Source organism: Corynebacterium sp. H127, from assembly GCF_037482665.1.
In the GTDB taxonomy this organism is placed as follows: Bacteria; Actinomycetota; Actinomycetes; order Mycobacteriales; family Mycobacteriaceae; genus Corynebacterium.
The window spans coordinates 1-56,503 of the sequence record NZ_JBBHKY010000008.1; the positions used below are offsets into that span (position 1 = coordinate 1).

57 protein-coding genes, 2 pseudogenes and 1 riboswitch (1 of these 60 cut by a window edge) are annotated in these 56,503 nt (G+C 59.9%); of the genes and pseudogenes, 28 read left to right on the forward strand and 31 right to left on the reverse strand.

From position 1 onward, the window contains the following. Window positions 1-121: 121 nt before the first annotated feature. The 3 genes from WG936_RS09080 to WG936_RS09090 are packed head-to-tail and all read right to left on the reverse strand — an operon-like array spanning window position 122 to window position 2,349. Complete coding sequence (locus WG936_RS09080; RefSeq protein ID WP_339572731.1) at window positions 122-1,126, reverse strand: hypothetical protein; 1,005 nt, start codon at window positions 1,124-1,126, stop codon at window positions 122-124. Next, entirely contained in the window at window positions 1,127-1,969 is an 843-nt protein-coding gene (locus WG936_RS09085) for an ABC transporter ATP-binding protein (protein ID WP_339572732.1), read from the reverse strand. Continuing rightward, window positions 1,966-2,349 carry a GntR family transcriptional regulator gene (locus WG936_RS09090; protein WP_339564882.1) on the reverse strand — a complete coding sequence of 128 codons (384 nt, stop codon included), beginning with the start codon at window positions 2,347-2,349 and terminating at the stop codon, window positions 1,966-1,968. Before WG936_RS09090 ends, WG936_RS09085 begins: the two co-directional genes overlap by 4 nt. A gap of 231 nt (window positions 2,350-2,580) precedes the next feature. Here WG936_RS09090 and WG936_RS12280 point away from each other — a divergent pair. Together WG936_RS12280 and WG936_RS12285 are read left to right on the forward strand one after the other, a co-directional pair. Then, window positions 2,581-3,154, forward strand: a pseudogene (locus WG936_RS12280) (NYN domain-containing protein); the annotation flags it as partial. 299 nt (window positions 3,155-3,453) lie between these two features. Further along, a pseudogene (locus tag WG936_RS12285) lies at window positions 3,454-3,798 on the forward strand (NYN domain-containing protein); the annotation flags it as partial. 74 nt (window positions 3,799-3,872) lie between these two features. Here the strand turns inward: WG936_RS12285 and WG936_RS09100 are convergent. Continuing rightward, complete coding sequence (locus WG936_RS09100) at window positions 3,873-4,745, reverse strand: PspA/IM30 family protein (protein ID WP_339572733.1); 873 nt, start codon at window positions 4,743-4,745, stop codon at window positions 3,873-3,875. A gap of 106 nt (window positions 4,746-4,851) precedes the next feature. Further along, window positions 4,852-5,238, reverse strand: a complete 387-nt coding sequence (gene trxA, locus WG936_RS09105; protein ID WP_339564879.1) for a thioredoxin — start codon at window positions 5,236-5,238, stop codon at window positions 4,852-4,854. A gap of 185 nt (window positions 5,239-5,423) precedes the next feature. Here trxA and WG936_RS09110 point away from each other — a divergent pair, with 185 nt between their 5' ends. The 3 genes from WG936_RS09110 (at window position 5,424) to WG936_RS09120 (ending at window position 9,130) form a co-directional block, all read left to right on the forward strand. Continuing rightward, on the forward strand, window positions 5,424-5,627 hold the full coding sequence (locus WG936_RS09110) for a heavy-metal-associated domain-containing protein (RefSeq protein WP_339564878.1): 204 nt from the start codon (window positions 5,424-5,426) through the stop codon (window positions 5,625-5,627). A 109-nt stretch (window positions 5,628-5,736) separates the two neighbouring features. Continuing rightward, window positions 5,737-7,914 (forward strand): heavy metal translocating P-type ATPase, encoded by a 2,178-nt coding sequence (locus WG936_RS09115; RefSeq protein ID WP_339572734.1) that lies wholly within the window; start codon window positions 5,737-5,739, stop codon window positions 7,912-7,914. A gap of 70 nt (window positions 7,915-7,984) precedes the next feature. Further along, window positions 7,985-9,130: an MFS transporter gene (locus WG936_RS09120; RefSeq protein ID WP_339572735.1), complete on the forward strand. Its 1,146-nt coding sequence runs from the start codon at window positions 7,985-7,987 to the stop codon at window positions 9,128-9,130. On the opposite strand, the gene WG936_RS09125 is transcribed toward WG936_RS09120, so the two are convergent. Genes WG936_RS09125 through WG936_RS09135 form a run of 3 tightly spaced genes read right to left on the reverse strand, consistent with a single transcriptional unit; the run spans window position 9,127 to window position 12,080 of the window. Then, the gene (locus WG936_RS09125; RefSeq protein WP_339572736.1) at window positions 9,127-9,942 is read right to left on the reverse strand and encodes a fumarylacetoacetate hydrolase family protein; all 816 of its coding nucleotides are present in this window, start codon (window positions 9,940-9,942) and stop codon (window positions 9,127-9,129) included. The two genes, WG936_RS09120 and WG936_RS09125, sit on opposite strands and share 4 nt — an antisense overlap. Window positions 9,943-9,944: 2 nt before the next feature. Next, window positions 9,945-11,447: a replicative DNA helicase gene (gene dnaB / locus WG936_RS09130; RefSeq protein ID WP_445227807.1), complete on the reverse strand. Its 1,503-nt coding sequence runs from the start codon at window positions 11,445-11,447 to the stop codon at window positions 9,945-9,947. A 39-nt stretch (window positions 11,448-11,486) separates the two neighbouring features. Then, window positions 11,487-12,080, reverse strand: coding sequence for a TetR/AcrR family transcriptional regulator (locus WG936_RS09135; protein ID WP_339564873.1), 594 nt, complete (start codon window positions 12,078-12,080; stop codon window positions 11,487-11,489). A gap of 79 nt (window positions 12,081-12,159) precedes the next feature. Here WG936_RS09135 and WG936_RS09140 point away from each other — a divergent pair, with 79 nt between their 5' ends. After that, the gene (locus WG936_RS09140) at window positions 12,160-13,326 is read left to right on the forward strand and encodes an alpha-amylase family protein (RefSeq protein WP_339564872.1); all 1,167 of its coding nucleotides are present in this window, start codon (window positions 12,160-12,162) and stop codon (window positions 13,324-13,326) included. 378 nt (window positions 13,327-13,704) lie between these two features. Here WG936_RS09140 and rplI read toward each other — a convergent pair whose 3' ends face one another. The 7 genes from rplI to WG936_RS09175 all read right to left on the reverse strand — a co-directional run bounded on the left by rplI (window position 13,705) and on the right by WG936_RS09175 (window position 19,707). Then, on the reverse strand, window positions 13,705-14,157 hold the full coding sequence (gene rplI, locus WG936_RS09145) for a 50S ribosomal protein L9 (RefSeq protein ID WP_339572737.1): 453 nt from the start codon (window positions 14,155-14,157) through the stop codon (window positions 13,705-13,707). Between the two features lie 94 nt (window positions 14,158-14,251). After that, window positions 14,252-14,878 carry a single-stranded DNA-binding protein gene (locus tag WG936_RS09150; protein ID WP_339564870.1) on the reverse strand — a complete coding sequence of 209 codons (627 nt, stop codon included), beginning with the start codon at window positions 14,876-14,878 and terminating at the stop codon, window positions 14,252-14,254. A gap of 63 nt (window positions 14,879-14,941) precedes the next feature. Next, window positions 14,942-15,229: a 30S ribosomal protein S6 gene (gene rpsF, locus WG936_RS09155; RefSeq protein WP_339564869.1), complete on the reverse strand. Its 288-nt coding sequence runs from the start codon at window positions 15,227-15,229 to the stop codon at window positions 14,942-14,944. Window positions 15,230-15,339: 110 nt separating this feature from the next. After that, on the reverse strand, window positions 15,340-15,531 hold the full coding sequence (locus tag WG936_RS09160) for a hypothetical protein (protein ID WP_339564868.1): 192 nt from the start codon (window positions 15,529-15,531) through the stop codon (window positions 15,340-15,342). Further along, the gene (locus WG936_RS09165) at window positions 15,524-16,960 is read right to left on the reverse strand and encodes a glycosyltransferase family 87 protein (RefSeq protein ID WP_445227811.1); all 1,437 of its coding nucleotides are present in this window, start codon (window positions 16,958-16,960) and stop codon (window positions 15,524-15,526) included. The genes WG936_RS09160 and WG936_RS09165 overlap by 8 nt, the downstream gene beginning before the upstream one ends. A 202-nt stretch (window positions 16,961-17,162) precedes the next feature. After that, window positions 17,163-19,325 carry a transglycosylase domain-containing protein gene (locus WG936_RS09170; RefSeq protein ID WP_445227949.1) on the reverse strand — a complete coding sequence of 721 codons (2,163 nt, stop codon included), beginning with the start codon at window positions 19,323-19,325 and terminating at the stop codon, window positions 17,163-17,165. Window positions 19,326-19,332: 7 nt separating this feature from the next. Then, entirely contained in the window at window positions 19,333-19,707 is a 375-nt protein-coding gene (locus WG936_RS09175; RefSeq protein WP_339564866.1) for a DUF5318 family protein, read from the reverse strand. A gap of 180 nt (window positions 19,708-19,887) precedes the next feature. Here WG936_RS09175 and WG936_RS09180 point away from each other — a divergent pair, with 180 nt between their 5' ends. From WG936_RS09180 to WG936_RS09205, 6 genes are all read left to right on the forward strand, one after another. After that, window positions 19,888-20,976, forward strand: coding sequence for an inositol-3-phosphate synthase (locus WG936_RS09180; RefSeq protein ID WP_339572739.1), 1,089 nt, complete (start codon window positions 19,888-19,890; stop codon window positions 20,974-20,976). Between the two features lie 99 nt (window positions 20,977-21,075). Beyond that, window positions 21,076-21,531, forward strand: coding sequence for a MarR family winged helix-turn-helix transcriptional regulator (locus WG936_RS09185; RefSeq protein WP_339564864.1), 456 nt, complete (start codon window positions 21,076-21,078; stop codon window positions 21,529-21,531). Between the two features lie 98 nt (window positions 21,532-21,629). Beyond that, window positions 21,630-22,589, forward strand: coding sequence for a universal stress protein (locus WG936_RS09190; protein ID WP_339564863.1), 960 nt, complete (start codon window positions 21,630-21,632; stop codon window positions 22,587-22,589). After that, window positions 22,586-23,236, forward strand: a complete 651-nt coding sequence (locus WG936_RS09195; RefSeq protein ID WP_339572740.1) for an SDR family oxidoreductase — start codon at window positions 22,586-22,588, stop codon at window positions 23,234-23,236. The genes WG936_RS09190 and WG936_RS09195 overlap by 4 nt, the downstream gene beginning before the upstream one ends. 41 nt (window positions 23,237-23,277) lie before the next feature. Further along, window positions 23,278-23,733 (forward strand): hypothetical protein, encoded by a 456-nt coding sequence (locus tag WG936_RS09200; protein WP_339564861.1) that lies wholly within the window; start codon window positions 23,278-23,280, stop codon window positions 23,731-23,733. 91 nt (window positions 23,734-23,824) lie between these two features. Continuing rightward, the gene (locus WG936_RS09205; RefSeq protein WP_339572741.1) at window positions 23,825-25,246 is read left to right on the forward strand and encodes an HNH endonuclease signature motif containing protein; all 1,422 of its coding nucleotides are present in this window, start codon (window positions 23,825-23,827) and stop codon (window positions 25,244-25,246) included. On the opposite strand, the gene trhO is transcribed toward WG936_RS09205, so the two are convergent. After that, window positions 25,243-26,247 (reverse strand): oxygen-dependent tRNA uridine(34) hydroxylase TrhO, encoded by a 1,005-nt coding sequence (trhO, locus tag WG936_RS09210; protein WP_445227950.1) that lies wholly within the window; start codon window positions 26,245-26,247, stop codon window positions 25,243-25,245. The two genes, WG936_RS09205 and trhO, sit on opposite strands and share 4 nt — an antisense overlap. On the opposite strand from trhO, the gene WG936_RS09215 reads away from it, so the two are divergent. Beyond that, window positions 26,241-26,735 carry a 2'-5' RNA ligase family protein gene (locus WG936_RS09215; RefSeq protein ID WP_339564859.1) on the forward strand — a complete coding sequence of 165 codons (495 nt, stop codon included), beginning with the start codon at window positions 26,241-26,243 and terminating at the stop codon, window positions 26,733-26,735. The genes trhO and WG936_RS09215 overlap by 7 nt on opposite strands. Here the strand turns inward: WG936_RS09215 and WG936_RS09220 are convergent. After that, window positions 26,671-27,255, reverse strand: coding sequence for a VanZ family protein (locus WG936_RS09220; protein WP_339564858.1), 585 nt, complete (start codon window positions 27,253-27,255; stop codon window positions 26,671-26,673). The genes WG936_RS09215 and WG936_RS09220 overlap by 65 nt on opposite strands. Window positions 27,256-27,309: 54 nt before the next feature. On the opposite strand from WG936_RS09220, the gene WG936_RS09225 reads away from it, so the two are divergent. Continuing rightward, window positions 27,310-28,110, forward strand: coding sequence for an Fpg/Nei family DNA glycosylase (locus WG936_RS09225; protein ID WP_339564857.1), 801 nt, complete (start codon window positions 27,310-27,312; stop codon window positions 28,108-28,110). Here the strand turns inward: WG936_RS09225 and WG936_RS09230 are convergent. From WG936_RS09230 to WG936_RS09245, 4 genes are all read right to left on the reverse strand, one after another. Further along, entirely contained in the window at window positions 28,107-29,591 is a 1,485-nt protein-coding gene (locus WG936_RS09230; protein ID WP_339564856.1) for a mechanosensitive ion channel family protein, read from the reverse strand. The two genes, WG936_RS09225 and WG936_RS09230, sit on opposite strands and share 4 nt — an antisense overlap. 34 nt (window positions 29,592-29,625) lie before the next feature. Further along, the gene (locus WG936_RS09235; protein ID WP_339572742.1) at window positions 29,626-30,528 is read right to left on the reverse strand and encodes a winged helix DNA-binding domain-containing protein; all 903 of its coding nucleotides are present in this window, start codon (window positions 30,526-30,528) and stop codon (window positions 29,626-29,628) included. A 74-nt stretch (window positions 30,529-30,602) separates the two neighbouring features. Next, a complete protein-coding gene (locus tag WG936_RS09240) occupies window positions 30,603-32,096 on the reverse strand; it encodes a DUF1846 domain-containing protein (protein WP_339564854.1) in 1,494 nt (497 codons plus the stop codon). 93 nt (window positions 32,097-32,189) lie between these two features. Continuing rightward, complete coding sequence (locus WG936_RS09245) at window positions 32,190-32,699, reverse strand: hypothetical protein (protein WP_339572743.1); 510 nt, start codon at window positions 32,697-32,699, stop codon at window positions 32,190-32,192. Window positions 32,700-33,002: 303 nt separating this feature from the next. Between WG936_RS09245 and efeU the strand changes: the two genes are divergently transcribed. Genes efeU through WG936_RS09260 form a run of 3 tightly spaced genes read left to right on the forward strand, consistent with a single transcriptional unit; the run spans window position 33,003 to window position 36,221 of the window. Then, the gene (efeU, locus tag WG936_RS09250) at window positions 33,003-33,845 is read left to right on the forward strand and encodes an iron uptake transporter permease EfeU (protein ID WP_339572744.1); all 843 of its coding nucleotides are present in this window, start codon (window positions 33,003-33,005) and stop codon (window positions 33,843-33,845) included. A gap of 13 nt (window positions 33,846-33,858) precedes the next feature. Next, a complete protein-coding gene (efeO, locus tag WG936_RS09255; protein WP_339564851.1) occupies window positions 33,859-35,019 on the forward strand; it encodes an iron uptake system protein EfeO in 1,161 nt (386 codons plus the stop codon). Next, window positions 35,016-36,221: a Dyp-type peroxidase gene (locus WG936_RS09260; RefSeq protein WP_339572745.1), complete on the forward strand. Its 1,206-nt coding sequence runs from the start codon at window positions 35,016-35,018 to the stop codon at window positions 36,219-36,221. The genes efeO and WG936_RS09260 overlap by 4 nt, the downstream gene beginning before the upstream one ends. Before the next feature lie 11 nt (window positions 36,222-36,232). On the opposite strand, the gene WG936_RS09265 is transcribed toward WG936_RS09260, so the two are convergent. From WG936_RS09265 to WG936_RS09295, 7 genes are all read right to left on the reverse strand, one after another. Continuing rightward, window positions 36,233-38,584, reverse strand: coding sequence for a bifunctional lysylphosphatidylglycerol flippase/synthetase MprF (locus WG936_RS09265; RefSeq protein WP_339572746.1), 2,352 nt, complete (start codon window positions 38,582-38,584; stop codon window positions 36,233-36,235). Beyond that, on the reverse strand, window positions 38,581-39,840 hold the full coding sequence (locus WG936_RS09270; RefSeq protein WP_339572747.1) for an alpha/beta hydrolase: 1,260 nt from the start codon (window positions 39,838-39,840) through the stop codon (window positions 38,581-38,583). The genes WG936_RS09265 and WG936_RS09270 overlap by 4 nt, the downstream gene beginning before the upstream one ends. Window positions 39,841-39,843: 3 nt before the next feature. Beyond that, window positions 39,844-40,479 (reverse strand): DedA family protein, encoded by a 636-nt coding sequence (locus tag WG936_RS09275; protein ID WP_339564847.1) that lies wholly within the window; start codon window positions 40,477-40,479, stop codon window positions 39,844-39,846. Between the two features lie 132 nt (window positions 40,480-40,611). Continuing rightward, a complete protein-coding gene (locus WG936_RS09280) occupies window positions 40,612-41,571 on the reverse strand; it encodes an ABC transporter substrate-binding protein (protein WP_339572748.1) in 960 nt (319 codons plus the stop codon). 36 nt (window positions 41,572-41,607) lie between these two features. Continuing rightward, complete coding sequence (locus WG936_RS09285) at window positions 41,608-42,381, reverse strand: ABC transporter ATP-binding protein (protein ID WP_339572749.1); 774 nt, start codon at window positions 42,379-42,381, stop codon at window positions 41,608-41,610. Next, window positions 42,378-43,358 (reverse strand): FecCD family ABC transporter permease, encoded by a 981-nt coding sequence (locus tag WG936_RS09290; protein ID WP_339572750.1) that lies wholly within the window; start codon window positions 43,356-43,358, stop codon window positions 42,378-42,380. Before WG936_RS09290 ends, WG936_RS09285 begins: the two co-directional genes overlap by 4 nt. Window positions 43,359-43,441: 83 nt before the next feature. Continuing rightward, the gene (locus WG936_RS09295) at window positions 43,442-43,786 is read right to left on the reverse strand and encodes an MmcQ/YjbR family DNA-binding protein (protein WP_339572751.1); all 345 of its coding nucleotides are present in this window, start codon (window positions 43,784-43,786) and stop codon (window positions 43,442-43,444) included. Between the two features lie 307 nt (window positions 43,787-44,093). On the opposite strand from WG936_RS09295, the gene WG936_RS09300 reads away from it, so the two are divergent. The 4 genes from WG936_RS09300 (at window position 44,094) to WG936_RS09315 (ending at window position 47,638) form a co-directional block, all read left to right on the forward strand. Beyond that, the gene (locus tag WG936_RS09300; RefSeq protein WP_339572752.1) at window positions 44,094-45,830 is read left to right on the forward strand and encodes an ATP-binding protein; all 1,737 of its coding nucleotides are present in this window, start codon (window positions 44,094-44,096) and stop codon (window positions 45,828-45,830) included. A 249-nt stretch (window positions 45,831-46,079) separates the two neighbouring features. Continuing rightward, the gene (locus WG936_RS09305; protein WP_339564840.1) at window positions 46,080-46,541 is read left to right on the forward strand and encodes an S-ribosylhomocysteine lyase; all 462 of its coding nucleotides are present in this window, start codon (window positions 46,080-46,082) and stop codon (window positions 46,539-46,541) included. Continuing rightward, window positions 46,538-47,191, forward strand: coding sequence for a 5'-methylthioadenosine/S-adenosylhomocysteine nucleosidase (gene mtnN / locus WG936_RS09310; protein ID WP_339572753.1), 654 nt, complete (start codon window positions 46,538-46,540; stop codon window positions 47,189-47,191). Before WG936_RS09305 ends, mtnN begins: the two co-directional genes overlap by 4 nt. 126 nt (window positions 47,192-47,317) lie before the next feature. Then, window positions 47,318-47,638 (forward strand): DUF2853 family protein, encoded by a 321-nt coding sequence (locus WG936_RS09315; protein ID WP_339564838.1) that lies wholly within the window; start codon window positions 47,318-47,320, stop codon window positions 47,636-47,638. Between the two features lie 57 nt (window positions 47,639-47,695). Here WG936_RS09315 and WG936_RS09320 read toward each other — a convergent pair whose 3' ends face one another. Then, on the reverse strand, window positions 47,696-48,898 hold the full coding sequence (locus tag WG936_RS09320; protein WP_339572754.1) for a PepSY-associated TM helix domain-containing protein: 1,203 nt from the start codon (window positions 48,896-48,898) through the stop codon (window positions 47,696-47,698). 177 nt (window positions 48,899-49,075) lie between these two features. Between WG936_RS09320 and WG936_RS09325 the strand changes: the two genes are divergently transcribed. Continuing rightward, window positions 49,076-49,780 carry a type 1 glutamine amidotransferase domain-containing protein gene (locus WG936_RS09325; RefSeq protein ID WP_339572755.1) on the forward strand — a complete coding sequence of 235 codons (705 nt, stop codon included), beginning with the start codon at window positions 49,076-49,078 and terminating at the stop codon, window positions 49,778-49,780. On the opposite strand, the gene thiE is transcribed toward WG936_RS09325, so the two are convergent. Then, window positions 49,781-50,422: a thiamine phosphate synthase gene (thiE, locus tag WG936_RS09330; protein WP_339572756.1), complete on the reverse strand. Its 642-nt coding sequence runs from the start codon at window positions 50,420-50,422 to the stop codon at window positions 49,781-49,783. An 18-nt stretch (window positions 50,423-50,440) separates the two neighbouring features. Continuing rightward, window positions 50,441-50,561, forward strand: a riboswitch (TPP riboswitch). Between thiE and thiO the strand changes: the two genes are divergently transcribed. The 5 genes from thiO to WG936_RS09355 all read left to right on the forward strand — a co-directional run bounded on the left by thiO (window position 50,556) and on the right by WG936_RS09355 (window position 54,385). Then, window positions 50,556-51,638 (forward strand): glycine oxidase ThiO, encoded by a 1,083-nt coding sequence (thiO, locus tag WG936_RS09335; RefSeq protein WP_339572757.1) that lies wholly within the window; start codon window positions 50,556-50,558, stop codon window positions 51,636-51,638. (Overlaps the previous riboswitch by 6 nt.) Beyond that, window positions 51,635-51,826, forward strand: coding sequence for a sulfur carrier protein ThiS (thiS, locus tag WG936_RS09340; RefSeq protein ID WP_339564833.1), 192 nt, complete (start codon window positions 51,635-51,637; stop codon window positions 51,824-51,826). The genes thiO and thiS overlap by 4 nt, the downstream gene beginning before the upstream one ends. 4 nt (window positions 51,827-51,830) lie before the next feature. Continuing rightward, window positions 51,831-52,595, forward strand: a complete 765-nt coding sequence (locus WG936_RS09345) for a thiazole synthase (RefSeq protein WP_339572758.1) — start codon at window positions 51,831-51,833, stop codon at window positions 52,593-52,595. Next, window positions 52,592-53,671, forward strand: coding sequence for a HesA/MoeB/ThiF family protein (locus WG936_RS09350; protein ID WP_339572759.1), 1,080 nt, complete (start codon window positions 52,592-52,594; stop codon window positions 53,669-53,671). The genes WG936_RS09345 and WG936_RS09350 overlap by 4 nt, the downstream gene beginning before the upstream one ends. A 9-nt stretch (window positions 53,672-53,680) precedes the next feature. Further along, window positions 53,681-54,385 (forward strand): hypothetical protein, encoded by a 705-nt coding sequence (locus tag WG936_RS09355; protein WP_339572760.1) that lies wholly within the window; start codon window positions 53,681-53,683, stop codon window positions 54,383-54,385. Here the strand turns inward: WG936_RS09355 and WG936_RS09360 are convergent. Then, window positions 54,380-55,828, reverse strand: a complete 1,449-nt coding sequence (locus tag WG936_RS09360; RefSeq protein WP_445227951.1) for a succinic semialdehyde dehydrogenase — start codon at window positions 55,826-55,828, stop codon at window positions 54,380-54,382. The two genes, WG936_RS09355 and WG936_RS09360, sit on opposite strands and share 6 nt — an antisense overlap. Here WG936_RS09360 and WG936_RS09365 point away from each other — a divergent pair. After that, window positions 55,812-56,503 carry the 5' portion of an SDR family oxidoreductase gene (locus WG936_RS09365; RefSeq protein ID WP_339572798.1) on the forward strand. Its footprint extends 58 nt past the window's final position, so the window shows 692 of its 750 coding nt (coding positions 1-692); the start codon lies at window positions 55,812-55,814; the stop codon falls past the right edge of the window. The two genes, WG936_RS09360 and WG936_RS09365, sit on opposite strands and share 17 nt — an antisense overlap.

Genomic DNA, 56,503 nt, shown 5'->3' on the forward strand with positions numbered 1-56,503 from the left:
AGTTTCGCCAACGACTCGTTTTCCTACCGCCGCACACCCAAAGGCGGGGCGTTGTCGGTCGCGCTGACTCACATAAAGTTACACACCCCCAACCAACAACACAAACCCCCAGGTAAAACGGCTAAAATCCAAACCTTGGCTGCAGATTTTTCGGCGCGTAGCTGAAAACCATCCGGCTACGGAGCGGAATTGCGATTAGCAAGGACAACGCCACCATCCCAAGCGTCACCGCTGCCGTCAACCACGGGCTGCTCACTCGGCTACTGATGACGGCCGCCAGTCCAACCGAAATCGCCGGTATTACAGAAGCGCCTATGATGATCAGCCACCAGCGATGGGAAAACACGATGGTGCTATAGGCGCTGACAAGGAACGATCCCACCGCCAACACAGCAAACACTGTTGGCCACAATGACACTTGCGCTGGAAACGCCGCCCACAGGAACACAACGGCGAGCATTGCTAGCGTTATAGCTACAGCGTCACTCACCCAACTCAACTTGATCCATGCGCGCCGCGGACGGCCGAGGGCGATCCACGAACGGCAACTGTAAAGCGTGAGTATTGGCGGAACCCATATCAAGCCGAAGACCATACCAATATAAGAGGACATGTCCCCCAGCTCACGCTGCCACCAAGCCAATAGCCCGATGATCATGAGCGTCAACCCAAAGTAGATGAGCCAAGGCATCAGCATCGGTGCCAGCCCAGTTCCGAGCCAGGCTGGAAGCTGTGGTCTGGTACCTGCACTTTCCCGAAGTCCGCTGAAACTGCCCCGCCGGCCAAATTTTTCACCGAGATACAACCCAGTTAGAAACCCCACTGCGTAAATGACCAAATACAAGCTCAGGTACTGCGGATATCGCAATGCTGCGACACCACACATCGCAAGTGCTCCGAAGATATTGCTGATCGAGAAGGCGCGTCGCCATGATCGCTTTGGCAGGTTAAACATCTGATACTTGGTGCGCGAAATTAGGAAGGACAGCGGAAACACAAAATACCAAAGACTCAAAGCAATCCGCTCTATTGCTGTTTCACCCTGCAACATTGCAGCGTAAAACACACTCATTAACTGGAGTGGAACAATAGCCGGTTCAAAGAGGAGCGCCAGAAAGCGTTTCATTTAGTTCGCCTCCGTTCCCGCGGACAATGCCAGCACAGCGGTTTCCAGGTCTACAGGCTCTGCACGCAAGCCTTCTGGGACGCTACCAAGCACCGACATGTCCACGATCAGGCGCGAATAGCCGGCAGATTTCTCTCGACTGAGCACACCCGTAGATACTTGATCTGCGCGAACGTTGGGACCCAGGAGGGCGACAACACGAGATTGCAACTCGGGGGCTGTGGCGGAGATGGTGATCTTGCCGTCGTAAAGCAGGTGCACTGCGTCCAGGACTCGCGCAGACTCATTGATGTGGTGCGTGGAAAGTACGATGGTGCGCACCTCAAGTTCTTGCTCTTCGAGCACGGTGCGATAGAGGAGCTCCCGCCGCTCGGCGTCGATACCAAGGTAGGGCTCGTCGAGCAGGGTGAGGCGACAACGGGCGGCTAGCCCGAAGCACAGCAGCAATGCAGACCGTTGGCCTAGCGAAAGCTTTACATTGGGCTTATCGACGGGCACTTCAAAGCGAGCAGCCAACTCGTGGGCACGCGCCTCATCGAAGCTCTGCCAGCGCTGCGCAGCAAGGCCGAAGATCTTCTTGCCGGACCAACGCGGCATGAGAGGCATGTCCACACCGGCATAAATGGTCTGAGACATGGTGCTTTCATTATCCCAAGGCTCTTCTCCGAACTCACTGACCGTTCCGGAGTAGCGTTGCTGCCCGGCGAGCACGCGCATCAATGTAGTCTTGCCAGCGCCATTGGGGCCGATGAGCCCGTGGATAAGCTCTGGAGCTAAGTCCACATTGAGCCCATCCAAGACTGGTTCTTTGAAAGAGACGTTTAGGTTGTTGATGTGGATCATCGTTGCTCCTCATAGAGTCCGCGGGATTCCGCCACGCGGTCAATTAGTTCGTGGAGATCTGCTCGAGACATGTCGAGCTTGACCGCTTCATCGATCAGTGGTGCCAAATAGGCCGCCGGGAAAGCTTCTCGACGCCTGGCCACAATCACACTGCGAGCCGTACTGGTCACAAACATGCCGATTCCCCTTCGCTTCTCCAGGACGCCTGCATCCACCAGCAGCGTCAACCCTTTTCGTGCTGTTGCGGGGTTAATGCGATGAAATTCGGCTAGTTCGTTAGTGGATGGTGCGCGCTCTCCGACGGCCAACGAGCCCTCGACGATGGCATCTTCAATGAGGTCAGCAATTTGGCGAAATAGTGGTGCGGTTGATTCATCCACAGCACACCCCTTCGTTGGTTGGTTACTTATGTAACTAACCATAGAAGCAAAGCGTGAATAGCGCAAGGCCTCCCAGCACCTTCTGCGCGTCGCTACCCGCGACCAAAACAAACCCACTGGTCACACACCCCAGTGTGAGTCATATCGGAAATTTTTCGACGTGGAGGGGGGTTTTAAGGCATGCTGGTTATACACAACTTAGAAAACGCAAATGAACGGAAATTAGGAGCCATGCTTGAACGAACAATGGTCTTTGTGGACACGTCTTACCTGCTCGCGAGCTTTTACAACTCGTGGGAAACCGGAGCCCGAGCACAATTAGAAATTGATCTTCCCGAGGTCGTTGCCGTCATGGGAACGATGATCGAAAACCACATTAAGCAACCTATCCACCGCCAGTTCTGGTACGACGGCATCCCAGATACCGGCCCCCACCGTTACCAGCGCGCGCTCCGCACCTGCGATGGTGTCCAACTTCGCGCAGGTCAGCTCATTGAATGGGGCGAGCGTCGGACACAAAAGGCCGTCGACACGCGTCTCGTCGCCGACCTTGTCCTCGCCGGCGTACGGGGCACCTGCTCCGACATCGTGCTGGTCTCTGGCGATGCGGACATGATCCCGGGTGTCCAAGAAGCGGTCAACGCTGGCGTCCGGGTTCATCTCTACGGCTTCGGCTGGGACTCCATGTCCTCTGCCCTCCGCCACGCCTGCGACTCGACGACCATTCTGGATCCGCGCGAGGATTTCTCTGACTGCATGCAACTGCAGGTCCTCGAAGGGCCGCTGCCGCCAGTCGTACGGACCAAGCCCATCGGAGATGCCGAGCCTATCGACGTCGATGGCACCACCAGCTACAACGACGCTGTGCCACATTTCCCACCCCGGCCTGGGGAAACCACCCCGGTAAAGCCACGCGAAGACGATCGAGACTGCCTCTCTGACACCGAGCGTATTCAACTGTCTACCGAGCAGGAACCGGCATCGCGACAGCCCGATGAGGCTCCGGCCGTTCCCACTCCTGCCGTGCTCGCCCAACAAGCAGCGCAACAACAGCCCTCCGAAGTTGAGGACGAGGTGGAGGAACAACTCGATTCCCGCCCAGCCGCACCAAGCCCCTCAATGATGGCGCCGCGGCGTAAACTGCGCTCACGCTACGTACCGCTGCCGAACGAAGTCTGGGCCTCTGCCGGTTTCCAGACCCCTTTCGACGTGGGACAACAGTATGCCTCCTGGTGGTATGACAACGCCGCCAATGCAGAGCAACGCGACTCCGCACATCTGTTTTCAGGCGGCGGTTTACCACCCGAGATTGACCGTCCCCTACTCCAGTTCGCCTGCGAGACTCTCCACGAGTACACGCTCACAGAATCGCAGCGAGTCAGCCTACGCGACGGATTCCACTCCGGGATTCGTGGCGTGCTGATCAACCTGAACCGCCGCACGGACTAAACAGCCCTGTGCAACTAGCGGAACCTCCCCAGATCGAAAGATCCAGGGAGGTTCCTTTTTCGAACTAGCTGAAATTACTCTTCTTCGGCTGCCTTATCCGTCTTGGCATCCTTAACTTCGGAAACCGCCACTTCTTCTACTGCGTCTGCGTCCGCAGTAGCTGTAGCGTCCTTCGCTTCCTCAAGTTCCGCAGGAGAATCGCCTTTGCCGTCGCTAAGCTCCTTGCCAGCGTTCATCTGCGCACGGATCTCCTCGAGGCGAGCATTAGCCTTAAGGTCACTGCCTGCGCTTTGAATCTCCGCCATCCGATCGCTCATCGTGGACTCCGCTAGCTCCTGCGCGCCAAGCGCATTTGCGTAGCGACGCTCGATCTTGGCGCGGACGTCGTCAAGCGTCGGCACTGAATCATCCTTGCCAAACTGATTAATGGTGTCCATGGACTGGCTCACCTTATCCTGCATGGAGGCCTGATCAGCCTGGGCGCGCAGCTCATCAATTTGAGCCATCTGATCCCGCAGCCGCATCTCGGATTCCTTCTGCTGCTTCTTGGCCTGCTCGGCCGCAGCAGCCCCCTGCGTGTGCATCGCTTTCGTCTGCTCCAGCTGCTGCTCGACGGCAACCAACTGAGAAGCAAAAATCTCGGCAGTGTTAGTGAACTCAGCGGCCTTGGTCTGATCGCCCTCGGTCGAAGCCTTATCTGCAGCCATGATCGCCTGGCGAGCCTTGTCCTGGAGGGAATCCTGCTCCTTAACCAAGCGGTCCAGCTGCATTTCAAGCTGGTGCTGGTTACCGATTACCGCCGCAGCCTGCTCAGAGAGCTTGCGGTGTTGTTCCTTCGCAGCCTCCATCGCTTGCTGAATCTGCACCTTGGGGTCAGCATTTTCATCAATCTTCGCGTCCAAAGATGCGGAGAGATACTTCCAGCCCTTGCTAAATGGATTCGCCATGATGGTTCAACTCATTTCTGTGGATTTGACAAGTTTTACCCCATGGTAGTTGCAAATTTCCTGGCGCGCTGCCCAAAAGCGCAGGCTGGCGGTATCAAAAAGGTAACTAGTCAGACTCAGCTGCGTCCTGTTCCTTGTTCTGCTCTGCGACCTGGCGGCGCACGTCATCCATGTCGAGCGCCTTCACCTGAGAGATCAGATCCTCGAGCGCTGGTGCTGGCAGCACGCCAGCCTGGCGGAAGACCATGATTCCGTCACGGAAGACCATCAGCGTTGGAATCGACTGGATCTCGAGCGCGGCAGAAATGCCCTGGTTCGCATCGGTGTCTACCTTGGCGAACACCGCATCGGAGTGGTTTTCGGAGACCTTCTCAAACACGGGAGCGAACTGACGGCAAGGCCCGCACCAGGTTGCCCAGAAATCGACGAGGACGATGCCACCGCCCATGATTGTCTGCTCAAAATCAGCCTCGGTGATATTTACAGTTGCCATTACTTTTGCTCCTCAAAGATGTCGGTGTTGCGCTTTGCAGTTTCAACCATATCTACTCGCTAGTTATTCCTGCCCCCTTGCCTGTGATGCCAACCACGTTTTCACATTTGATCAATGATCAGTTAATAATGTGTTCTGATGAGGCATGAATAGCAACCCGGTTTCGTGAAAGGGCCAGATTTTAAGTGACCAAGAATTACCAGATCGAGGGCATGACCTGTGAGCATTGCGTGAAGGCAATTGAGGCCGAGGTCAACGAGGTTCATGGCACGCAGGGGGTCGATATTGACTTGGCCTCTGGGCGCATGGCTGTGCACGGCGAAGATTTCTCCGACGATGCAATCATTGAGGCCGTTATCGAGGCCGGCTATAAGGTCGTCGAACACTAGGTTCACCACCCCCTGCCGACCCCCATCGGGTCGGCTTTTTTAGTTGCCCCCCCCAATACCCCCTAGGGGTATATTGGGCGAGTGTTAGCACTAGGAGTTAGGGAGAATCATGAATACGGCCCACATTGAACTCGACGTCACGGGAATGACCTGCACTTCATGCTCCTCGCGCGTAGAACGCAAACTCAACAAGGTCGAAGGCGTAGCGGCAACAGTAAACTTCGCCACCGAAACCGCTAGCGTCACCTTTGACCCAGCCCTGACCAACCCGGCGGAACTCATCCGAGTTGTCCAGAACACTGGCTACGACGCAACCCTAGCCCAGGAAGAAGTACCGGACGCGGGTGCGGAGCACACTCGCTTACAAGACCGTTTGATCATCTCTGCACTGCTCGCCACCCCAGTTATGTTGCTCTCGATGATCCCCGCTCTGCAGTTCCCCTACTGGCAGTGGGTTGTGCTGGCCCTGGCAACGCCGGTGTACGGGTGGGGTGGCTGGCTTTTCCACCGCGCCACCCTCAAGAATCTGCGCCACGGGGCTTTCACCATGGACACGCTCATCTCGCTGGGAACCACCGCCGCATTTTTGTGGTCTCTCATCGCCCTGTTCTTCGGCGGGGCTGGCGCAGCGGGCATGCACATGCGGATGAGTTTCACCGGCCACGCCGCTCACGCTAGCAGCGGCTTGGATGCCATCTACCTAGAAACAGCGTCCATGGTGATTGTGTTCCTCCTGCTTGGCCGGTGGTTCGAAGCGCGTGCGAAAGGACGCTCCTCCGCAGCGCTCAAGGCGCTGCTCGATTTAGGTGCCAAAGAGGTGCACGTGCTTCGCGACGGCATCGAGACCGCGATCCCGATTTCTGAGCTAGCGACCGGAGAACATTTCATCGTTCGCCCTGGCGAGAAGATCGCCACCGACGGAATCATCATTAGTGGCCATTCTGCAGTGGACACTTCCATGATCACGGGCGAGTCAGTGCCGGTGGAGGTTACAGCTGGCGAGCGGGTCATCGGTGCCACGCTGAACAGTTCCGGACGGCTCCTAGTCGAGGCCACCCGAGTCGGCGAAGACACCACTCTCGCGGCCATGGCTCGATTAGTAACGCAAGCGCAAGCCCGGAAGGCTCCAGTACAGCGCACAGTGGACAAAGTATCGCAGGTGTTCGTGCCAATCGTGATTCTTGCAGCGCTAGTGACCCTGCTGGCCCACCTACTGGTGGGCTCCCCTGTCGCCAACGCTTTCTCCGCCGCCGTCGCCGTCTTGATCATCGCTTGCCCGTGTGCCCTTGGATTGGCCACTCCAACCGCGCTGCTAGTGGGCACCGGCCGCGGCGCGCAGCTCGGCCTCCTGATCAAGGGGCCGGAGGTACTGGAGGCCACCCGCAAGGTGGACAGCATCGTCTTCGATAAGACCGGCACTCTCACCTCGGGAAACATGCAAGTCACTGAAGTCCATGGCCCTAGCGATTCCCTCTCACTAGCGGCCGCCGCAGAACAAGGTTCCGAGCATCCGATCGCCCGCGCGATAGTTTCCGCAGCTGGCGAGGTACCGAGCGCCAGCAACTTCAACACTGAGGCCGGAATCGGTGTCAGCGCCACCGTAGCGGGGCAAGAAGTTCGGGTGACCCGCCCGGAAGCGTTGCCACCAGAGCTGGAGAATCGGGCCGCTCAGGCCCGCAGCACTGGCGCCACCCCGGTTGCGGTTATGGTCAATGGTCGACCATACGGCCTCCTGGTTGTCCGGGACACTCCCAAACCCGCGGCCGCCGAGGCCATTGCAAAGCTAAGAGAACGTGGGATCGACCCCTGGCTCCTTAGCGGCGACAACGAAGGCGCCGCGAGGGACGTCGCACAGCAATTGGGAATTGACCACGTGATCGCCAATGTGTTGCCGGCCGACAAGGTGGCGCAGGTAGCCAAACTGCAGCAGCAGGGCCACACGGTAGCCATGGTCGGTGACGGCATCAATGATGCCGCGGCGCTGGCACAGGCGGATCTGGGCTTGGCGATGGGGGCCGGCACTGACGTAGCCATCGAAGCCAGCGACATCACCATCATGAACAATGACCCCCGCTCGACAGTCGACGCCATTAACCTCTCTCGCGCGACGCTTCGCACCATTCGCGGCAATTTGTTCTGGGCCTTTGCCTACAACGTGGTGCTCATTCCAGTGGCTGCCCTCGGCTTTCTCAATCCAATGCTGGCGGGCGCAGCGATGGCGCTCAGCTCGGTGTTCGTAGTCACCAACTCCCTCCGTCTGCGGGGTTTTCGCAGCAGCTTCCGCTAAAACCGCCCGCGACCAGCCCAGCCCAGTCTATGGTGTAATGCGGATCACAAATACGAGGGCTGGAGGGTGAATGAACTGGTTGCGCATCGCTTTAGGCATCTTCATCATCGCCTTCGGCGCGAACACCTTTGCCCCGATGCTCCTGACCTACCGGTTGGAGACGGGCATGAGCGAATCCACGGTGACCTTCCTACTCGCCGCTTACATTCTTGGGCTCGTCCCCGCACTCCTCATCGGCGGCCGGCTTTCGGACCGCGTGGGCCGACGCGCCCTCATGCGCCCAGCCCTCATTATCTCCGCGCTTTCTTCTCTAGTGATCCTCTACGGTGGCTACCATTCCCCCACCATCCTCGGCCTGGGTCGCTTCACTTCCGGCATCGCCGTCGGCTTCGTCATGGCATCCGGCGCAGCCTGGCTCCGAGAAATTTCCGACGCCCCTGTAGCCGTATCGGCCAAAAGAGCAACGCTGGCCAGCACCGCCGGTTTCGCGGGCGGACCGCTCGTAGCGGGACTCCTGGCAGAATTCGCACCCTTCCCCATCGCTTTGCCCTGGATCTTTCACTCCGTGAGTACGATCATCGTCGCATTCATCGTCTGGACGCTTCCCGAAGTACCCGTCAACGGCACCATTACCGGCGGCTTCTTCCCAGCAACGGCACTCAGCGCGCGTTTCCTATGGTCGGTCGCAGCCTGGGCGCCGTGGGTTTTCGGCTGCGCATCGACGGCATTTGCGATTCTCGTCTCGCTAAGCAATCAGCATTTTGAACACCGAGTCGCCTTCGCCGGCCTAGTGGGGGCACTGACGATGGGCATCGGCATGCTCGTGCAGCCAATCGTGCCACGCCTGGGAAGAGGCTTCGTCCCGCCAGCAGTAATCGGCATGGGCTTCGCTTTCCTGGGCATGGTGTTTTCCTTCATCATCGCCCGCACGGACCAGCCGCTCTGGGTCTGGCCAGCAGTGATCTGCCTGGGTTGCGCATACGGCATCATGATGGTCTCCGGGCTGCGCGAAGTACAAACCATGGCACCAGTTAGTGAACTCGGCGGCCTGATCGGCATCTACTACTCCATGACCTACCTGGGGTTCTTTGTGCCCTTCGTGGTCTCACTTTTTGCACCACGCTACGGCTACGACACCGTCTTCCTCATCGGCATGGTCGTGATCGTGTTGTCGGTAGTACCGGTGAGCTACGTGATCAAAAAGTACGAGCCTTAAACAAACTGCACCCGGTTGCAGATGGCACCGATTCCCGCAATCTCAATCTCCACCACATCCCCATCCTGCAGGAAGCGCGGTGGTTTTTGGCCGGCACCCACACCTTCCGGAGTACCGGTAGCGATGACATCTCCGGGTTGGAGAGTGTAGATCTTGGAAATGTATTCGACGAGCTCAGCAGGGCTAAACACCAAATCCTTCGTCGAGTCATCTTGCCTGAGTTCGCCGTTTACCTGCGTTCTTAGCTGCCCGCCAGGCTGAAAATCCGTATCCAGCCACGGCCCGAAACCCGCGGTGTTTTCAAAGGACTTCCCCTGGTGCCACTGGCTCGTCTGATTCTGAAAATCACGCATCGTAAAATCGTTCATCACCGCGTAACCAGCAATATAAGGCGCGCCGTCGGACACGTTGCGAGCTGGCTTAGCGACGACCACGGCCAACTCCCCTTCATAGTCAGCCATCTGGTTGGCAAACTCCGGGACTTCGGCGGTGTCATAGGGGCCAATGAGCGCCTCAGGGTACTTGATGAACATGGTTGGCACAGCTGGCTGCTCATGCCCCATCTCGTGGATGTGCTTGGCGTAATTGAGGCCAACGCAGATGATCTTTCCGGGACGCGGAACGACTGGTGCGAAGTCTTCTGGGGTGAGCGGAATCGGAGTGCCGCTAGCGGCCGAGGCGATCGCCTCCCAATCGGCGTCGCCAAGCAGGGCGCCGACGTCAGTGAAACCGGCAATGGGAGTGGCGCTGGTGGCAGTTTCCATGCGGACGCAAGCAGTACCTGAGGATGTGCGGATGGTGGCAAGACGCAAGACTATCCCCTAGCTAGATCAACGAAGCGTGAGTAGTGCAGCTGGTGGGCTACGGCGACAGTATCGATCGGACCGCCACGGTGCTTAGCCAATATGATATCCGCCTCGCCGGCGCGCTCGTCATCCTTATCCTGTGAATCTGGGCGATACAGCAGCATGACCATGTCAGCATCCTGCTCCAGCGAGCCCGATTCACGTAGGTCGGCAATCTGCGGACGCTTATCGGTACGAGATTCCGGGCCACGGTTCAGCTGCGAGATGGCGATCAACGGCACATCCAGCTCCTTGGCCAACAGTTTCAAGGAGCGCGAGAACTCGGAGACTTCCTGCTGACGAGACTCAACTTTCTTACCGGAGCTCATCAGCTGCAAGTAGTCCACCACGATCATCTTCAGGTCATGCTTCTGCTTCAGCTTGCGGGCCTTCGAACGGATCTCCATCATGGTCAGGTTCGCGGAATCGTCGACGAACAATGGCGCCTGCTCGATCTGCCCAATACGATTAGCCAGCTTGGCCCACTGCTCATCTGTCATACGCCCAGCGCGCATGTCGGTGAGCTTGATATCCGTCTCGGCCGAGAGCATGCGCATGACGATCTCAGTCTTAGACATTTCTAGCGAGAAAATGACCGACGCCTTGTTGTGCTTGATCGAGCAGGAACGCATGAAATCCAGCGCGAGCGTGGACTTACCGACGCCCGGTCGCGCCGCAATAATGATCATCTGCCCGCCATGCAGTCCGTTTGTCAGGTTGTCCAGGTCCACGAAGCCCGTAGGGACGCCCTGCGCCAGGCCACCGTTCTCTGCGATCTGGCTGAGATCGTCCATGGTGGGCTCAAGGATCTGCGCCAAGACCTCATAGTCCTCAGTGGACTGCTTTTGCGCGATACCGAAAACTTCCTGCTGTGCGAGGTCAAGCACCGCGTCGATTTCCGCGCCCTCGGTGCCTTCATAGCCCAACTGCACAACTCGGGTACCGGCGTCGACAAGCCTGCGCAGGATTGCCTTTTCCGCGACGATCTCGGCGTAGTAGCGCGCATTGGCCGCAGTGGGGACGCTGGAGACCAGGGTGTGCAGATACGGCGCGCCACCGATCCGCTCGAGGTCATTGTTGCGGTCGAGGCGACCGCGGACGACGAGCGCGTCAACCTCTTTGCTCTCAGAGAATAGGTCAATGATCGCCCGATAGATGATCTGATGCGCAGGATGATAGAAGTCATCCGGGGTGAGAATCTCCACGATGTCTTCGATGGCGTGCGCCGACATCATCATGGCACCGATGACGCCCTGCTCCGACTCGCTATCGTGCGGCGGCTGTCGCCCGAAATCCCGGCCGCTCGGGCCTTCTGGCCGCCGATCCCGCCGCGCCCTACGCGCAGGTGCCGATCCAAACGCGGTACCGGGCAGGTCATCGTAGCTGGCCCCTTCATAGCTAGGGCTCTCGAAAGATGGCTCTGGGGGCAGCGGAAGATCCGCATCCTCAAAGCTGGCATTCGGTGTGCTCACATTAGCCCCTTTCTCCGCGCTCATTCCTGCCCACTCATGCTATCGCTTCCAATCTCCTAGAGCCCCTTCGAGTCCTCCAATGAGGACCTCAACAACCGGATGCTTTTCTTCCGGCTGGCAGCCCCGCAGTACCCATGACACCGCAGCGCTTTGCACGAAGCCTGGAAAGGACTGCACCGCATAAAAATCGTGGGCACTTGCATTAGGTTCGATGATCGCACGCAGGGTCACCACGAAGCTTTGCTCATATAGACGACGGACCTCATTGGATTCCCGCTCGTCGTGCCCGTGCAAGAAGTATCCCACCTCGTGTGGCCGCCGCAGTTCAGCGACATGATCGAGGTACGCCTCTAGCAAAGCAACGACCTTATCGCGCTTGCTTTCCTTTCCTTGCAAATAGGCGTTTTGCCGACTGCGCAATAAGCGGAAGGACTCAGCGAGCACTGCGGCAAACAATCCATTCTTAGATGCGAAATACTTATGCACTAAGGCGACAGAGACGCCTGTATCGCGGGCGATTTGGGCCACCGACACATCTTGAAAGCTATCAACTGCGAATGCTGCACTCGCCGTCTCTAGGATCAGCGCCTTGCGCTGTTCCGGGTTCATTCGAGTACGTTCGGGTCTAGACATGTTGACAGCATAGCGCGTGTTAGTGCAAGATACTCACTAAGAATTAGTGAGTGACATATACTAACGAAGGAGTTTTCACATGACACACTGGTCAGAGCATACGATCTGGTGGCACGTCTACCCGCTCGGATTCACCGGAGCGCCTGTTCGCCCCACGCCGGACGAGCGGATTCTTAGCCACCGTCTCAAGCACATCGAAAATAGCCTCGACTACCTCATTGAGCTTGGCTGCAATGGACTTGCCCTCGGCCCGATATTCTCCGCCCATACCCACGGCTATGACACCATCGACTTTTATAGCATTGACCCACGCCTAGGCAATATGGCCGATTTCGAAAGCTTAGTGAGCGCTTGCAAAAAGCGCGGAATCCGTATCATGCTTGACGGCGTTTTTAATCACGTCGGCAGCGATAGCAATTACGCCGAACTGTCGCAGCGTGACCATGTTTTCGAGGGGCACGACAATCTCCACACCTTAGACCACAGCTCCCCCGCCGTTAAGGAACTCATCTCAGACGTGATGAATTTCTGGTTAGACAAGGGAATTGACTCCTGGCGCCTCGATGCCGCCTACGCGGTGCCTATAGAGTTCTGGAGCTCGGTCATACCACGCGTTCACAAAGCACACCCAGACGCATGGATTATGGGGGAAGTCATTCACGGGGACTACCCAGCCTATGCTGCCCCCATTAATTCCGTTACGCAGTATGAGCTGTGGAAATCCATTTGGTCTAGCTTGGCAGATGGAAACTTCTTCGAACTGGATTGGACTCTCCAGCGCCACAATAACCTGCTCGATCATTTCATCCCCTTGACCTTCATTGGCAATCACGATGTCACCCGCATCGCCACCAAGGTGGGCAAGGCCAAGGCTGCGTTAGCACTTACGATCCTCATGACGGTCGGCGGCATCCCAGCTATTTACTACGGCGATGAGCAAGGCTATGAGGGAAGCAAAGAAGACCGCCTAGGCGGAGACGATGAAGTGCGCCCCTTCTTCCCGCTTGATCAACCAGACGGAAATCCGACGTTTGAGCTCCACCAGCGCCTGATTGCATTCCGCCGCAGACACCCCTGGCTCACCACAGCTCGGACGCAGCAACTCGAACTTGAAAATACGAGGCTACGCTTCCGCAGCACTGGAGCAAACCAGCAGGCGGTTGAAGTACTACTAGAACTTGGCGATGCCCCATACGCCCAGATATCCGTCGCAGAAGAACCGGATATCCACATTCAACTCACCTAGTTATCCACAGGAGGCTGGGGATAACTATGTGGAGCGGATGTGGAGAACTTTCACCCAGACGTATAGTTGACTCATCAGCACTCCAGGTTGGCGTTTGTGCAGGTCAGGCAGCATTCGGCCACGAACACCCTCCGACACGCGCTGCGAACTGGGCGTTTGACAAGCAGCATCAGCAGCGTTCTAGATTTCTTTGAAACTACCTGTTATCCCCAAATATCGTCCAGTTATCCACAACCCTCAGGCAGAGGTTTAGAGTAGTCACTCTGCCTGAGGAAACACGAAGCGGGCCCCACTCCCTCAGGAGTGAAACCCGCCACGTGCGCTGTTGTCGTTGGGCTATGAAATTAGCCGCCGTTGCATTTCATGTGCCTAAGAATATTAGGCTGCAACGACCTTAAAGTTGATCTTGCCGTCGATGTCTTCGTGAAGCTTGACCTGAACCTGGTAAGAACCGAGAGCCTTGATGTGGCCCTTTGGCAGATCAATGTTGTGCTTGACCAGCGATGGGCCGCCAGCCTTCTTCACAGCTTCAACGATATCCTGGGTAGTCACAGAACCGAAGAGCTTGCCAGAATCTGCAGTGCGAACTGCAACCTCGACGCCCTCAAGGCTGTCGAGCTGGGTGCGAACTTCGCGAGCGTGATCGATGTCGCGAATAGCGCGAGCTTCCTGGGCACGCTTAATGCCCTCTACCTGCTTCTCAGCACCACGGGTAGCAACAATTGCCATACCGCGTGGAAGCAGAAAGTTACGTCCGTAGCCGTCCTTGACTTCTACGATGTCGCCTGCGACACCGAGCTTGTCAACGTCGGCGGTGAGGATCAGCTTCATGATCCCTGCCTTTCCGTTTATTGGCCCTCGCCTGCACTGAGGCGAGAAAAGTGTAATTCAGTAGTTCTCTGGGGTGAGCCTAGTTCTAAGGGAATCAGAACGGGGGCTCGTCGTCTGCGCCACCGAATCCACCGCCAGCAGGAGGAGCGCTGTTCCATGGGTCATTCTCCGGGACCGGCTGCGTGTTTTGGCTGCTACCAAAACCGCCCTGCTGGCCGAAGCCACCCTGGTTACGCTGCTGCGGCTGCTGAGCGCCACCGCTGAAACCGCTTTGGCCGGCACCTGCCTGTGGAGCTCCCTGGGAGCCACCACCGAAGTTACCGCCACTGAAGTTGCCCGAGCCACCCTGGCCACCAGAGGTGGCGCGGTTGACCTGAGCGGTTGCGTACTTGAGAGATGGGCCGACTTCGTCGACTTCCAACTCGTAAACGGTACGCTTCTCGCCTTCGCGGGTTTCATAAGAACGCTGCTTGAGACGACCTTGGACGATGACTCGCATGCCCTTGGTCAGGGTCTCAGCAACGTTTTCTGCTGCTTGGCGCCACACGTTGCAAGCAAGGAAAAGAGCATCGCCGTCTACCCACTGGTTCGCGTTACGATCGAACGTGCGTGGCGTAGAAGCAATTCGGAAATTCGCGACTGCTGCACCCGAAGGGGTGAAGCGCAATTCTGGGTCAGCAACGAGGTTGCCCACCACGGTGATGACGGTCTCTCCAGCCATATCCTTGCCCCTGTTTTGCGTGTGTTAAATGCTTATGTGGATTCGAGTCTATGCGTATCGCTCTTAAGCGTCTACGCGCAGGACCTTAGTACGCAGAATGTCATCGCTCAGGTTGAGCAGACGATCAAGTTCGAGCACGGTTGCGGACTCGCACTTGAGATCGACGACGGCATAAATGCCCTCGTCCTTCTTGTTGATTGGGTACGCCAGACGGCGCTTACCCCAGATGTTTACCTTTTCCACGGTGCCGTTTTCCTTGCGGACGACTTCGAGGAACTTGTCTAGGGACGGGGCTACGGTGCGCTCATCCTGAGATGGATCAAGAATGATCATGAGTTCGTATTGACGCACGGACCTCATCACCTCCTATGGTCTAGTAATTTGAATCGGCCACACCCATTGGTAGGCATGGCAGGAGGGTCGTTGCGTCAGCAACCTGTTCAGGCTACCCCACGCACTGCCTAGAACCAAGTTGTTCCCCATCCGATGGCCTGAGCCACAGGCAGAACAGTAAGGAAGAAGAAGGCGCAGGCCACCAGGATCCACACCTGGCGCATCGACTTGCGGTACATGAAGCTCGCAAACGCGCCCATCATGCACAGGAAGCCGATAAAGATTTCCCCCACCATGAGGAACATCTCGGTATTACTCATGTCCTTGCTCTTTCTTTGTTGACGTCGCAAAGCCCAGCCGGAAGGGCCCTGCCAGGGGATCGCGACCTGCGTGTGCCGCATATACCTTATCGCTGCGGGCACCGAACATACTGCGAATTATGAGGACTGCAAAAGTGATGATGAACGCATCGCGGGCTAGGACTGCGATCGTGAGAAGCTCACCTGGCGCACCCAAATTTTCTTCCCCCATCATGTGCCACATCAGAATCGGCCACACCAACGCATCTGCAATCTGCCAAGAAAAGCTGAGCCGCCAATCCGGCAGTGCAAGAGCCAAAAACACCACCAACCACAGCGAATACTGCGGGCTGTAGACCTTGTTAAACATCAAGAACCCGATGAGGATGAGCGCCACCAGCTGCGCCACCCGCGGTGGTGTCGGTGCCTTCAGCCCAATCACGAGGACTCCGACGCAACTCAGCGCGAAGCCCCCGAAGCTCAGAATGTTGAGCGTATCGACGTCAAAACTGCCCAGGCCGAGTCGAGTGAAGGTGGCATAAATGGTGGTCCACTCGGCCCCACGGCTGGAATTCATCCGCAGGAATTCGCCCCAGGCTTCCGGGTAGCTAAGCAGCACGGGCACGTTGACCACGAGCCAGGCCACCGCACTTCCGCCCACCAGCTGCAGGAACGGCGCGAAGTTTTTGCCACGCAGTGCCAGGACAAAGTACGCCCCGAGCAAGTACAGCGGCCACAGTTTGAAGGACACGCCGAGTCCGATGAGCACTCCGGCGGTCCACACGTGATTTCGCTTCACCGCCCACACTGCGGCTACAGCGAGGAATACGGCGGGTATGTCCCAGTTAGTAAAACCGTGCACGACGATCAGTGGGGAACAGGCAACCAAGACGGTGTCCCATACCCGATTGCCGGTGAGTTCTACGACCAGTCGGATGGTCAGCAGCCACAGGCAGGACATGAGCAGCGCGGTAACCATGAAATAGAGGCCAACCTCGGGAATCGCATGTCCCGGGATGATGTTCACCACCGTATACAGTGGCCGCGTGATCGTGGCCGCCAACCACTGGAACATCCCGCCGAGCACTGGGTACTCCATATAGCGGGTGACGCCGTTTTCGACCCAGGAGTAGGCATAGGGGAAACCCGGGTGATCAAGGCCGCGGGCACCGTACAAGGGGACAATGTCGTTGTAGCAAGCGGAAACATACTGTCGGTTGCCGGACCAGTCGAGACTCACACCGGCATCGCCACGGATGCCCTGGATACAGTTCGTCTTGGCTAAGAAGCCCCCGGAAAGGAAAGTAGCCGCGAATACGATTAACACCCGCAGGGGAGTCCACCACCGCTGCGTGCCGACGGCCGCAAACCTTCCCAGTGGCCCGCCCAGGAACTCCACAAACCCGCGCGCCAGCGCTTCGGTGTGCGCCGGCTGCACGCGCTGTGCCACCAGCAGTTTGGCTTGCTCCGATACTGGGCGCTGGGTGACGCTGGGCGCCGGATCGCGCTGTGGTGATACCACGTGCTTGGCTCCTTTTAGACATTTAACGACTGATCAATAACAGATCCAGCCACTTGCTGCTTCCTAGTACTCTAATCGCTCAATACGCAAAAGAAGGCCCCCGATGTACGGAGACCTTCCTAGCAGCGTGCTAGCGCAAGCCGTTCAAGATGTCATTCAGGTTCGGCGGCGGTGGTAGGACCGGCGCTGGTGCTGGTGCCGGTCCTGGCCGAGCCGGGGCGGGCTCTGCAGGAGAGGTACCGCCCTCCACGGGTTCGACCCCCTCGGCTTCCGAAGGAGAAGGCTCAGTGGTGCTGCTACGAGAGCTAGTCGCGGCAGGCGCCGGTGCCTGGTTGGAGTAGTACTTAGAAGAATTAGGAACGATCGGTGCTGCCTCTGGGAAGTACTCGAAGTCCTGTCCGGCGAGAGACTTATCCATCACAGACTTCCATATTTCAGTAGGAAGTCCAGCGCCGTACATGTTCCCGCCCCAGGTGTTGTACAGGGCCGAGTTATCCACGGTGCCCACCCAAACGGCAGTGGTGAGCTGTGGGGTCGTGCCGACCATCCACGCGTCCTTGTTGTTGCCCGTATCGCCCAGCTGTGCGGTACCAGTCTTGGCTGCGGACGGGCGGCCACCGGCAAGGGCGCCATTAGACCAAGCAGCGATGGGTTGCATCGCCTTAATGGTGTTATCCGCCGCGTTCTTGCTGATACGGCGTTCACCTTCACCGGCTTCATGCTGGTACAGCACTTCGCCTTCGGCGGTGGTCACAGTGTCTACGAAGTGTGGCTTATGCCAGATGCCCTCGTTCGCTAGGGTGCCCAGGCCAATGGCCATGTCGAAGGGCCGCGAGAGGTACTGGCCCAGAATGATGCCTTCGTATGGGGTCTCACCGTTCTCAGTCAGAGTCTTTTCAACGCCAGGCAGCGAGCGTGCCACACCCAAGGCATGCGCCATGTCTGCGGTGTCCTGCGGCCCGTTGTCAAGGTCCTTTTGCAGGCGGATGAAGCTGGTGTTGAAGGATTCCTTCAGCGCCCGACTGATAGTACACACACCACAGGTGCTGTTAAATGCGTTGCCGACGGTGACGTTGCCGGTGGTCACCGGACCTGAGCTGTAGTAGGCGTTGGGAGAGATACCCTGCTCCATAGCAGCTGCGAAGCCGAAGATCTTGAAGGTAGAACCGGTCTGCACGCCTGCGTTCGCGTAGTCCCAACCAGAAGGCTCATTGCCGCCGTAGTAGCCACGCACCGCACCAGTATTTGGGTCGAGCGAGACCGAAGCAGTACGGATCTTCTCACTTTCGCCCTGCAACTGGTTTTCCATGGTTGCCACTGTGGCTTCCTGCACCTTCGGGTCGATCGTAGTGGTTACCCGCAGGCCACGCGTCTCGACGTCCGTCTCCGTGATTCCCAGGTCGCTCAGCTCCGCCATGACCTGGTTCTTGATCAATCCGTTGGCGCCAGTGGCCTCGGTGTAGGCGCGGTTTAGTGCTGGGTCCGTGGTCTCTGGATAAACCAAGGCATCCCGTTCTGCCTGCGCCAAGGTGCCGGTGGAAACCATGCCGTCGAGAACGTAGTTCCAGCGCTCTTCCGCCGCCTGGCGGTTGGCCCACGGATCAAGCTGGCTTGGTCGCTGAATGGACGCAGCGAGCACAGCTCCCTCGGCAGGACCGAGTTCCGAGATGTCCTTACCAAAGTAGGCGTTTGCCGCCGCAGCAACACCGTAGGAGTTTCGGCCGAAGTAGATGGTGTTGAGGTAGGCGGAGAGGATCTCGTCCTTGGACCACTCATTGGTCATCTTTGCGGAGTAGATCAGCTCGTGGACTTTGCGCTTGATGGAGTGCTCATCGCCCACCACAGTGTTCTTCACGTACTGCTGGGTAATGGTCGAACCGCCACCAGCAGAGTCGTCGCCACGCAGCTGGCCGAGCGCGGCACGAGCGAAGCCAGTGAGGGAGTAGCCACGGTTGGTGTAGAACTCGCGGTCCTCCGCGGCGAGTACGGCGTGAATCACCGGTTCGGGGATCTGCTCGATGTCCACCTGTGTGCGGTTACCTTCGGGTGGCACGACGCGCGCAAGCTCCGTGGAGCCGTCGTTCGCCATGATGAGGGAGATCTGCTTGCTGGTCAGTTCTTCCGGTTCCGGCACGTCAGCAGCAACGTACATGCTGCCGAGGATCAAGGCGGGAACGGCAATGAGGACAGCCAGGGCGGCTGCAAAGTAAGCCCAGAGTTTCCTCTTGCTCGACTTCTGGCGCCGCTTGCCTTTCCCGGCCTTCGTTTGGGTGGTCACTGTTGTCTTGTCCATTCTGTAATTAACGTGAAGAATCCGCTGCTACAACCGTGGCTGCTTGCAGTAGATGGTTCCATCGGCAGTCAGGGCACACCTCTACAGTGTGCACCGTGAACGGCCCCTTCGTCCGCGCGATCCGCTCAATCTCGGAAAGATCACGTGCAGTACCTGACATTTTCCCTAAGTGATCGCCAAATATCCAAAGCACCACGCGCATTTCGGCACTTTCACAGATTGGACATCGGGTCTCAGCAGGTCGGCCATGAAATTTTCCGGCGGTAACGAGGAGGAAATCCGCATCGCAGATCTCGTCTTTAAGCTTTAAACCCCGCTGCCACAGGTTGAGCGTGCGTTTCCGGTCAAAGCGATAACTAACGAGATCACTAAAGACAGGCACCCGGCCATTATATGGTGTGGCCCCTACAAGGCAATAGCTTGCGATAGGTCACCTTAATTGGACTACTGAATCGGTCAACCTGTTTTCTGTAACGATTCAGCGACGTCAGCGCCCTCTCCTTATCAGTAGGTTTGTAACGGTTAACTCTAGTTACACAGGCTGTTAAGGAAGTGACATAAGTTGAGCGAATCTAAAGTTCGGGTCGCCATCGTTGGGTGCGGAAATTGCGCAACCTCCCTGGTAGAAGGCGTCCAGTTCTACCGTGAAACCCCGGCCGCAGACACGGTCCCGGGCCTCATGCACGTTCAGTTCGGCGATTATCACATCTCTGATGTGGAATTCGTTGCTGCGTTTGATGTGGACGCAGACAAGGTGGGCAAAGACCTCTCTGTCGCGCTCCGCTCTGGCCAAAATTGCACCATCCAGATCGCCGAAGTCCCCCACTTGGGCGTGGAGGTGCAGCGTGGCCCGACCCTCGACGGTCTTGGCAAGTACTACCAAGAGACGATTACGGAATCCGAAGCCGCAGCTGTGGACGTCGTTAAGGCGCTGCAGGACGCTCGTGCGGACGTCGTGGTGTCCTACCTGCCGGTCGGCTCGGAGCAGGCCGACAAGTTTTATGCCCAAGCGGCTATCGACGCCGGTTGCGCCTTCGTCAACGCGCTGCCCGTCTTCATCGCTTCCGATCCCGAATGGGCGGCAAAGTTCGAGGCTGCCGGATTGCCGATCATCGGCGATGACATCAAATCCCAGGTCGGCGCCACCATCACCCACCGTGTGATGGCACGACTCTTTGAAGAGCGCGGGGTACGTCTTGAGCGCACCATGCAGCTCAATGTGGGCGGGAACATGGACTTCAAGAACATGCTGGAGCGCGAGCGCCTCGAGTCCAAGAAGATCTCAAAGACCCAGGCAGTAACTTCGAATCTCTCCGGCCCACTGGCAGGAAAGATCGATGATCGCAACGTCCACATCGGCCCCTCCGACTATGTCGAGTGGCTTGATGACCGGAAGTGGGCATATGTCCGCCTGGAGGGTAAGGCCTTTGGCGAGGTGCCGCTCAACCTGGAATACAAGCTCGAAGTCTGGGATTCCCCTAACTCCGCAGGCATTATTATCGACGCCGTCCGCGCCGCGAAAATTGCCCTCGACCGCGGACTTTCCGGCCCAATTCACCCGGCATCCTCTTACCTCATGAAATCCCCTCCGCAGCAGCTCCCTGATGATGAGGCTCGCACGCAACTCGAGAAATTCATCTCCGGTTCTTAGTCGCCGCGACAACAGTGCCCCTAAAATCTGTACCGAAATGGGGGCACTAAATTGTTTCGCCTTGGAAAATTTTTGAGCTGATGTGCTTTCATAGATGCTATGTCATTAGAAAATGCTAGCCCGGAGGAAATTTCCGAAGCTCTCCGGCCCGCCCTGACGAAGCTTTACGTCACCTACTTCCGAAAAGCTGCCCAGTCCTCTCTCACGGGACCACAGCTGACAATTTTGGAGCACTTGGCCGGAAACGGCGCGGCTCGTATCAGCGACGTCGCACGCGCGGAAGGTATCCGCATGCCAACCGCCTCGAATACGCTGCACCAGTTGGAACAGCGCGAGCTGGTCGAGCGAGTGCGCGACCAGTCTGACCGACGCGGTGTCCTCGTCCAGATCACTGAGCAAGGACGCACCCAGCTCACAACGGTGGGGGAAGAGCGCACTCAGTACCTCGCCGAGGTTTTCCGCAACCTCACGGAGGATGAACTCAAGCAAATCGCCGGAGTTGTCCCGATCATTGCCAAGATCGCCGACGAGTACTCCCGCGAAAGCGAAGCTTAAGTTATCTTGGCCCCACCCCTGCCTGTTAGGGTTTAAGCTGAATTAATACTGCGTTTACCTAGAACGCAGTACACCCATGAACAGTGAAATAACTCCTTATGGCAAAGAAGACCCCCAAGAAAACCAGCGACGCTCCTGAAGTGCGGGTGCTCGTCACCTGGCGGCCGCGCCATGCCGAGAACTCGGAAAGCATCGCGGCGCTCGAATACGCCGCCTGGCTGTCTCGAACCACGCCGATCCGGGTGCGGTTAGTCACTACGTTTGTGCGGCCGTGGCCGTCGACAAGCCTGGCGAAGCTCGGTGGCAAGTACAAGAAGTGGCACGCCAAGGAGTCCGCGGCCTGCAAAGCCGCAGCGAAGAAAGCCCTGGAGTCAGTCGGGATCCCCCGAGAAGACTGGGATGAGGACTTTGCGGTCTTCAGCGATGGCACTTCCGAAGCCGCGCTGCTGGCCAAGGCATCCCGCGATTATGACGCCTCGCTGCTCATCATGAGCGCTGAGGATGCGACCGTGAAAGGTCGCTTGCTGGCCGGCTCCACAGTGGAGACGCTGCTGCATTCCTCGCCCACGATGCTGGGGTTGATCCCGAAGAAGGCCAAGCTTTCCAAGCGCGGCATCACTCGCCTGACCTACGGTTTTACGGAAGGGGAGGAAAACTACGACGCGCTAATGCTGGCAGCCACTCAAGCCGATGCGTGGGACGTTCCACTGCGAATCGTGGCGTTTGCGCCCGACATCCTCGATGAATCGATCCTCATTGACCCCCTCACCGTGCAAGATGAGATTTCCACCCAGTGGCGCGAGCATCTCTTCGCCCTGCTAGATCGCGCCAAGGACGATGTCACCGCCGAGTTTCCGAATTTGAACCTGGAAACCGAGATCGGTTCGGGCGCCAATTGGTCCGGTGCAATCGACGCGGTGAAGTGGAAGAAGGGCGATTTGTTGTGCCTTTCCAGTCCGCCAATGAACCCACTCGAGCGCGTGTTCGTGGGCTCGGCAAGCAGCGAAGTCCTGCAGTTTTCCCCAGTACCTGCGATCATCCGGCCAACGGTGTCATGAAAACGGCCGTCGTCACCGGCGCAAACGGGGGAGTAGGCCACGAGGTCACCCGCCTGCTGCTTGCCGACGGCTGGCGCGTTCACGCCCAGTACCGCAGCACTCCCGGACCCCTAGAATCACCCCAACTGTCCTGGTGGCAAGCTACTTTTCCCGCGATTGCGGACGCGCCAGAACTGTCGGCGGTAGATGCCCTGATCCACTGCGCCGGTGTGGTTTCGCTAGGTTCCGTGGCCACCGCGCCACTATCAGACTGGGAGGAGGCAATGCAGGTCAACCTGTACGCACCAGTCGCCCTGACCTCGCACTATCTACCAGCATTGCGGGCTACCGGCGGGCATGTGGTGTACCTCAACTCCGGTGCTGGCTTGCGGGCGAACCCTCATTGGGGTTCCTATGCTGCGTCCAAGTTTGCGGCACGGGCCTGGTGTGATGCGCTACGTTTGGAGGAAACGAAACTGCGTGTGACCTCCATTTTCCCGGGGAGAATAGACACACAGATGCAACGCACAGTGGTTGCTGCCGAAGGCGGCACCTATAACGCCGAAGCGTATCTTTCGGCGCACACTGTCGCCACGGCCGTCCTGAACGCGCTCAACACCCCCGAAGACGGTCATCCGCATGAGGTCATTCTCCGCCCTCGCAGCTAGAGTAAAGCACTGAACTAGCACTCGAAAGAGGAGGATTCGCCTTGGAACACAACGGCTACCGCATCGACCCAGACCTCGACCGTGTGCCCGATAACTCTCGGCAGCCAGTGACGGAACTCGACTTGATGGCAAACCCGGAATTGCGGCGCTCCCGGGCGAAGCGCTCCATTAAACAAGCCATTTGGTACACCGTATTCAGCTGCGTTAGCTCCATCCTCATTGCTTTGGCGATCATTGGCTTTTCCCGCTGGCAAGGTGGACCCTTGTGCGGCGAAGGCACCCGCACCCTGATTTGCTCACGCACCTACGAGATCCTCTTCCCAACCGTCACCGGCGGCTTTTCCCTCGCCACCGTGATTGGCGCAATGGTGATCCTCCACCGCAAATGGAAGCGTTACGATCTGTGGCAGCCCTGGTTCGGCGTCATCTGGTTCCTCATCCCATGGGCAATGACGATCATGACTGGCTTCGGAACTATGGCGATAGTAGGGCAGTAGCACGCTGCTTTTCGACGCCCATTCCATTAAGAACACCTGTTCGAACTATTTTGGGGGTGCCTGTCCGGTACTGCTCCTACAGTTTGTAGGCATGAAGGGTTTCGAACAAATAGACGCGCAACTAGCGGTAGCACTCAGTGCTCAGCCCGAGGCGCTGTCCTCGCTCGAAAACCCGGTAGTTTCCGCGGAAGATCTGCACAAACTACTCGAGAATGCGCGCAGGATCGAAAGGCTGGCACAGCTCACCACGCTCACCCTCCTGCGCGAGCTGGAATCTCAACAGGCCTTCGACCCGAACGCGCGCGCCAGCTTCAATAGGGTGCTGCACAGCGGGCGCTTCGACCGTTCCGAACTACGTAACGCTTCCAAGCTCGCCGACGAGCTCTTTGACAAACCCGCCAGCGTCGGCGCCCCTGAGGGCAGACCAGCTCGGATGCCACATACTGCAGCAGGACTACAAGCCGCGGCCTTTGGAGTTGCCTCCGCCATGGAGATCCGGCGCGTGCTGGACCAGATCCCCGAAAGCACCGCCCCTGAGGCAGTCGCCTGGGCCGAATCGACTCTTGCCGAGCTTGCCACCACCCTGGCCCCCGAGGACCTTCGGAAAGCAGGATTGAAGATCCTGCAAGGCCTCAACGCAGATGCCGAGCCGAACGACAAGGAGCGGCAACGCAAGCGCTCCGTGTGCCTATCTAACCAAGGCGCGGACCTCATGTCTGCCATGAAGGTCACAGCAACACCCGAGCTCGACGCACTGCTGCGCCGACTCTTCGCAGACTATGCCGGACCTGGAGATCTATTGCCCGAGGAGCAAAAGACGTCTGACGCGCGCACCGTCAACCAACGCCGTCACGATGCCCTCGTTGTAGCACTGAAGAATGCCCTCCACCGTACTGGCCCGATGTCACCTACCCGTGGCTGCAGCACCGTGGTCGCCACAATGACAATTGAGCAGTTGGCTGCCGCTGCTGGCGTTGTTCCAACGGACGTCGGCACGCTCTTGCCAATCCCAGACCTGCTCCGACTCGGTGCCGACAAAAACGCCTTCCTTGCCCTGCTCGAAGCAGGCACCGGAAACCTGATCGAATTGGGCCGGTCCAAACGAGCCGCAGATATCTACGCGTACCTCGGACTCCTCGGCTCACAAGGCGGGGATATGACTCCTGGATCGGATCTACCGGCAGCGATGTGCGAGATCCACCATCTGAAAGCCTGGCGCTTCGGCGGGATGACCACCGGAAACAATCTGATGTTTGTGGGGCACCGGGTACACTGCAACATTGATGACACCCAGCAAAACCCCGACAAATACTGGACATTCTGCGACAAAACAGGGCAGATGCTCTGGCGCCAGCCCGCGAAACTGGAACCCGATAGATCGGCACAAGCAAACTTCAATCCGACGACCCGGTTCAACCCTGGGCAACTACTCAGGTTTGGGATTCACGAACCCGATGCCCAGCCACCGTTCCAGATTCCAGTATGCCGCCACTGCCAGACCAACGCGGCTTAGGCCTGTTGGCGTGCCACCACTTCTGCGCACTCTTCCTTGCCACAGGTGCGCTTCATTGGGTCCGCAGCGCAGGAAGGACACATCAGAGTCAGGGTGCGGCAATCCAAGTTGCCACAGTTCTCAAACTTGTTCGTCGCAGTGCCACAGTGGACGCAACGCCCGAGCTGGACAAAGCCAGGGTCGTCGACACCTGCACCGAACTCCAGGTGCATCCGCTTGTCAAAGACATACAGGGAGCCCTCCCACAGCCCCTCGTTGCCGAACTTTTCGCCATAACGGACGATGCCGCCGTCGATCTGGTAGACCTCCTTGAAGCCACGATTCTTCATCAGCGCCGACAAGATCTCACAGCGAATACCACCAGTGCAGTAGGAGACCACCGGCTTGTCTTTCATCCAGTCATACTTCCCGGACTCCAGCTCCTCAATGAAATCATGCGTAGTGGACACGTCCGGCACCACGGCGTCCTTGAACTTGCCGATCTGCGCTTCCATGGCATTCCGGCCGTCAAAGAACACGACGTCCTCGCCACGCTCGGCGACCAGCTTGTTCACCTGCGCCGGCTTGAGATGCACGCCGCCACCCACGACACCGTTCTCATCCACCTTCAATTCGCCCGGCACCCCGAACGCCACGATCTCGTCGCGCACCTTCACTGAGAGGCGAGGGAAGTCTTCCGCGCCGCCCTCGGACCACTTGAACTCCATCTTCCCGAAGTACTCTTTGGTCTTTTTGATGTACTCCTTGCAGGCATCCATGTCACCACCGACAGTGCCATTGATGCCGTGCTCGGAGATCAAGATGCGGCCCCGCAGCTCAAGGCGCTCGCACAGTTCCCGCTGCCACAGCATCACTGCCTTCGGGTCAGAGATGGGGAGGAACTTGTAGTAAAGAAGGATTTTGGTTAGGCGTTGCACAAACCCAAGTCTAGTGCGGGATCCGCCCAGCTCATAACGCAGTCGCGCCCACCACATCGGCAGGTATGCTGACGGGCGTGCCATCCCCAGAGAACATCCTGCTTCACCTGCCCCAGGAACAAGAGACACAGGTCCGAGAGTTGTTTGCCCAGCTCGCGGCGCAGGGATTCCCACAGCAACACCAGACCCCGCACATCACGATCACGTTTGCTCCCGACATGCCAGCACCCGTGGTGCAGCGCGCAGCGGAGCTGCTACCAGGCGTCATCCCCGCACCATTTCGACGCGTCGGCACCGTAGTGTTCGGAACGAAACGAAAGCAAACCGTGGCGTGGCTGTTGGAGACCACGGATGAATTGGAACAGGTGGCGCGCGAGCTCAGCGCCCTCAACCCTGCTGGGCGGGGGAATCGCTGGATCCCGCACCTGACAGTGGGGCTACGCCTACCCAGGGAAATAATTCCAGACTATCTGCGCGCACTGGATGCCCTCGGCGGACCGAAGGAACTCAGCGCCCAGCGGGCTGGCTATTGGCAACCACACTCACAGCGCTATCGGCAACTGGCTGGCTGACCGGGGTCATTTTCTCCTCGCTACCCAGGCGCGGGCCGAGGAGGTACAGCACGTAGATAAAGGTAGCGAACAGCAGGCACGCCCAACGCCACACTTTCTCCATCCGCGCGCCGGTCGCCTTCACCAGGGCTGCGCCGAACAGCGCTCCGAGCGTGTTCAAGATCAGATCATCAGTATCCGTAATACCAAGCGCAAAGGCGAACTGCACCAGCTCGATCGCCAGGCTGAACACAAATCCGAGCAGCACCGACTTTCGCACCGAACGCAGCAGCAGGTAGGTGAGAATACCGAAAGGCACGAAGAGCACCGCGTTGCCTGCCACATTGAACAGCGGACCAAACCACGTAGCACTACCAGCGAAATCGTTGAACGGAATCAGCTGCACCTCGCGGACCAAGTGCGTGTCCTTCAACCACAGGTGCCCGATCACGAAGAATCCCTTGAGTAGGGTCAACAACAAAATCACTGGCAGGTAGTAGAAAAGTGCCAGGAGATCGGTACGCTGCGCAGATTTTGACATGTAGAACAGTGTAGATGATCCGGCCCAGTCGAAGGCCCGGACTACACTAGCTCCATGCCCGAAGGCCACGTTATCCACAGACTCGCGCGCGACCTCACCTGCCACTTTGGTGGCAAACCAGTACGCGTCAGTTCACCGCAGGGTCGCTTCTCCGAGTCCGCCGCGCTTATCGACGGCCACAAACTCACCCACGCGGAGGCCTACGGCAAGCAGCTGTTTATCCACTTCGACTCCCCACATATCGTATATATCCATCTAGGCCTCATCGGGAAGTTCCACCTCACCGACATCGCAGCGCCTAAGGGAATTGTGCGGCTGCGTATCGCGGACGAGCAGCTCGCAGCGGACTTGCGCGGTCCCCAGTGGTGTCGCCTCATCACTGAGCATGAGATGCTCGCGGCCGTCGACAAGCTGGGCGCAGATCCCTTGCGCAGCGACGCCGATCCCGAATGGCTGTGGGGCAAGGTGCACCGCTCGGGCCGCGCCATCGGCTCGCTGCTCATGGATCAAAAGCTGTTCGCCGGGGTAGGCAACATCTACCGCGCGGAGCCGCTGTTTCGGCTGGGTATCAGCCCGTTCCGGCCAGGGCGCGAGCTCACACGGGAGCAGTTCGATGCCCTGTGGCACGACCTAGTGAGTCTCATGCACCAAGGGGTGGCAGCTGGGAGGATCGACACGGTGCGGCCCGAACACGCCCCGGAAGCGATGGGGCGCGCGCCCCGCAAAGACGACCACGGTGGCGAGGTGTACGTCTACCGGCGCGCGGGCCAGCCCTGCCTCGTATGTGGCACTCCCATCCTGCTCCGAGCGTACGAGGGTCGCAATCTGTTCTGGTGCCCGGGGTGCCAGCCTTAGGGAGCCGGGGTACTCTCAGGCATCTCGGAGACTGCTGGTGGCGCGGGTTCCTCGGTCACGGCTGGCGGTGGCGCTGGTGTCCAAGCAGGAGCGGTGGAGGAAGTAGTCGACTCATCTTCCGATTCCTCCTCCTGACGCGGGGCGGAACTAGCAGGCGCAGAGGAAACCGGTGCTTCGCGCACTGATGTCGGCTCCTCAGTTTCTGGAGTGTAGGAGGTTGGCTGAGCCGGTGCGGATTCCACCGGCACTTCAGACTGCGTAGTCGGTTGTTGCGGGGCCAACCAGCCGTCTTGATGCCCCTCACCGCCGGAAAGCGTCATCGCGCCCAGCAGCATGAAGCCCAGCAGCGATAGCAAAAGTATCGTCGTCGAAGGGCGAACACGGCCACCGAGCGACAACAGGCCGTTGTCGTGCTGATCGACGCCCGTTCGTTCATCCTCACGTTCCACGATCTCTCGCATCACTTGCTCGCGTGGCACGTCCACGTTTTCCGCGGCGTTAGCTAAAGCCTCTGACTCATTAACAGTGGCAGGCGCCGATCCGCCGGGGGAAACAGCGGCAGCAGGGATGGGGCGGAACTCCTCCGTGTCCAGGAGGTGACGCAGGGATTCCCCCAACTGGTCGTCGACAAGCGGGGTGTTGCTGGCGCGCTCACCGTAGTCCTCCCACCACTCGTCGAGGACAGCGGCGCGGACAGCACGTTCGACGAGCCACTGCTTGCCCGGCGCGACGTCGATAAGCAGGCGCATTGTTGCAGTCCACGGCAGGCCCATCGCCGTGGGAGGGGTGACTGCGGTGGCCGCCTGGAAGGTGACCTCGCTGCGAATATGCTCCGCGATCTCCGGCTCAGCAATCGCGTCCTCAGTGGCCGCCAGGGTACGAGCGTTGATCTCCGAGATGCTGCTACCTGCTGTTATCGGAACCGGAATGGCGATTACTGCGCGCGCCCAGCGGGCGGAGGAGTTCACGCACATGCGTGCCTCACCGTTCGGGACCGTGATTTCTTCGCCATTCATCGTGCGGATCGTAGTTGCGCGCAGGGTCATGTCGACCACATCGCCCTCAACAGTCGCAGCGCTGCCATAGAACTTCACCCAGTCGCCGACACCATATTGTTTCTCAGTGATGATAAAGAAGCCACCGAGCAAGTCACCGATGATTTTCTGGGAACCGAAACCGACTGCAGCAGATACCACCGTAGCGGGGATCGCCGCAGCCGCCAGGTTCACCCCAAGATTCTTCATCGCGGCGATAGCCAGCACCGTATAGGCCACCGCCTCCGCGATATACACCATCGCACCAATCAGGGCCTTGCGGCCTTTCGCGGCCTCCGTCCCCTCATCAACGGCTTGACTGCCACCCAAAATGATGCGGCGACCAACCCGCGGGATCAAAAAACCGATGACCACCAGCATGCCCAGGAACAGGCCGTGCGTGATGATCCAATTCTTGGTCGCTTCGAGGATGTACTCAATTGGCATACCAACTACCGTAGGCGCGAATCCTGAGCGGTGGCTAGGTTTCCGCCACTACCTCACCACGCGAGACTGTGAACGGCCTGCATATCCCGTTCCTGGTCGGCCCCACGATGGGCACCAGCTCCGGCGCGCACACGGCAGCGCGATCGCCATAGCCCAGCAAGTACTCATCAAAGGCAGGAAGCGAGAGCTGCAGCGACAATGCTGCCTCGAAGTCCGACCACTCTTCTTGGAAAGCTCCCATGAAGTAGTTGCCTACTGCGATGACATCTCGCGCCAGTGCCGCCGCTCGCTTCGCATCCCGCACGGTCAGCCCGCTCCACCAGGCCAGATCCTGCACCGTGGCGGGCCCGCGGGAGTGGAAGTAACGAGTGCCAAGCTCCGTTAAGGCTTCATCGCCATCCAGCTCACGTGAGGCAACGGGCAGCGCGCTCACCAGCATGAACACGTCCTCCTTGCCCCGGCGCGCGCCTTGCACAATCTCTCCCAGGCCACCGAATGAGCGCAGCAAATGGCCACCGACTGTTCCGTCAGCACCGAAAATCCCATATGCCTCGCTTCGTGAGACCGGACCGTCCCCCAGCGCCGCTAAGAAGTCCCGATAACAAGATTGATAAAACTCCGGGGTGATGCCGAGGCCTGGGCGTCGTTTAGCGGCGGCAGCCTCCGGGCGCGGGCCGCACAGCCGCATCATCCATTGCGCGTCCTCGGCTGCCAAAAAGTGGTGGGTGCCGCGCTGCGACCAGGTACGCACGATCATCTGCTTCTCGACGGCAGCAGCCACCGGCTCCGCAGAACGCACCTCGATCGCCGTGATGCCCGACCCGTACTGCTGCCCCTGGGTGGCGAGCATCCAGCGGGCAGCCTGGGTAGCGGTTTCCATCGGGTGCAGCAGTTTCTGGGCGTAGATTCGGCGGGCGCGCAGCTCAGGGAAGTCCATAACTAGATCCTAGGTTGTGTCGACGCGCGAACGCTGCGCTCGCCGAGCGCAGCTTTATGCGGAAAGCCCAGCGCCTACTTCCGGTAGAGGCTCTTCTTTGCGAACTTCGGCTCGGAGGTCACCAACACACCCAGGTTGCGGAAGATGCCCTCGTCCACAGAGCCGAGAATGGTGGTGGTGTGAATGTCACAGCCCCGCAAGTTCTGCAATTGCTGCAGGGCGCGACGCGCATTGTCGTCGCTACCTGCGGAGACGGAGAGCGCGATGAGCACTTCGTCGGTGTGCAGGCGGGGGTTCCGAGAGCCGAGGTGCTGGGTCTTCAGCGTTTGGATTGGCGCAATGGAGTCTCGGGAGAGCAGGTGCACGTCATCCGATATGCCAGCGAGCAGCTTCAACGCATTCAGTACGACGGCCGCCGAGCAACCGAGCAGCGGTGAGGTCTTGCCGGTGACGATGCGGCCGTCGGCAAGCTCCAGTGCTGCAGCGGGTGCCTGGGTAGCTTCGGCCAGTTCGACAGCCGGCGCAATCACGACCCGGTCAGATTGTTCGATTCCTAGCCGGCCCATGATCATTGCGACGCGTTCAGAGCCGATCGGGTCGAGCTCCGCGCGGGCCTCGTTCACCAGCTCCTTGTAGTAGCGGCGGATGATTTCCTGGCGACCAGCCTCTCGGCACGCCTCATCGTTGGAGATGCAGTGTCCAGCCATGTTCACGCCCATGTCGGTGGGGGACTGGTACGGCGAAGAGCCAGCGATCCGCTCCAGGAGCACCTTGAGCAGCGGAAATACCTCTACGTCACGGTTGTAGTTGACGGTGGTCTCGCCGTAGGCGGCCAGGTGGAAGGGATCGATGATGTTCTTGTCATCCAGGTCCACGGTGGCGGCTTCGTAGGCCTCGTTCACTGGGTGATCGAGCGGAATGTTCCAGATTGGGAAGGTTTCGAACTTGGCGTAGCCGGTCTGGATGCCGCGTTGGTGCTCGTGGTACATCTGCGACAGGCAGGTGGCAAGCTTGCCGGAGCCCGGTCCCGGTGCCGTGACAACGACCAGGTCGCGCGTCGTTTCCGCGTACTCGTTCCGGCCGAGGCCGTCTTCGGAAACCACAAGCTTGGTGTTGGAGGGATAACCCGGGATTGTGCGGTGGATGGACACCTTCAACCCGAGACGCTCAAGGCGGCCCTTGAAAGCGGCGCCCTGGGAGTTGTCATCTTCCATCTGGGTCATCACCACGTGCTCCACTAGGAAGCCAGCAGCACGAAATTCGTCGATGAGGCGCAGTACGTCTTCTTCATAAGTGATGCCAAGGTCCGCGCGCACCTTGTGGCGCTGCAGGTCCTTGGCACTGAGGCAGACGAGGATTTCCAGCTCGTCCTTGAGTTGCTCCAGCATCACGATCTTGTTGTCTGGAGTAAAGCCTGGGAGGACTCGGGAGGCGTGCATGTCGTCGAAAAGCTTGCCGCCCATTTCCAGGTACAGCTTGCCGCCGATCTGGTCGCGTCGCTCTTTAATGTGGTGCGATTGCATCGCAATGTATTTGTCGCGATCGAATCCGACCTGGTGTGCAGTCATACTGCTCCGCGCCCTTCTTTAGAAGCATTAGGTACGCCCGGAAAGTCTATCAACGATTCCCCGCCGGGGATGCAGCCCACCCTGGAATTAAATTCACTGTGCTGCTGGGCAGGGCAGCAGGTCAATCTCCGGTGGCGCAGCAAGCTTGGCGATACGCCCCGGCGCATAGCACGAGGCCAGCGAACCATTCGGGAGCGTGCCGTCCGGCTTCAAGCCCTCCCACTTGCTGCCGTTCCACTGCGCAAATAGCTCCTGATACTCACCCTGGGCCCCCAGTTTGGCCCATTTTCCATCACAAAATGCCAGTGTCGACTTCGTCTCAGGGCGTCCCAGCTCACCGGTGATCCGACTTAGCTGGCAGTGCTCAGCCACAACTTTCGGCTCCGGCAGTTCCATGGCTGCCGCAGGCTGCTTGCTTGTCGACGTCGGTCGCACCGTCGCACTAGCCACATGACTATTCTGTGCCGCTGGTTCTGCCGAACCGGTGACCGAAATCTGGGCGACAGTGCGCGGATCAGCAGCAATCGGTGCCGGGCCGCTACTACATCCAGCAGCGAACACGAGCGGTGCAAAGAGCAAGGCAAGGCCGGTACGCTTATCCATGCTGACCACCCTAGCCAGCCAAAATAGCCCAAGTGGCGAAGTTATAAGATCGTCACGCAGGCGAAACCGTACTGTACTTGTAGCGTTTGCCCAACCCCAACTCCGGCCTTGCCGATGGATACAACGTACAGCTGTGTCGTGGGGCGATTACCACCGGGCGCTTTACAGCTCCGGAAGTGCTTTAAACTTCAATCTTGCAGCAAAGCCTAGCCTTACCTATATAGGGGTAGCCTTACCTGACCAGCGCTAAAAGAAGTTATTTTAGATGGGCACGCAGTCCCCTCATGAAAAGAGACCACGTCCTTGTTCTTGGCAAACTTCCTGATAGCCCTGCGCGAAGGCGTGGAAGCTTCCCTCATCGTAGGTATCCTCGTTGCTTACGCAATCAAGGTCGGGCGACGGGATGTCCTTCCCAAGCTATGGCTCGGTGTCGCGCTAGCCATTGCGATTCCGCTGGCTGCGGGCGCTTTCATGACCTGGGGCCCATACACACTCAGCTTCCAGGGGCAGGAAATCCTCGGTGGTTCACTGTCGATCATTGCCGTGGCAATGGTCACCTGGATGATCTTCTGGATGGCCAAGAATGCCCGTCATTTGGGCACGGAACTGACAGGCAAGACAGATGCGGCCCTCGCCAAGAGCTCCTGGGCGCTCGTCTGGCTCGCCGCCATCTCCGTCGGTCGCGAGGGCGTGGAGACGGCTGTTTTTGTGTGGGCAACCCTGCGCGCAGATGTGCAATCCCAACTCTGGCAACCGACCCTGGGTGTTGCCCTTGGATTAGTCGTGGCGGTGGCCATCGGCTGGCTGATCTACCGAGGTAGCGCGCGAATCAACCTGCGTTACTTCTTCTTCTACACCGGGCTGCTGCTCATCATCGTTGCCGCGGGCATCCTCTCCTACGGCATCGGCGATTTCCAGGAGGCCAGCGTACTTCCCGGCTGGGGCCACACCGCTTACGACTGGTCACCGGCCTTCCAGGATCATGTCTCCAGCTGGTGGTTCGTGCTGCTCGAGGCCATGTTCAACTTCAACGTTTCCCCAACCTACCTGCAAGTTTTCGCCTGGGCCGGTTTCCTGGCCATCGTGCTGCCAGTGTACTTTGCACGTCAACCGTGGCCACATGCTCGCAAAACTGCCACTACCTAAAGGACCCAAGTTCATGAAGCGTCTCTTCCTCCCGCTGTCCGCCTCCGTGCTCGTACTCACGGGCTGCGTTGCCAACGAGCCAGCATCCAATTCCGCCGATACCGCCGCGCAAGAATCCCTCAGCGTGCAGATCACCGATGACAAGTGCGATGTCTCCGCCAACAACGTAAAGGCCGGACGCACGTCCTTCAAGCTCGCGAACAAGGGTACGGTCCGCAACGAGTTTGAGATCCTCGCCGAGGACAAGCTGCGCATCGTCGGCGAGCGCGAAAACCTCGGCCCGGGCACCACCACTGACTACACCGTGTTGCTGCAGCCAGGCACCTACTACACCGCCTGCAAGACCAACATGGTGGGCGCGCTTGTCGACGTCAAGGAGTTCACAGTCGCCGAGAACCCTGATGCGGAAGTAAACACTGACGACAAGGCTCTCATCGATGCCGCCACTACGAACTATTCTGCTTATGTCCGCGATCAGACCGGGCAGCTGTTGACCAAGACCCAGGAGTTCGCTGCGGCCTACAAGGCTGGGGACGTCGAGAAGGCGAAGGCGCTGTACGCCCCGACCCGCGCCTACTACGAGCGCATCGAGCCAACTGCGGAGTCCTTCGGCGATATCGACCCGGCTTTGGACGAGCGCGAGGCAGACTTCCAGGAGGATGACTCGAAGGGCGATCGCCAGTGGACCGGCTGGCACGTCATCGAGAAGGATCTGTGGGAGGGCGCTGCCGTGGACCGCACCGCAGTGGGCGATCAGTTGGTGGCAGACACCCAGAAGCTCTACGACCTCGTCTACTCCGCAGAGTTCCAGGTAAATCTGGATGACATTTCCAACGGCGCGATCGGCCTGCTCGAAGAAGTCGCTACCTCCAAGATCACCGGTGAGGAAGAGGCCTTCTCCCACACTGACCTGCAGGACTTCGCCGCCAACGTCGAGGGCGCCAAGGTTGCCTTCGGCAACGTCGAAGAACTGGCCAAGCAGACTGACCCAGATCTAGCCAAGACCATCTCCGCACGCTTCACCGCCCTAGAGCAGGCACTGAAGCAGTACCAGGAGGGCGAGGGCTACGTGTCTTACGACAAGCTCGATGAAAAGCAGCGCCGCGAGCTCTCCGACCAAGTGGACGCCCTGCGCGTGCCACTGGCCAAGCTGACGGAGGCCATCGTCAAGTGATTTCCCGTCGATCATTCCTCGGCGCGGGCGCGCTGGGCCTCGGCGCCGCAGGCCTTGGTTTCGGGGCTGCGCGGCTAACGCCGTCGGCAAGCAGCGAGCCGGTGCCCTTTCGTGGCCAGCACCAATCCGGCATCCTCACCCCGGCCCAGCAGCAGATGATCCTGGTGGCCTTCGACATGACAGCCACCCTGCGCGAGGACCTGATCGACCTGCTCACCAAGTGGACCACCGCAGCCGAGCGGATGCAGGCAGGCGAGCTCATCAACACTCCCAAGGCCCGGCGCGATGTGCCGCCGGACGATACCGGGGAGGCGATGGGATACAGTGCCGCCTCCTTGAGCATCACTTTCGGCTTCGGTGCTTCTCTCTTCGAGCACTCCACGAAGGGCGACCGCTACCAGCTCGCCCACCGCATGCCCGAGCCGCTGCGGGGCGGTATTCCCCGCATGAGTGCGGAATACCTGAACCAGGACGCTTCCCATGGCGACCTCATCATCCAGATCTGTGGTGAGGACCCCATGGTGGTGCTCCACGCGCTACACCAGTTCAAACGCATAGCTTTTGGCCTGGCCTCGGTGCGCTGGGTGCAGCTCGGCTACGGCCGCACCTCCTCCACCTCCGAGGATCAGGAAACCCCACGAAACCTGTTCGGGTTCAAGGACGGCACCTCCAACATCGTCGCCGAAGAACCCGACAGCGAACTGAACAAACATCTGTGGATTAGCGATGGCAGCTGGGCCGACGGCGGCTCCTACCTGTGCCTACGCAAGATCAAGATGATGATGGAGGTCTGGGATGAGCTTTCCCTAGACACCCAGGAGAACGTGTTCGGCCGCGATAAGAATGAAGGCGCACCACTGTCGGGCGGGGAGGAATTCACTCCGCCCGAGTTCCAACATCCCGCCATGGATCCGAAGTCACACGTCACGCTCATGCACCCGTCGAACAACGGGGGAGCGCGGATGCTGCGTCGCGGCTACAACTACACCGAAGGTATCGACTACCTCGGCCGTCTCAACGCTGGGCTGGTCTTTATCGCCTACGTTGCCAACCCGCAGACCAACTTCATCCCGGTGCTGTCCCGCATGACGGATGATCTCCTCACCGAATACATCCAGCATGTGGCCACGGGGCTCTACCTCGTACCCGGCGGAATCAAGGAAGGCGACAACTTCGTCGGGCAGGCGCTTTTCGACGCCTAACCCCGCCACCACTATGAGCCACGCGCACGCATGGCAACCATGAGGTCACCTACCGAGGTGTTCGGCAGATAACACTTGGACACCGCCATGCCGATCGCTGGCAGGGAGAATTCGTCTCGGTAGGCGAGCACCCACTGCTCATGATCGGGGTTAAACTTCTTCTTGAACGCTGCCAGCGAGCGGAAGCCATAGAGTGGCTCGAGCGCATGGCCGACTCGATCAAGGACCTGCCCGAGTGTGCCCGACCCAGCGGCCGCTAGTGGCGCTCCAGACAGGGAGACCCAGCTCAGGCCGTCCTGGTGCGCCTGCTCCAGCGTCGAGGCGATCAGGAATTCCACCACGGGGCGGAAGCCATCCGCGCGGCGACGCATGAAGTCCAGCACTAGGCCCGCAACGGCGCCATCGCAGTGAGCCGGCAACCAGCTCGTCACACCATGCACGGTCCCTTCCGCATCGAAGGCCAACATCAGGCGCACCTCGGGGTCGTCGAGCTCTGCAAGCCCGCCGAGGGTAAATCCCATCTCCGGTAGCGCTTTCTCGGATACCCAGTCCTCAGAAATCGCGGTGATCTGTGCTCTCGTGCTGAGCGAACAATCAGCCCACGTGGTCCACTCGCAGCGGATGCTTTCCTTTTCGGCACGGTTGCGGGCGGTACGGATGTCCTGGAACTTCTTGCCCTTGAACTCGGGGCTTTCCCGCACCGCTACGACGGATTCCTCTGCCACCAGTACGCTGTCCCAGCCCGAGCGCGAGGCTGCGAAATCAGCGCGCACCGAATACCAGGCAACTTGGGCACCGGTAGCGTAGATCTCTCTTTCGAATTCGCTCGCCAGGTCTGCGATGGAGCCACCGCAGCTCACCGGTTCGCCCACGGTCACGGCGATACCGTTGTGCAGCTGATAGGCCACATAGCCGTCCGGGCCAAACCAATAGGAATTCCCCGGCCACAGGGTCATCCACGAAAGGTGATCGCCGCTGCCACGCTGCAGCATAGACCGCGCCAATGCCCGCTCCTGGGCGAGCCCCGGATCGGCCGGGCGCTGCAGCACGCGCTGAAACAGCGCGATGAATCCCAGCCAGAACACGATGCCAGTCCACTCGGTGAGTACCCAAGCGGCCGCAGACGTTGGGAGCACATCAAAGGTGGCAAACTTCCCGACCATCGGCGGAATGTAGCGCAGTGGGGTAGCGGCAGCGATATCCAGCCACGACCCTCCGATCAGTAGTCGCGCACCCACCAGCCACACCACCGCTGTGAGCAGCCACCAGGCAAAAAGTGCCCCGACAAAGCGCCAGCGCCGGCGTGCTACTAGCTCGACCCGGAACAGATCCCGCCGTAGCAGGAGGAGCACACTCGATGCCAACCAGGGCAATGCCAGGTAGCAGGCGAGCGGGACAGTGAATTGCCCCAGGACCCGCAGTTCATTAGCTATCGCAGCGATGGCGCACAGATTAGCAATCACCCCGGCCTTCAGGGCCAGGCTGCGACCCCGCACGAGGCCGAGCGCGATCACCACGACCACAACCAGGGGCATCAGATTCGCCACAAATGGACCGATGCCAGCCACGCGCAGCTGCGCCAAGGCATGCAGGCAGGCGCGTGAATCGGGCTTCCTCTCACACAACCAACTGACGTGATCGCTCGACGTGTGCGGGAGGATGAAGGAGGCCGCGTTGGCGAAAGGCGCAGTGGCATCCGGGTTCAGGCTCGATAGCAGCGGACCTACGAAGACCGCGCCGAATACCAGCGCAACGAGGATGCGGGACTCTCGGATAGAAATAATGGGTCGGACAAGTCCAAGGCGGTACCGCCACTGGCCTGCAGCCCAGCCCACCAGGGTGGCAAAGAAGAATGCGAAGTCCGCCATCACACCCGCGTAGAGAATCAGCGTGATAGTGAGCGCGAAGACGATCGTGCGCAGGCGATGTCGCCGCATCGGCCCCATCTTGGCGCTCGCATACATCGTCGCCCCACACAGCCACACGAAGGGATTGAGCACGCGCTCGAGCTCCAGCGCTGTGCCCCAGTACAGTCCACCAGCTTCAAGCAGGCGGGCCGTCGCCGCGCCCAAGCCCAAGCCCGCTAGGTGCGTACCCACTGCGACCGCGAGATAGGCCTTGGCACCGAGCTGGCGTTCAGCTACTCCACCGAACACCACTAGCGCCAGCGTCGCTAAGACCGCGCCAGAGCAGGTCGTTGCAGTCAGCGCGGAAGTGGCAACGGTCCACCACGGCGAGTGCGTGTCGACGCCGAATCCCAAGCCATCACGCAGCCTGGCGGATTCGAAACCGAACCCGGCCTGCAACGCCCACAACAGCACGATCGCTGAAATGCTGATTGGCATCTGCCTTAGTAGCTTCATTTCAGCCCTCCCCGTGCAGCGACATAATCAAGGTTTTCCCGCAACGCCACCCGCCACACCTGGTAGCTGTGGCCTCCTTGAACTTCCGCATAACTGCTCTGCATTCCGGCTTCCTGCGCTTTGCGGTTCAACTCGCTGAGGTCCTCGCGGGCATGCGAGTCTTTCGCGCCGGCGATGAAGCGGCCTTGCAGCTGGGCGTACTTTCTGGTCCCCGCCGCGTCTTCGAGCAGACGTTCCGGGTTCACCGCCTGATAGGCATCCTCATCACCCTCGAAGAATTGCTGCACCGTCTTGCTGTGATCGCCCACGGTTGGCTCCCGCTGCCCCGAGAAGTCCAAGAACGTGCCATAGGAGTCCGGCGCATTCGTGACTATCTGCAAGGAGCACGTGCCGCCATAGGACAGCCCGCCAATCGTCCACCGTTGCTGATTCGGATCCACCCGGAATTTTTCTTTCAGCTGGGCTGGGACGTCCACCGCCAGGTAAGTCTGGACCTTCTCGGTCGGGCCATCCACACAAATCGGATTCGCAGTCATCGAACCGGTGCCATCGACGCTCACGACGATCGGTGAAATCCCACCGTGGGTGGCTTGGTAGTCATCGAGAGTGATCGCAGCGCCACCGGAATCAAACCATTGCTGGGGTTTGCCGGGGTTACCGGCCATCAGCACTAAGACTGGCAACTTGAGATCAGGACGAGTGAAGTAGGCCGGTGGCAGATAGGCGATCGCGGGGCGATGCGTGAACTGGGTTGCATCGAGGTCAACGGTCACCAGGGCTCCTACCTCACGGCCGTCGAGTTGCGGTGCCTGCCGGGCGGCTTCGTAGGTGCTCTGGAGAGTCTCGTAGTCCATCGGTGCAGCAACCGGCCGGGGCGCCAGTGAGCGGACGGTGGGGTATTCCTGGAATTCCAGGTTGAATACGCCCCACGCGCCGGCGATGGCGAATACTGTGAGCGCTGCTAGGAGGCGACGGCGACCTCGCTGCAAGAACGCGCTGAACAGCACGAAGGATGCGCCAGCGCCAGCTACGTAGATCTGCCATGGAATGCGATCCGGGAAGGGCTTCCAAGCCACCTCCAGAATCAACCAACAGGTGAGTGCCGCGCCCACAGCCATTATGGCGGCTTTGAGGGTACGTTTTCGCTGCCCAGCCCAGCCCGCTGTCGCGATGAGCATCGAGCCACCGAGCATGATGTAGATCAGATACGGTGCGGGGCTTTCAGTAAGGGAAATCTCCCCGAACCATTCGAGCATTTCCTAGCTTTCGATAGGAACTGGTACGGCGCGACGGGACTTGATCCATTTGGCGCTCGCAGAGATGACAATCGGGAGCACCGATAGGCCGACGATGACGAGCATGATGGCGTCGATACGGTGCGCGATACCCGGGATGTCACCAAGCAGCACGCCGACCATCGTCATGGAGATGACCCAGCCAAGCGCTCCGAGGACATTCCAGCCGAGGAATTTGCGATAGGGCATGTCCGCGGTGCCAGCTGCGAGCGGCACGTAGGTGCGCACGATCGGGACGAAGCGGCCCAGGACCAACGCGAATGAGCCGTGGCGGGCAAAGAATGCTTCAGCCTGGTTCAGGTGGTCTGTCTTGAGGATGCGGGCATCGTCTTTGAACAGGCCGCGCCCGAAGCGACGTCCGAGCCAGAACCCCACCTGGTCGCCCGCAATCGCAGCGATAGCTGCCACGATAATCAAAACGATGACAGTAAGGCGCAGGTCATGGCGCAGGATCGCGGCGGTAACCAGCAGCGAGTCTCCAGGCAGGAAGGGGAACAGCACACCGGACTCGATGAACACCACCAGGGCGATGCCAGCAAGTGCCCAGGGGCCAAAGCCTTGGAGGAGCGTGCCTGCGTCGAGCAGGGAAGAAAGTGACATGAGGAACTCCTTTTTTATTTAAGCAATCAAGAATCTCTCTCAATGGCCACAATTGCAACTTTCCATTCATCCCAGCCGCGCAGACTCACCACGCTAGATCCGAAAGCCCTGCTTCCTGGCAACCTCGAAGAGCTAGCCTTCGCTCAAGAACCCGGCCACCTGCTCCAGGCCGTCGACGATGCCCGCGGCAGAGGTCACGCCGGTGGTGGCGGAGTCAACGTAGTAGACGCGGCCGTTCTTGATTGCGGGTACCTGCGCCAGGGCAGGGTTATCCAGCAGCGGCCGCAGTTCATCGGCGCCCCGGCCACGGTATTTCTGGACGATGATGACCTCGGGGTTGGCCTTCAGCAGCGCCTCCGGGTCGGCGGGCACAGAGCCCGGCGCGCCGAGGGTGTCGATGATCGGCCGGCCGCCGGCCTCTCGCACGAGACCGTTGAGGATGGTGGATTTGCCCATGATCATGTCCTTGCCGCCGCGGTGCACGATGGTGGCAACGCTCGGCGTGCTGGTGGTGTGCTTGACTGCCGCGCGTCGCTGCGTGATGTCGGCGCGCATCTGCTCGCCCGCCGCCTCCTCGCCAAGGAGCTGCGACACCTCGCCAATGTGAGTGAGAATGTCATCGATGCCGGTCCAGGCGTCGGTGGACACGACGGCCAGGGGCAGCCCGGCGTCCCGCAGCATCGCGGTGGCATCCTTTTCGCTGTCGCTGCGGGCGCTAATCAGCACTAGGTCGGGGCTGGCGGAAAGGATGTGCTCCGGGTCCACGGGCGCGCCGACTTTGAGCACGTGTTCGATCGAGTTGGCGTCCGCCGCCACCTGTCCTAGTTCCGGGTTCATCTCAGCGGCCATGACCACGCGCTCCTTGCCCGCCAGCGGCAGCGCCAAGGCGGTCAGGTCCGGGGTGAGCACCGCGATGCGCTGTGGTTTCGCGGGCACGGTGACGTCCGCCTCCCCAACCCGGACGGTGCGCGGGAACGCCACCGTCGCGCTTGTCGACGCCGGGCCCGAGCCAGCCTCCTGTGGCGCTGGCGCGGTACACGCCGTGCATGCTGCACACGCTGCGAGCAGCGCGGCGACGATAGTCTTCCTCATCGTTGTCCTTCTTTCCTTGAAATTATTGGTATTTAGTTATGAGGTCGGTTTCGGGGTGAGGACTAGGCAACCGGTGTGCGGATTGCGCGACACTGCGAGCGGGATCTGGTAGACCTCTTCCAGAATGGGAGAGGTGAGGACATCCGCGACGGCGCCAGCGGCGCGCACGCGACCTTGGCCCAGCAGCACGGCTCCATCGCACCAGCGGGCGACCAGGTTGAGATCGTGGAGGACCACCACCACAGCAACGTGGCGGCTAGCCAGCCGGCGCAGCAACTCGAGGACAACCACCTGATGCCGCAAGTCCAGCGCGGAGACGGGCTCGTCGAGGAGCAGCACCGGGGTGTCTTGGGCGAGGGCACGCGCGATGTGGACAAGCTGACGCTCGCCACCCGAGAGCTCGCTGACCGGCTGCTCTGCCAGATGTGCGGCGCCGACGGCCTCCAGTGCTCCCGCGGTCACCTCCCGGTCATGCTGTGTTTCAAGGGACCAGCGACCGCGGTGCGGGTAGCGGCCCAGCGCCACCACCTCCGCAGCACTAAACCCGATGGTCAGAGCTGTGTCTTGCGGGACGAAGGCGATCTGCTGGGCGCGCCGCCTGGCGCTGAGGTCTTGGATGCTGTGGGCGTCGATAAGCAACTCGCCGGAGCAGGGGAGCACGCCCGCAATCGCCGCGAGCAAGGTGGACTTGCCGGCGCCGTTCGGGCCGACCAGCGCCGTGACCTGGCCCGCCGGCGCCACGAAAGAGACGTCGCGGACCACGGGGGACCCAAAACCTGCGCTGAGGCCGCCGACCGCGAGCCCTTTCATAGTCCCAGCCCCCGCCGCGAGTTACGGGTGCGCAGCAGCAGGTAGAGGAAGATCGGGGAGCCAACGAACGCCACCACCGTACCGGTCTGCAGCACAATCGGCTGGAACAGCAGCCGCGCCACGATGTCCGCGCCAATGACAAAAGTGGCGCCCAGCACGCCCGCGAGCGGCAGCAGCAGGCGGTGATCCGGGCCGAGCACAATGCGAATCAGGTGCGGCACTACCAGGCCGACAAAGGAAATGGTGCCGCTGACCGCTACCGCCGTCGCCGTCATCAGGGCCGCCAGGGCCAGCACCATCACCCGCAGCTCCTTAACCGACAGCCCGCTCGACTGCGCCGTGTCCTCGCCCAGCAGCAGCACGTTCAGGTCCCGAGCCAGCAGCCACGACAGGCCGATCGCCACCAGGATCGGCAGGGTGGCCACCTGCACGTGCCCCCAGGTGCGCGCCACCAAGTCGCCGTTGAGCCAAAACATCACGCTGCGCAGGTCTGAATCGTGCGGCGCATTGGCCACCGCAGCCGAGATGATCGCACCCATCAGGGAAGTGACGGCCATGCCGACCAGTACCAGGGTCGCCGGGTCCGCCGCGCGACGCGTGCTGGCGATCAAGTACACCACCGCGACGGTCAGCAGCGCACAGGCAAAAGCGCCTGCCGGGACGGACCAAGCTCCGAGGAGGCTCGCCCCGCTTACTATGGTCAGCACCGCCCCGAGGGAGGCACCCGCGGACACCCCGATGATGCCCGGGTCCGCCAGCGGGTTGTGGAACACGGTCTGCATCAGGGCACCCGCCGTGGCCAGCGCGGCCCCCACCAGCCCGGCCAGGATCACCCGTGGCAGTCGGATCGTACGGACCACCAGGTTCCCGGGCAGCTCGACCAGCGGGATGTCCACCGGGCCCAGCCGCAGCGCAAGCAGCGTGACGACGACCAAAACGAGCACCGCCAGCGGCAACGTGGCAACCCGCACTTTCATTAGCGGTACGCTTTCTTAGCCCTCAACGGGCTATTGCACATGGTTTCCTGTAATTGATAGTCGAATCATAGCGCACGGGGTTTTCAGGTTGGCGCTTGTGCAGGCGCGACGAGCCGGTAGGAATCCTGGACCAGCTCTTTGACCAGAGCATCCGGCACTCCTTCGCCCTCAGTGATCGTGATCCAGTGTCGCTTATTCATGTGATATCCAGGCGTAATGCCGGGATACTGCTGCCGCAGCATTTCACCTTCGAAAGGGTCGACCTTCACGTTCAGGATGCGCTTGCCGTTGTAGTAGCCCATAAGCGCGAACCACTTGCCCCGGATCTTGAAGGCCTCCCACGTGCCCGCGAAGGGCATCTCCTGGGTGCTCGCCAGCTGCAGCGCGACGTCGCGGGTGAGGTCGCGGAGGTTCGGCTCTTGATCCATAGGACCCACTCTAGAGGGCAGCGACAGGCAAGAAAAGCACTGTCTCCCCCTTGTATTTATCTGCGCTGACCTGCGTAATGATTGACTAGCGGAGCCGATACTTGGCGTAACGGCCGCCACCGATCCTGTTCACAACCGCAGCTTTGTTGGCACAATGTCGAGCTATTTCACTCGTCCCCTACCGGAGAATCATTACTAAATTTCGCTTCATCACTACGTACCGTCACTTCTAATTTTGCCCTTTCATTGCTAAAATCACTACTCAATTGCTGCCATCACTACTAAAATCAGTGCAGGTGAATCACAAATGACACCAGATCATTTCGATGAGCTGATCGCCCAACAGATCTCTTGGATGCGCGCAGCCAGGTCTGATAATGCGCGAGTCGAGGCAAAACGTATGCGTGACCATGTCGGCAAAGCACTATGGGAAACGGTTAGCGCTTTTGCCAACACTGATGGTGGTTTGATCATTCTCGGGTTAGACGAGGGTTCAGGATTCTCACCTGATCCGAAATTTCAATCAGCGAAGATCAAAGCTGAATTGATTGATGGTTTCGATACTGCGGCTACTGCTGCTCCGAAAGTGACCCCGGTGCCTCGGCACACACTGCACGAAATCCGATTTGAAGACCACGAGCTCATCGTCATCGACGTAGAACCAATGCGTGATGATCCGCAGCTTTCCTCACAGATGCCTTGTTACGTCACTAGTAGGAACTTGGCTAAAGGCAGCTACAAGCGGGTATTTGATGCCGACAAGCTCATGAACGGCTACGAAATTCATTCCTTACAGACCTGGCTCAGGCAAGACCCTACGGACCGCAGGGTTGTACCCGAAGCGGATTCGAATGACATTGATGAAGTCGCGCTGCAAACGGTGATCACCGCATATCGAGCAGAAGGATCCCGACTTATTTCAGTAGCACGCGACCAAGATGAGTTGAAGAGATTTGTGAACGCCTTCGATTACGACGACGCACAAACACTTCATCCGACAGTCGCTGGCTTGCTTGCACTGGGCCGATATCCGCAAAGGTTCTTCCCCCAATTGTTCATCGACGTCACCACCCACCCTTCAACCGTGAAATCTTCTGGGGAGCGCGGACTTCGATTCGTATCAAGAAGACGATGCGACGGTGCAATCCCAGAAGCAATCGAGTCAGCCGTCACCGAAGTCATGGGCAATCTAAAAACCCGTTATCTCGAATCCAACGGAACCATAATTGACCAAAAAGAAATTCCTGAAATGGCTATCCGCGAAGCCATTGCCAACGCAGTGATGCATCGCGACTACGGCCCATTCGCACGTGGAGAGCAGGTCGCAGTCGATATCTACTCCGACCGGGTTGAAATAGTTAATCCAGGTGGATTGTGGGGCGGTCGAACAGAGGAAAATATCACCGATGGACGTTCCGTCACCCGCAATGAGGCCCTCGCCACCATTTTGAGCCACCTGCACAATGGCCGTAGTGAGCGCATCGCTGAAAACCAAGGTAGCGGTATCCCAGCAATGATCCGTTCCATGACCCAGCACGGGTTGGGTGCACCGGTATTCCGTAACGAAATCAGTGACTTCCGGGTCATCCTGCCACGATTCGGTTTGCTCAACGATGAAGCGCAAGCATGGCTCAGTCGCCGCGGGCACACCAGAAACCCACACAGTGACATCGCGCTTCTTCTCGCCCGAGAGCACGGTTCAGTATCTACCCTGTCTCTGCGCGATCACCTGGGAATCGATAGTGACGAAGCCCGAGAGACCCTCGCCAGCCTGCTTGTCGACGACCAGTTATTCGCCATCGGCCCAGAAGAATTTGCACTCGGATCTGCAAAACCACCTGTTACGCTCAGCAAACCCGCTGCCGAATTGTACGAGTACGTTGACCTGCAAGTCGCCCGAAAAACCTCAGAGCTTGCCGAGTTATGGGGCCGCACAGAATCCACGGTGCGAATGCGAATCAAGGAGCTCATCGAAGCAGGACTCGTGGAGGCGACGGCTCCACCAACTAGCAAACTTCGCGCCTACCGGCGAGCAGCGGAATAGGGATCCTTTATCCCACCATCCGGTCACGACTAAAACGACCATTGCCGATAGTCGTCCCCTTCTACCGCCAATATGCTTCCATGCCTTCCCGAAGGGTTCCATTTCACCCTCGAGCCTCCCATCTGTAAAACTCGCACCTTTTTACATTTAAGCCCTCTCTCGCAGACCACTATTTTTTAAAACTACGCTGTTTTCATAAACAAGCTAGGGGGTCAACTGACGTCGAAAAGCCCCGCTACACTGAAACTCATGACTGATCGCATGAACGTAGAGTCCTTTAACCTTGACCACCGCGCCGTGAAGGCCCCGTATGTGCGGGTGGCGGATCGCAAGGAATTGCCTGGTGGCGACGTCCTGATTAAGTACGATGTTCGCTTCGCGCAGCCCAACCAGCAGCACCTGGACATGCCGGCGATCCACTCCTTGGAGCACCTGAGCGCCGAGCTGATGCGCAACCACACTGACAAGCTGATCGATTTCTCCCCGATGGGCTGCCAAACCGGATTTTATGCCCTGACCCTCGCGGTGGAGATGGACGATTTCCTGGGGATTCTGGAAAAGACCATGAATGACATCCTCGTAGCAACCGAGGTTCCAGCTGCCAATGAGATCCAGTGCGGCTGGGGCGCGAACCACTCTTTGGAGGGTGCGCAGGAGGAAGCGAAGAAGTTCCTGGCCAAGAAGGCCGAGTGGACCGAGGTCATGGCGTGATCATCATCCAGTGTGCGATGGAGATGGAGGCAGCGCCGTTCCTCGCCGAACTACCGAGCGATCACAAAGTCGAAACCATCGGCAACCAGCAGTTTCACTTTGGCGTTGATAAGCTCGTCGCCATCACCGGCATCGGCTTGGCCAACGCGGCGGCTGGCACGGCCCGCGCACTGATGCTTGCCGACGACCCCGAGCTCGTCATCGCGGCCGGCACCTGCGGCGGGTTGCACGTGGACATTCAGGTCGGCGAGATCGCGGTGGCGACCAACGCGATCTATTCCATGGCTGATGCCACCGCCTTTGGCTACGAGCCGGGTCAGGTACCGGGCATGCCGGTGTCTTATGACGCGCTGACCGTCCCAACGCTAGACCGGCCGCATAAGACCGGCCGGATAGTCTCCGCGGATGCGTTTATTACGGCAGCCAACGTGGAGCAGGCGCGCGGACGCTTCCCGGAAGCCATCGCCACGGACATGGAGACGGCCGCTATGGCGCAAACCTGCTACGCCGCGGGAGTGCCATGGGTATCTCTGCGCGCGGTTTCTGACCTGTGTGGCCCACAGGCAGGCCAGGATTTCCATATCGATGGCGAGCTCGCCGCCGAACACAGCTTCACAGCGGTGCAAGTATTCCTGCAGGCCAGGGGCTAAAGCCCTGAACTATGCGCGTATCCAGCAGAGAAATAGCTAACAAGTAAACATAAAACTATTCTTCGGTGTCTCTAACGACGCTAGGATTAAGGCAACTGTTCCTCTCACAAAATAAGGAGACGCTGTATGTCTAAGGACTGGATCGCAGACGTCAAGAAGTACGCACCTAAAGCCGACGACGCTGTTCTCGAAAGCATGCTCAAGACCTACCGCCTGACCCTCTCCAACGCTGACGCCGCTTACGTCTCTTTCAGCGACGAAGAGGAACTCAAGACGGTGCGCGAGAACTTCCTGAAGAAGAAGCTGGGCCTCACCGAGTCCGATGAGAAGTTGGACGAGGCCATCAAGGCCGTCGGCGCCAAGATGAAGGACGGCACTAAGAACGGCCGCCTCGCCGTGTACTACCTCCTCGCGGAGAAGTTCGGCAAGCTGGGCATGTTCAAGTAACCCGCACTAACAAGAAACCCGCTGACCTGTCCAGATGCGGTAGGTCAGCGGGTTTTGTTATGCGTTCACAGCTTCTTTAGTTTTCGCTCGGCGCCGGGAGAGTTGTAGCAGGACGTCGATAAGCACGAATGCGAGCAGCGAGATGCCGAACAGCGGCGCGAACACCGCGTAGATCACCAGCAACACCGCTAGCACTGGCTGGAAGCGCACCGGCTTCGGCAGGCCCTTGCGCGCGGAGCGGAACCACGCCACGTAGCCCAGTACCGTAATGACGATGATGCCCGCGGCCAGCAACCCAAGCGCGATCTCCGACCAGATGCCGAACAAAATACCCATGTGCAGTTCGATCAGCCAGTTGGTGAGCTTGGCGGCCAGTGGCCACTGCTCGAAGTCGATGCGGCCCACCAGTTGCCCATCTGGCCCGACGATGACCTGGTCAATCGCGAAGCGGAATGGGCCGCGCGACTCCCTGGCTACGCCCGTCGAGCTCAGCTCCAGCATGCCCGTCAGCCCCTGTTCGCGAGCCACGGCCAGTGTTTGATCAAAGGGCACCATCTCGCTTTGCGACGGCGGTGTCGGCGACATCCAGTTCAGCATCTTGCGCACCTTGCCGATGTTCTCGCCCGCAACGAGCGACCACGTCAACCCAGTGACAGTGAGGAACAGCAGCCCCGGAAACAGCCATGCGCCGAGCTGGCTGTGTCGTCGCACGCTCATTCGCTTCTGCTTCACCCGCTGCGTGAGCATCAGGTACAGGCCGGCGATCGCGAGTGCTCCGAGCCAGGAGGCGGCCAATTCGGAGTAGATCCGTCCTGGTTCGCCTAGCCACAGGTCCTTGTGACCGCGGCTGAGCCAGGTACGCAGTGGGGAAGCATTAGAGCTGCCGTACTGGATGAATTGATCTTTGACCTCCAGGGATACTGGGTCCACGAACACTGCCTGCCGGTAGCTTTTGCTCGGCAGCGACTCGTCCTTGAACAACACCCGGGTGTTGGCACCGTCTTTGACCTGCACAGCGGAGACCTTGAGGTCAGGATGTTCGCGCTGCGCTACCGCAGTCTGTTCACTCAGCGGCCGCGAAGTGCCGGGGGTTTGCGCGACGTAGGCATCGTGGTAGACCACCTGCTCCGCGGTAGGGGCGAAGGCATAGAAGAAGCCGGTGAGCGCGGCTACCAGAATGAACGGGCCGACTAGGAGGCCGGCGATGAGATGAAGTCTGCGCACGCTGGCGCGCAGATATGAGTTGGCTTGTGTAATCACGGGGTAGTAGTCGGGTTCCAACACCGATAGGTTCCCCGATGGACGTTTCGGTTAACCCCAGATTGCCCCGCCCGAAAGTTCCCGGGGAAACAGAATTTCATTGTTGATATAGCCGCCAAATGTCCCGTATCCTCGGTGCCACCGCACTGAAAAAGCACAAATCGAGGAGGCTGAACTATGGCAAACGTACTGATGGTTGTGAGTGCCGCAGATCACTGGACCCTGGCAGACGGCTCGACCTATCCGACCGGATTCTGGGCGGAAGAATTACTCACTCCCTATGAATGTTTCCAAAAAGCGGGAATGGAGATTACCTTTGCCACCCCAGGCGGCAAAGCGCCCACGGTAGATGAAACCAGCCTGAGCATCAAGGGTGGTGTGCTGCCGCCGGCGGCTGCCAAGTTCAAGGAAAAGCTCGCCGAGTTGGAGCCGCAGCTGAGTAACCCGCGCGACCTCGCAGACATCGACCCGGATGCTTTCGACCTGATCTTTTACCCGGGTGGACACGGCCCCATGGAGGACCTCGCTTATGACAAGACTTCCGGAGAGCTCCTCTCCCAGCGACTCGCCTCCGGCCGACCGCTGGCACTGCTGTGTCACGCTCCGGCAGCGCTCCTAGCCACCATCGACGAAGCCACTGGCCAAACGCCCTTCGCCAATAAGAATGTCACGGCCTTTTCCAACGCGGAGGAGATCATCAACCCGGCGGCGAAGAAGGCGAAATGGCTGCTAGAGGACCGACTCAAAGCAGCCGGCATGAACTATCAAAAGGCGTTGCTGCCGATGCGCCCCAAGGTTGTCCAGGATGGCAACCTCTTCACCGGCCAAAATCCGCAGTCCTCTCAGGAGCTCGCCGAGCTGCTGATCGCGGAACTGACTTAACTACTCAGTGCCGCGCAGCGCGTGGGCGGCCTCCAGGATCGACGCCGCCTCGGTCAGCGCGCGTACCACCACCACGCCACGGGCCCCGCTCGCGCGCACCTGTCCAACGGTGTCGGGGGAGATGCCGCCGATGGCGAACCACGGCCTCTCGCCCGCGATCTCCGCGCATTCTGCGACCACGTCGAGTCCCACTGCTGGTCGGCCTGGCTTAGTCGGCGTGGGCCACACCGGCCCGATGACGGCATAGTCCAGGCCAGGATCAGCGTTAGACGCCGCGAACTGTGCCACCGAGTTATTCGAACGCCCGATGAGCACCTCGGACCCAAGCACCCGGCGCGCTTGCTGCGTACTGAGGTCGCCTTGGCCAACGTGAAACACGTCAGCGCCCACCAGCAGCGCCACATCCGCGCGATCATTAACCGCAAACATTCTGCCGTGTTCCTGCGCTACCTCCGCCAGAATTTCCAGCGCCGCGATCTCAGCGCGGGCTTCCAGCTTCTTGTCCCGCAGTTGGATGATATCCACGCCGGATGCGTAACACTCGTGCAAAAATTCACGCAGGTCCCCCCGTTTGGTACGGGCATCGGTGCATAGGTACAGGCGGGCTTCGGAAAGCTGCTTTAGGCGTTCTGGGCGATCCATGAGCTCTATAGTAGGTGTCAGAAAGTCCGTGGGAGCCCCTAGGAGAAATACCCGAGGGGGCTGAGAGGGCGCGCGATACGCGCCGACCACCACACCTGATGCGGGTCATGCCGCCGTAGGAAGGATGAAAACCATGCATGTCGCAATCGTGGGCGCCGGCATCGTCGGCTTATCGACGGCCTGGGAGCTGCAGCAACGCGGCCACACCGTACAAGTTTTTGACCCAGCACCGGTCTCCGAGGCCAGTTTTGCTGCCGCTGGGATGCTCGCCCCCGTTTCTGAGGTCGTGTGGGATCAACCGACGCTGTATCCCCTCATGGCACAGTCGAAGCAGCTTTACCCAGCGCTCGTCGCCTCAGTGACCGAGGCTTCCGGCATGGACGTTGGCTACCTCACCTCCGAAACCCTCGTCTGTGCGGGTGACGCGGCCGATCGTGTCACCCTCTCCGAACTCGTCGAACTGCAATCCGAGATCGGCGCAGTAGAACGCCTCACTGCCACGCAGGCCCGTCGCATGGAACCAGCCCTCGGGCCCGGCGTGTTGGGGGCGGTCCACATCCCGGGAGACCACCAGATTGACCCCCGGAAGTTCTGCGCGGCCTTGCTGCACCTACTCGGGGATTGCGTGGTGCGGGAAGAGGTGGTGCGGGTGGATACGCAGGTACGGACGTCGACAAGCAGTTACGCCGCCGACCACATCGTTGTCGCTGCGGGGCTGCACACCGCCGACATCGCGGGGCTGCCGGCGCTGCCGCTGCGCCCGGTCTACGGCGATGTGCTGCGACTCAACGTACCCGCGCACCTCCAACCGCTGATCAGCCGCACCGTCCGGGCAGTGGTGCGTGGTCGCCCTGTCTATCTTGTCCCGCGCAGCGACGGCACCGTGGTCCTCGGCGCGACCTCCCGCGAGGATGGCCCCGGAGTGTCCGCGGAGGGCGTCCACCAGCTGCTTCGCGACGCCCACCACATCCTTCCCTCCCTGTGGGAATGCACCATTGCCGAGATGACGGCCCGCGCCCGCCCTGGTTCACCCGATGATGTCCCCATGATCGGTCGCATCGCTACGAACACCACCGTCTCTACCGGCTATTTTCGCCACGGCATCCTGCTTGCCGCGATCGGCGCCAAACTCACAGCGGACATCGTCCTCGGTGTGCAGATTCCTGCTGAAACAGCCGCCGCCATTAACCCATTTCGATTCGAGGAGAAGAGATGACAACAGTAAACGGCTCTCCCTACCGACCCACCCCAGGGGAAACAGTGCAGCAGCTCATCCAGGCGCAAATCGGACGCACCGCCGGAATCGCGGTGGCAATCGACGGCGCCGTGGTACCCAAGAGTCGCTGGGAGGACACCCCGGTAGCAGGCGATGTCGAAATCGTCACAGCAGCGCAGGGCGGGTAGCACCATGGAATTTCTGGCACAATCCCGCCTGATCATGGGCACCGGCGGCGCAACCTCCTTGACCACCCTGGAACGGGCACTCATCGAATCGGGCACCGCTTTAACTACCGTGGCGATGCGCCGCTACAACCCCGCAACGGGAGCGAGCATCTTTGAGCTGCTCAAACGCAACAACATCCAGGCGCTGCCCAACACTGCTGGCTGCTTTAGCGCCCGCGATGCCGTCCTCACCGCGGAACTTGCCCGCGAAGCGCTGGAAACGAACCTGATCAAACTCGAAGTCATCGCTGACGAAGACACCCTGCTACCCGACGGCATAGAGCTCCTCGACGCCGCAGATCAGCTGGTCACCAAAGGCTTTCAAGTTTTCGCCTACACCAACGATGACCCGGCGCTAGCCCGCCGACTTGAGGACGTCGGCGTCGCCGCGGTCATGCCTGCTGGCGCCCCGATCGGCACCGGGCTCGGGATCCTTAATCCACACAACATCGAGCTCATCGTGGAACGGGCCGGGATTCCCGTCATCCTCGACGCAGGCCTCGGCACCGCCTCTGATGCGGCACTGGCCATGGAACTCGGCTGCGACGCAGTACTGCTCGCCACCGCAGTCACCCGCGCTCACAATCCGGTCCAGATGGCCACCGCGATGAAGCACGCCGTGATCGCGGGCCGCCACGCCTACGAGGCCGGACGGATCCCGAAACGCCGCTTAGCCCAGGCCAGCTCTGCTTTTGATGGTCGCATCTCCGGTTCGCAGGAAGCACAATGAGCAACTCCCTGTCCGGAGCCGAACGCAGCCGCTACGCCCGCCACCTCACGTTGCCCGGTGTGGGGGAGGAGGGGCAGCTTAAGCTGAAGCAGGCGCGCGTCCTGGTGATCGGGGCGGGCGGACTCGGTTCACCCATCCTGAACTACCTGGGCGCTGCGGGCGTTGGCCACATCACGGTCATCGACGATGACCTGGTCGAAGAATCGAACCTCCAACGACAGACAATTCACCGCATGGCGGACATAGGGCGCCCAAAGGTGGATTCCGCTCGCGACGCCCTGGCACGACTCAACCCTTTCATCGAGGTCACCCCGCTCCGAGAGCGCCTGACTCCGGACAATGCCTTGGCTCTGTTCCGCGACCACGACTTGGCAATTGATGGCACCGACAATTTTGCTACCCGCTACCTGTCCAATGATGCCGCCGAGATCACCGGGACCCCGCTCGTGTGGGGCACCATCTCCCAGTTCCAGGGCCAACTTTCCGTCTTCGACCCAAACGCGGGCCCGATGCTGCGCGATCTCTTCCCAGATATCCCACCGGCCGACGCCATTCCGAGCTGCGCAGTCGGCGGCGTATTCGGGGCACTGGCGGGCATGATCGGCGCGATGCTGGCCATCGAGGCGCTCAAGCTGATCACAGGGGTGGGACGACCGGCCGTCGGCAAGCTGCTCCTGGTTGATGCGCTGCAGGCGTCGACACGCGAGCTCAGCTTTGAGCGCGACCCCGCGCGCGTCCCGCCCCGCACGCTCACACACCTGCGCGAGGTCTGCGCCACCACCACGCCGGCGCCCACAACGCCCGAGCCGCGGGGCACGCTTATCGACGTCCGGACCCCGGAAGAAACCGCGGACGGCACCATCCCCGGCGCGCAGCTGGTGCCACTTGTGGACATCGAGGAACGCGGTTGGGCGGCACTGAGTGACATCCCGGGGGACACTCTCACGCTGTACTGCCAATCGGGTATCCGCTCGGAGCGTGCCATCAAGCTGGTCGAGCGGGAAACCAAAAAGCATTTGTTGAGCTTGCAGGGTGGTTTTGTGGCTTGGCGAGCGCGACACGGCGCTACATCTTAAGATCTGACCATGCGTACTGTGCGGTGGTTGGTGGCCCTCGGGATGGTGCTTTTCGCCCAGCCTGCCGCCGCTGACCCGCTCATCGAGTCGGCGGAAACCGCCATCGCGGAGCTGAGCTATGCCGGTGCCCGGGCGGGGTTGTCTTCGGAGCTGCGCATCACAGCAACCGCGGAGGATGCGCTCAACAACGAGGTCTCGGTGATCGTTGGCTCCGACCCGCACAACGGCCCGACGGTGTTCACCCCTGACGCGGAGCCGACAAACCACGTCCTCGAGTTGTACCAGGATGGCACCCTGCGCCTCGTGCCCCGCGACCAAGAGACTACGGCTGTGCGCCTTGCACCGGACTTCACCGCGGACACCGGGCGCCCCTCATCACCTGGGACTGTCCCCATCCCAGACTTCTACGAGTACGATCCTTCCGCCCTGCACCCCGGCCTGCACGACTACTGCACTTTCTCGCCGAACTACTATGTCACCCCGGAACTAAACGCCGACTTCCGTGGCGCCTGCGCCAACCACGACCTATGCATGGAAGAGTCCCTGTTCTACGGCCTGGGCTACGGCTGGTGCAACATCGCACTGCGGAAAGACATGCAAGCGGTGTGCACCTCGGTGTACCAAAACGAGTTGGAATACCACCGGCAAGGCTGCCTGGACACGGCGGACTTGTACTACTCCGCAGTGACACTGCGCCACATCAACCGGCTATAGAATTTTCTTGCCCAGCCGCAGAGCAGTACTCATGACCTGGGCGTAGCGCTGGCGGTCCAGCCACGCCGGTCCGGATAGCGGCACGAGCCGTTGCTCCGCCACCGTACGGCTCTCCGTGAACTTGAGTAGTCCGGCGGCGCCATGGCGACGTCCCAGCCCGGAGGCCTTCCAGCCACCCATCGGGGCATCCACTGAGCCCCATGCTGCCGCGAAGCCCTCGTTGAGGTTCACGGTGCCTGCCTCCAGTTGTGTCGCGATCTCCCGCGCCACGCTTGGCTTTGCGACGACCGAAGCGTTCAATCCATAGTCCGTGTCATTCGCCTTAGCGATCCCCTCCGCCCGAGTGGCAAAGGACTCCAGGTAGACCACTGGTCCGAAGACTTCCTCTCGTTTGAGTCGCGCATCTTCGGGAACATCCACCAGCACGGTCGGGCGGTAGAACTTTCCAACCGGTGCTGAGCCACCCGCGAGAACCCGGGCCCCCTTGTCCACGGCATCGCTGACGAACTCGTGGACTTTGTGTGCATGATCCTCGCTGATCAAGGACCCCATCTCATACTCCCAGCCGCCGTTGCCCACGGTGACCGCGTTCGCGCGCTCCGCGAATGCGGCAGCAAACTCCTCAAAGAGCTCGCTATGGACGTAGATCCGCTCCACCGAGATACATAGTTGCCCCGAATTGGCGAAGCACGCCTGGGCCGCCACCTGCACCGCCTTGGCAATGTCCGCAGTTTCATCCACGATGAGCGGGTTCTTGCCACCCAGCTCCGCCGAATAACCGATCAAGCGCTCACCGGCGATGGCCCCGAGGATCCGTCCCGTGGCAGTGGAGCCGGTGAACATCAAGTAGTCACACTCATGCGCGATAGCCTGGCCCACCTCACTACCGCGGCCCGTAACCACCTGCAACAGCTCTTGAGGCAAACCTGCCTCATACAGCAGCTCCGCTGCTTTCAGAGCGGTCAGCGGTGTGTTTACATCGGGCTTGAGCACCACGGCGTTTCCGGCGAGCAACGCCGGAATGGCATCCGAAATCGCCAGCGAAAGGGGATAGTTCCACGGCGCGATAATCCCCACCACGCCCGTAGGACAATGATCCACCGTGGTGCGCGTGAGCACAGGAAGCGCGCCCTTCTTCCGCTCAGTCCTGAGCACCTTGTTCGCGATCTTGGCGAAGTGACGGGAGGTGATCGCCACGTCCATCACCTCATCATAGGCGTGCCCGCGGGCCTTCCCGGTTTCCTGCTGGATGACGTCAAGAAGCTCACCTTGCCGCTCCAGCACGAGGTCATGATAGCGCAGGAAAATGCGACTCAGTTCGCTCGTGCTCGGACGGCACGCCTGGGCGGCGCGGGCCCTGTCGAAAGCTGCCAAAGTTTCTTCGCGAGTGTGCATCGTGATCATGAACACAAATGTAGACGCTGATATGAAATCAATCTTCATCTCAGGAGCCGCCCAAGGTATTGGACGCGCCGTTGCCGAAAAATTCCTCGCCGAAGGCTGGACCGTGGGCGCCTACGACATCGCCCCTGTTGAATACCAGCACGAACGGCTAATCTCCGGACACCTCGACGTCACCTCCGCCGCATCGTGGGATGAAGCGCATGCAGACTTCGCCGGCCAAGTCGGCGGCACCATCGACATCGTGGACAACAACGCTGGCATCATCGCCGCAGGCCTCCTTGCCGACATCAGCCCAGAAGCAGTCAAACGCCAAATCGACATCAACTGCACCGGCGTCACCTACGGTGCCCAAGCCGCAAAACGCTACCTGAAGCGCGGTTCGCAGCTGGTCAACATGTCTTCCGCCGCCACCTACGGCCAGCCGGAAATCTCGGTGTACTCGGCATCAAAGTTCTACGTCGCCGGGTTGACTGAAGCGCTGTCCCTAGAGTGGGCCCACGCCGGCATCCGCGTGGTGGCCATCTGGCCACTGTGGGCACGGACCGCCCTTGCAGAGAACTCCGCAACCTCAGTGCGCCGCCTCGGCGTGCGCATCACCCCGGAACAAGTCGCTGACGCAATCTGGGCAGCAACGCACCCGAATCGCTGGACCCGCGGACGCATCCACTGGGGTGTTTCTCCGCAGGACAAGGCCATTTACCTCGCGCGTCAGCT

Bases quoted from the DNA above. Each gene is read 5' to 3' on its own strand.
- WG936_RS09080 (WP_339572731.1), bottom strand. From the start codon at position 1,126: ATGAAACGCTTTCTGGCGCTCCTCTTTGAACCGGCTATTGTTCCACTC.
- WG936_RS09085 (WP_339572732.1), bottom strand. From the start codon at position 1,969: ATGATCCACATCAACAACCTAAACGTCTCTTTCAAAGAACCAGTCTTG.
- WG936_RS09100 (WP_339572733.1), bottom strand. From the start codon at position 4,745: ATGGCGAATCCATTTAGCAAGGGCTGGAAGTATCTCTCCGCATCTTTG.
- trxA (WP_339564879.1), bottom strand. From the start codon at position 5,238: ATGGCAACTGTAAATATCACCGAGGCTGATTTTGAGCAGACAATCATG.
- WG936_RS09115 (WP_339572734.1), top strand. From the start codon at position 5,737: ATGAATACGGCCCACATTGAACTCGACGTCACGGGAATGACCTGCACT.
- WG936_RS09120 (WP_339572735.1), top strand. From the start codon at position 7,985: ATGAACTGGTTGCGCATCGCTTTAGGCATCTTCATCATCGCCTTCGGC.
- WG936_RS09135 (WP_339564873.1), bottom strand. From the start codon at position 12,080: ATGTCTAGACCCGAACGTACTCGAATGAACCCGGAACAGCGCAAGGCG.
- WG936_RS09140 (WP_339564872.1), top strand. From the start codon at position 12,160: ATGACACACTGGTCAGAGCATACGATCTGGTGGCACGTCTACCCGCTC.
- rplI (WP_339572737.1), bottom strand. From the start codon at position 14,157: ATGAAGCTGATCCTCACCGCCGACGTTGACAAGCTCGGTGTCGCAGGC.
- WG936_RS09150 (WP_339564870.1), bottom strand. From the start codon at position 14,878: ATGGCTGGAGAGACCGTCATCACCGTGGTGGGCAACCTCGTTGCTGAC.
- WG936_RS09160 (WP_339564868.1), bottom strand. From the start codon at position 15,531: ATGAGTAATACCGAGATGTTCCTCATGGTGGGGGAAATCTTTATCGGC.
- WG936_RS09170 (WP_445227949.1), bottom strand. From the start codon at position 19,325: ATGGACAAGACAACAGTGACCACCCAAACGAAGGCCGGGAAAGGCAAG.
- WG936_RS09185 (WP_339564864.1), top strand. From the start codon at position 21,076: ATGTCATTAGAAAATGCTAGCCCGGAGGAAATTTCCGAAGCTCTCCGG.
- WG936_RS09190 (WP_339564863.1), top strand. From the start codon at position 21,630: ATGGCAAAGAAGACCCCCAAGAAAACCAGCGACGCTCCTGAAGTGCGG.
- WG936_RS09195 (WP_339572740.1), top strand. From the start codon at position 22,586: ATGAAAACGGCCGTCGTCACCGGCGCAAACGGGGGAGTAGGCCACGAG.
- WG936_RS09205 (WP_339572741.1), top strand. From the start codon at position 23,825: ATGAAGGGTTTCGAACAAATAGACGCGCAACTAGCGGTAGCACTCAGT.
- trhO (WP_445227950.1), bottom strand. From the start codon at position 26,247: ATGGCACGCCCGTCAGCATACCTGCCGATGTGGTGGGCGCGACTGCGT.
- WG936_RS09220 (WP_339564858.1), bottom strand. From the start codon at position 27,255: ATGTCAAAATCTGCGCAGCGTACCGATCTCCTGGCACTTTTCTACTAC.
- WG936_RS09225 (WP_339564857.1), top strand. From the start codon at position 27,310: ATGCCCGAAGGCCACGTTATCCACAGACTCGCGCGCGACCTCACCTGC.
- WG936_RS09230 (WP_339564856.1), bottom strand. From the start codon at position 29,591: ATGCCAATTGAGTACATCCTCGAAGCGACCAAGAATTGGATCATCACG.
- WG936_RS09235 (WP_339572742.1), bottom strand. From the start codon at position 30,528: ATGGACTTCCCTGAGCTGCGCGCCCGCCGAATCTACGCCCAGAAACTG.
- WG936_RS09240 (WP_339564854.1), bottom strand. From the start codon at position 32,096: ATGACTGCACACCAGGTCGGATTCGATCGCGACAAATACATTGCGATG.
- WG936_RS09245 (WP_339572743.1), bottom strand. From the start codon at position 32,699: ATGGATAAGCGTACCGGCCTTGCCTTGCTCTTTGCACCGCTCGTGTTC.
- efeO (WP_339564851.1), top strand. From the start codon at position 33,859: ATGAAGCGTCTCTTCCTCCCGCTGTCCGCCTCCGTGCTCGTACTCACG.
- WG936_RS09265 (WP_339572746.1), bottom strand. From the start codon at position 38,584: ATGAAGCTACTAAGGCAGATGCCAATCAGCATTTCAGCGATCGTGCTG.
- WG936_RS09270 (WP_339572747.1), bottom strand. From the start codon at position 39,840: ATGCTCGAATGGTTCGGGGAGATTTCCCTTACTGAAAGCCCCGCACCG.
- WG936_RS09275 (WP_339564847.1), bottom strand. From the start codon at position 40,479: ATGTCACTTTCTTCCCTGCTCGACGCAGGCACGCTCCTCCAAGGCTTT.
- WG936_RS09280 (WP_339572748.1), bottom strand. From the start codon at position 41,571: ATGAGGAAGACTATCGTCGCCGCGCTGCTCGCAGCGTGTGCAGCATGC.
- WG936_RS09285 (WP_339572749.1), bottom strand. From the start codon at position 42,381: ATGAAAGGGCTCGCGGTCGGCGGCCTCAGCGCAGGTTTTGGGTCCCCC.
- WG936_RS09290 (WP_339572750.1), bottom strand. From the start codon at position 43,358: ATGAAAGTGCGGGTTGCCACGTTGCCGCTGGCGGTGCTCGTTTTGGTC.
- WG936_RS09295 (WP_339572751.1), bottom strand. From the start codon at position 43,786: ATGGATCAAGAGCCGAACCTCCGCGACCTCACCCGCGACGTCGCGCTG.
- WG936_RS09300 (WP_339572752.1), top strand. From the start codon at position 44,094: ATGACACCAGATCATTTCGATGAGCTGATCGCCCAACAGATCTCTTGG.
- WG936_RS09305 (WP_339564840.1), top strand. From the start codon at position 46,080: ATGACTGATCGCATGAACGTAGAGTCCTTTAACCTTGACCACCGCGCC.
- WG936_RS09315 (WP_339564838.1), top strand. From the start codon at position 47,318: ATGTCTAAGGACTGGATCGCAGACGTCAAGAAGTACGCACCTAAAGCC.
- WG936_RS09325 (WP_339572755.1), top strand. From the start codon at position 49,076: ATGGCAAACGTACTGATGGTTGTGAGTGCCGCAGATCACTGGACCCTG.
- thiE (WP_339572756.1), bottom strand. From the start codon at position 50,422: ATGGATCGCCCAGAACGCCTAAAGCAGCTTTCCGAAGCCCGCCTGTAC.
- thiO (WP_339572757.1), top strand. From the start codon at position 50,556: ATGCATGTCGCAATCGTGGGCGCCGGCATCGTCGGCTTATCGACGGCC.
- thiS (WP_339564833.1), top strand. From the start codon at position 51,635: ATGACAACAGTAAACGGCTCTCCCTACCGACCCACCCCAGGGGAAACA.
- WG936_RS09345 (WP_339572758.1), top strand. From the start codon at position 51,831: ATGGAATTTCTGGCACAATCCCGCCTGATCATGGGCACCGGCGGCGCA.
- WG936_RS09350 (WP_339572759.1), top strand. From the start codon at position 52,592: ATGAGCAACTCCCTGTCCGGAGCCGAACGCAGCCGCTACGCCCGCCAC.
- WG936_RS09355 (WP_339572760.1), top strand. From the start codon at position 53,681: ATGCGTACTGTGCGGTGGTTGGTGGCCCTCGGGATGGTGCTTTTCGCC.
- WG936_RS09360 (WP_445227951.1), bottom strand. From the start codon at position 55,828: ATGAAGATTGATTTCATATCAGCGTCTACATTTGTGTTCATGATCACG.